Annotated in this window: 37 protein-coding genes (1 of these 37 running past the window's edge); 22 read left to right on the forward strand and 15 right to left on the reverse strand. The window is 62.4% G+C overall.

Going from position 1 to position 57671, the window contains the following annotated elements; translation table 11 throughout:
* Positions 1–256 precede the first annotated feature (256 nt).
* The 3 genes from A462_RS18800 to ercA form a co-directional block, all read right to left on the reverse strand.
* A complete protein-coding gene (locus A462_RS18800) occupies positions 257–1735 on the reverse strand; it encodes a DASS family sodium-coupled anion symporter (RefSeq protein WP_008434472.1) in 1479 nt (492 codons plus the stop codon).
* Between the two features lie 79 nt (positions 1736–1814).
* Positions 1815–3185: an ATP-binding response regulator gene (locus tag A462_RS18795; RefSeq protein WP_008434473.1), complete on the reverse strand. Its 1371-nt coding sequence runs from the start codon at positions 3183–3185 to the stop codon at positions 1815–1817.
* Positions 3169–4332 (reverse strand): alcohol dehydrogenase-like regulatory protein ErcA, encoded by a 1164-nt coding sequence (gene ercA, locus A462_RS18790; RefSeq protein ID WP_003207798.1) that lies wholly within the window; start codon positions 4330–4332, stop codon positions 3169–3171. The genes A462_RS18795 and ercA overlap by 17 nt, the downstream gene beginning before the upstream one ends.
* Before the next feature lie 237 nt (positions 4333–4569).
* On the opposite strand from ercA, the gene A462_RS18785 reads away from it, so the two are divergent.
* Positions 4570–5235, forward strand: a complete 666-nt coding sequence (locus A462_RS18785) for a response regulator transcription factor (RefSeq protein ID WP_003207796.1) — start codon at positions 4570–4572, stop codon at positions 5233–5235.
* Between the two features lie 30 nt (positions 5236–5265).
* Here the strand turns inward: A462_RS18785 and A462_RS18780 are convergent, their stop codons facing one another.
* The gene (locus A462_RS18780) at positions 5266–6081 is read right to left on the reverse strand and encodes a sulfite exporter TauE/SafE family protein (RefSeq protein ID WP_003207794.1); all 816 of its coding nucleotides are present in this window, start codon (positions 6079–6081) and stop codon (positions 5266–5268) included.
* Positions 6082–6090: 9 nt separating this feature from the next.
* Positions 6091–7335: an FAD/NAD(P)-binding oxidoreductase gene (locus A462_RS18775; RefSeq protein ID WP_008434475.1), complete on the reverse strand. Its 1245-nt coding sequence runs from the start codon at positions 7333–7335 to the stop codon at positions 6091–6093.
* A 179-nt stretch (positions 7336–7514) separates the two neighbouring features.
* On the opposite strand from A462_RS18775, the gene A462_RS18770 reads away from it, so the two are divergent.
* Positions 7515–8378, forward strand: coding sequence for an MBL fold metallo-hydrolase (locus tag A462_RS18770; RefSeq protein ID WP_003207791.1), 864 nt, complete (start codon positions 7515–7517; stop codon positions 8376–8378).
* 122 nt (positions 8379–8500) lie between these two features.
* On the opposite strand, the gene bkdR is transcribed toward A462_RS18770, so the two are convergent.
* Positions 8501–8986, reverse strand: a complete 486-nt coding sequence (gene bkdR / locus A462_RS18765; RefSeq protein ID WP_003212855.1) for a Bkd operon transcriptional regulator BkdR — start codon at positions 8984–8986, stop codon at positions 8501–8503.
* A 195-nt stretch (positions 8987–9181) separates the two neighbouring features.
* On the opposite strand from bkdR, the gene A462_RS18760 reads away from it, so the two are divergent.
* From A462_RS18760 to A462_RS18740, 5 genes are all read left to right on the forward strand, one after another.
* A complete protein-coding gene (locus A462_RS18760) occupies positions 9182–10417 on the forward strand; it encodes a 3-methyl-2-oxobutanoate dehydrogenase (2-methylpropanoyl-transferring) subunit alpha (protein WP_003212857.1) in 1236 nt (411 codons plus the stop codon).
* 1 nt (position 10418) lies between these two features.
* Positions 10419–11477 carry an alpha-ketoacid dehydrogenase subunit beta gene (locus tag A462_RS18755; protein ID WP_003212859.1) on the forward strand — a complete coding sequence of 353 codons (1059 nt, stop codon included), beginning with the start codon at positions 10419–10421 and terminating at the stop codon, positions 11475–11477.
* On the forward strand, positions 11478–12752 hold the full coding sequence (locus A462_RS18750) for a dihydrolipoamide acetyltransferase family protein (RefSeq protein WP_003212860.1): 1275 nt from the start codon (positions 11478–11480) through the stop codon (positions 12750–12752).
* 3 nt (positions 12753–12755) lie between these two features.
* Positions 12756–14135 carry a dihydrolipoyl dehydrogenase gene (lpdA, locus tag A462_RS18745; RefSeq protein ID WP_008434480.1) on the forward strand — a complete coding sequence of 460 codons (1380 nt, stop codon included), beginning with the start codon at positions 12756–12758 and terminating at the stop codon, positions 14133–14135.
* 195 nt (positions 14136–14330) lie between these two features.
* Positions 14331–15350, forward strand: coding sequence for a branched-chain amino acid aminotransferase (locus A462_RS18740; RefSeq protein WP_003212864.1), 1020 nt, complete (start codon positions 14331–14333; stop codon positions 15348–15350).
* A 140-nt stretch (positions 15351–15490) separates the two neighbouring features.
* On the opposite strand, the gene A462_RS33345 is transcribed toward A462_RS18740, so the two are convergent.
* Positions 15491–16387, reverse strand: coding sequence for a GNAT family acetyltransferase (locus tag A462_RS33345; RefSeq protein WP_008434482.1), 897 nt, complete (start codon positions 16385–16387; stop codon positions 15491–15493).
* A gap of 284 nt (positions 16388–16671) precedes the next feature.
* Here A462_RS33345 and ctlX point away from each other — a divergent pair, with 284 nt between their 5' ends.
* From ctlX to A462_RS18705, 7 genes are all read left to right on the forward strand, one after another.
* Positions 16672–17598: a citrulline utilization hydrolase CtlX gene (gene ctlX / locus A462_RS18735; protein ID WP_003212867.1), complete on the forward strand. Its 927-nt coding sequence runs from the start codon at positions 16672–16674 to the stop codon at positions 17596–17598.
* An 11-nt stretch (positions 17599–17609) separates the two neighbouring features.
* Positions 17610–18656, forward strand: coding sequence for an ornithine cyclodeaminase (locus A462_RS18730; protein WP_003212869.1), 1047 nt, complete (start codon positions 17610–17612; stop codon positions 18654–18656).
* A gap of 374 nt (positions 18657–19030) precedes the next feature.
* Positions 19031–19810: an ABC transporter substrate-binding protein gene (locus tag A462_RS18725; RefSeq protein WP_003212870.1), complete on the forward strand. Its 780-nt coding sequence runs from the start codon at positions 19031–19033 to the stop codon at positions 19808–19810.
* A 160-nt stretch (positions 19811–19970) separates the two neighbouring features.
* A complete protein-coding gene (locus A462_RS18720; RefSeq protein ID WP_008434488.1) occupies positions 19971–20672 on the forward strand; it encodes an ABC transporter permease in 702 nt (233 codons plus the stop codon).
* Positions 20669–21382, forward strand: coding sequence for an ABC transporter permease (locus A462_RS18715; protein ID WP_008434490.1), 714 nt, complete (start codon positions 20669–20671; stop codon positions 21380–21382). Before A462_RS18720 ends, A462_RS18715 begins: the two co-directional genes overlap by 4 nt.
* A gap of 3 nt (positions 21383–21385) precedes the next feature.
* Positions 21386–22231, forward strand: coding sequence for an ABC transporter ATP-binding protein (locus A462_RS18710; protein ID WP_003208573.1), 846 nt, complete (start codon positions 21386–21388; stop codon positions 22229–22231).
* Between the two features lie 12 nt (positions 22232–22243).
* Positions 22244–22741: an Lrp/AsnC family transcriptional regulator gene (locus A462_RS18705; RefSeq protein WP_003208571.1), complete on the forward strand. Its 498-nt coding sequence runs from the start codon at positions 22244–22246 to the stop codon at positions 22739–22741.
* 119 nt (positions 22742–22860) lie between these two features.
* On the opposite strand, the gene A462_RS18700 is transcribed toward A462_RS18705, so the two are convergent.
* The 4 genes from A462_RS18700 to A462_RS18685 all read right to left on the reverse strand — a co-directional run bounded on the left by A462_RS18700 (position 22861) and on the right by A462_RS18685 (position 26927).
* The gene (locus tag A462_RS18700; protein ID WP_008434494.1) at positions 22861–23694 is read right to left on the reverse strand and encodes a TIGR03915 family putative DNA repair protein; all 834 of its coding nucleotides are present in this window, start codon (positions 23692–23694) and stop codon (positions 22861–22863) included.
* Entirely contained in the window at positions 23691–24911 is a 1221-nt protein-coding gene (locus A462_RS18695; RefSeq protein ID WP_008434495.1) for a putative DNA modification/repair radical SAM protein, read from the reverse strand. The genes A462_RS18700 and A462_RS18695 overlap by 4 nt, the downstream gene beginning before the upstream one ends.
* A gap of 68 nt (positions 24912–24979) precedes the next feature.
* Positions 24980–26317, reverse strand: a complete 1338-nt coding sequence (locus A462_RS18690; RefSeq protein ID WP_003208565.1) for a lysine N(6)-hydroxylase/L-ornithine N(5)-oxygenase family protein — start codon at positions 26315–26317, stop codon at positions 24980–24982.
* A gap of 127 nt (positions 26318–26444) precedes the next feature.
* Positions 26445–26927 (reverse strand): sigma-70 family RNA polymerase sigma factor, encoded by a 483-nt coding sequence (locus A462_RS18685; RefSeq protein WP_032899291.1) that lies wholly within the window; start codon positions 26925–26927, stop codon positions 26445–26447.
* A 256-nt stretch (positions 26928–27183) separates the two neighbouring features.
* Between A462_RS18685 and A462_RS18680 the strand changes: the two genes are divergently transcribed.
* Genes A462_RS18680 through A462_RS18670 form a run of 3 tightly spaced genes read left to right on the forward strand, consistent with a single transcriptional unit; the run spans position 27184 to position 31744 of the window.
* Entirely contained in the window at positions 27184–28356 is a 1173-nt protein-coding gene (locus tag A462_RS18680; protein WP_008434499.1) for an efflux RND transporter periplasmic adaptor subunit, read from the forward strand.
* Positions 28357–30327 (forward strand): MacB family efflux pump subunit, encoded by a 1971-nt coding sequence (locus A462_RS18675; protein ID WP_008434500.1) that lies wholly within the window; start codon positions 28357–28359, stop codon positions 30325–30327.
* 7 nt (positions 30328–30334) lie between these two features.
* Entirely contained in the window at positions 30335–31744 is a 1410-nt protein-coding gene (locus A462_RS18670; RefSeq protein WP_008434501.1) for an efflux transporter outer membrane subunit, read from the forward strand.
* A 44-nt stretch (positions 31745–31788) separates the two neighbouring features.
* On the opposite strand, the gene pvdP is transcribed toward A462_RS18670, so the two are convergent.
* Complete coding sequence (pvdP, locus tag A462_RS18665) at positions 31789–33417, reverse strand: pyoverdine maturation tyrosinase PvdP (protein WP_008434502.1); 1629 nt, start codon at positions 33415–33417, stop codon at positions 31789–31791.
* A gap of 152 nt (positions 33418–33569) precedes the next feature.
* On the opposite strand from pvdP, the gene pvdM reads away from it, so the two are divergent.
* From pvdM to A462_RS18640, 5 genes are all read left to right on the forward strand, one after another.
* Entirely contained in the window at positions 33570–34919 is a 1350-nt protein-coding gene (gene pvdM / locus A462_RS18660; protein WP_008434503.1) for a pyoverdine-tailoring dipeptidase-like protein PvdM, read from the forward strand.
* Positions 34920–34946: 27 nt separating this feature from the next.
* Positions 34947–36224 carry a pyoverdine-tailoring periplasmic protein PvdN gene (pvdN, locus tag A462_RS18655; protein WP_003208551.1) on the forward strand — a complete coding sequence of 426 codons (1278 nt, stop codon included), beginning with the start codon at positions 34947–34949 and terminating at the stop codon, positions 36222–36224.
* Between the two features lie 31 nt (positions 36225–36255).
* Entirely contained in the window at positions 36256–37131 is an 876-nt protein-coding gene (gene pvdO / locus A462_RS18650; protein ID WP_008434504.1) for a dihydropyoverdine dehydrogenase, read from the forward strand.
* Between the two features lie 157 nt (positions 37132–37288).
* On the forward strand, positions 37289–38938 hold the full coding sequence (locus A462_RS18645) for a cyclic peptide export ABC transporter (RefSeq protein ID WP_003208548.1): 1650 nt from the start codon (positions 37289–37291) through the stop codon (positions 38936–38938).
* Positions 38939–39035: 97 nt separating this feature from the next.
* Positions 39036–41501, forward strand: a complete 2466-nt coding sequence (locus A462_RS18640) for a TonB-dependent siderophore receptor (RefSeq protein ID WP_008434507.1) — start codon at positions 39036–39038, stop codon at positions 41499–41501.
* Between the two features lie 50 nt (positions 41502–41551).
* On the opposite strand, the gene A462_RS18635 is transcribed toward A462_RS18640, so the two are convergent.
* The 3 genes from A462_RS18635 to A462_RS18625 all read right to left on the reverse strand — a co-directional run.
* The gene (locus tag A462_RS18635; RefSeq protein ID WP_008434510.1) at positions 41552–42514 is read right to left on the reverse strand and encodes an alpha/beta hydrolase; all 963 of its coding nucleotides are present in this window, start codon (positions 42512–42514) and stop codon (positions 41552–41554) included.
* A gap of 84 nt (positions 42515–42598) precedes the next feature.
* Positions 42599–54928, reverse strand: coding sequence for a non-ribosomal peptide synthase/polyketide synthase (locus A462_RS18630; RefSeq protein WP_008434512.1), 12330 nt, complete (start codon positions 54926–54928; stop codon positions 42599–42601).
* Positions 54928–57671, reverse strand: the 3' end of a protein-coding gene (locus A462_RS18625) for a non-ribosomal peptide synthetase (RefSeq protein WP_008434514.1). 5143 nt of this gene lie beyond the right edge of the window; 2744 of the gene's 7887 nt are visible here — the last part of the coding sequence; its start codon lies off the right edge, out of view; its stop codon occupies positions 54928–54930. The genes A462_RS18630 and A462_RS18625 overlap by 1 nt, the downstream gene beginning before the upstream one ends.

Raw genomic sequence — 57671 nt, forward strand, 5'->3', positions numbered from 1 at the left:
CATTCTGGATGAACGCGGCGSTCTCAGGTTCTTCGCGAGCAAGCCCGCTCCCACAGAAAAGCAGCTCTGCTTTCGCCCTGGATCTTGCCTCTGTTTTTAACACTCAAGCCGGCCGGTAGGCCGCTGTGCTTTTGCTTTTGACCTTGATCTGACTGCCCCAATGAGCCCGAGGCCGAACGCAGGCAGTGCGAAGCGGGCCGCTGTAAGAGCGGAACCATAAGCGGCCGTTACCGAAATAACGGATATGCCCCCCACCTCAAATCCACCCCAACCAACTCCAATACGTAGCCGCAAACACCAACATCAACCCATACCCAATCAACGTCACCAAAATCCCGACCTTGGCAAACTGCCGCGCCGTAAACGTGCCGGTCCCCAAACACACCATATTCTGCGGCGCATTGATGGGCAGGATAAACCCGTAGCTCATCACAAACCCCAGCAACATCGTCATCCCCAGCCGACTGAACTCCCCGGGCAACGTCTGCAACACCGCAATCAAAATCGGCAACAACGCCGAGGTCAACGCCGTGGCACTGGCAAACCCCAAATGAATCACGATCAAAAACACCCCCAGAATCGCAAACACCCCCAGCGGCCCCACCTGGTCCAACCCGGTATGCGCCACCACCTGCGACCCCAGCCACTGCCCCGCCTGGGTGGTCAGCAACGCCGTACCCAGGCTGATGCCAACCCCAAACACAATCACCGTGCCCCACGGAATCCGCGACTGCACATCCTTCCAGGTCATCACCCCGATCCCCGGCATCAGCAAGAACACCAGCCCGGCATACGTCGTTGAGGTCGTATCAAAGCTGTGCAACCGCCCCTCAGTCGCCCACGCCAGCAACAGCAACACCGACACCGTCAGCAAGCGCTTCTGCGGCCCCGTCATCGGCCCGATGTCCACCAGCGATTGCGCCACCGCCTCCTTGCCTCCGGGAATGCTGTCACTCTCCGGCGGCAGCAGCTTCAACACCAAAAACAACAACACCGCCGACATGATCAGCGCCCACGGCGCCCCGGCGATCAACCAGTCGATCCACGACACCCGCTGCCCCAGCATCTTGTCCATGAAGCCAACCGTCAGCAGGTTCTGCGCCGCCGCCGTCTGGATACCGACGTTCCAGATGCTCGTACCCTGGGCCACGACGATCATGATCCCGGCCGCAATATTCGAACGCTTGTCCACGCCAAACGCGGCAATCACCCCCATCATGATCGGCACCACACACGCACTGCGGGCCGTGGCGCTGGGCACCACCAGGCTCAAGAGGATGGTCACGGCGACTGCCCCGACGAGAATGCCCCGGGTGCTGGTACCCACGCGGGTCAGGGTGACCAACGCGATGCGCCGGTCCAGCCCGGTATGGGTCATGGCTGCGGCGATAAACAGCGCGCCGGCCACCAGCGCCAGCGCCGGGTTGGAAAACCCCGTCAACGCCATGCTGATGGCCGGGCTGGAACCGATCAGGTGCGTCGGGTCTTGCAGCGACGGCGCAGTGCCGAGCAAAAACGCCATCAACGAGGTGATCATGATCGCGCTGGCCTCGTAGGAGACCGCTTCGGTGATCCATACCACCACCGCAAACGCGAGGATCGCCAGCATCCGGTGCCCGGCCACCGGCAAGTCGGCCGGCAGCGGCAACAGCAGCACGCCGACCATCACCAGTACGCCGACCACCAGGCCCAGGGGCAACTTGAATGAAGCAGCTGTTGTTGCGGGGGCACTCATGGGGTTCTCCGTCGGCCGTGAAATCTGGCCCACAGCATGAGGCAAAGCGTCACGCCCGGTGTTGACGGGTATCAAGTGGCTAGGCCAATAACTGGGTCAACACCGCCCGCAACTTGCCGGGCTTGACCGGCTTATTCAGCAATGGCACGTCCAGGCGCTGCAATGCACGGCGGCATTGGTCGGTGCGGTCGGCGGTGATAATCACTGCCGGAATCCTGCAGCCAAAATGCTCGCGCAACTGGTGCACGACCTCACAGCCCACCACGCCATGGTCCAGGTGATAGTCCGCGAGAATCAGCTCCGGTGCCCTGCCCTGCAACGCAACCAGTGCGCCGGCCTGGTCGGTCGCAGTGACCACCTCGCAGCCCCACTGCCCAAGCAGCGCGCTCATGCTGTCGAGGATGCCGACTTCGTTATCCAGCACCAGCAGCCGCCTCCCCGGCAGCGGGTTGCCGGTGCTCGGTTGCGCGGCCACCACACTGATGGGCAGCGGCATGTCCTCGCTGATGGGGACTTCGATGCTGAACATCGAACCGCGCCCCGGCCACGAACGCACCGCCACCGGATAACCGAGGACCTCGGCGATACGCTCGACAATCGCCAACCCCAGTCCCACGCCCTTGCGGTCGGCGGCGCGGCCCACGTCCAGTTGATTGAACTCCAGGAAGATGGCGTCCAGACGGTCCGCCGCAATTCCGCGCCCGGTGTCCCACACCTCCAGGCGCAACCGCTCACCCCGGCGGCGGGCGCCCAACAGGATGGAGCCCGCGCTCGTGTAGCGGCAGGCGTTGCTGAGGAAATTGCGCAGGATCCGCGTCACCAGCCGCAGGTCGGTGTTGATTGCGTAATGGCCTGTACGCGCCCGCAGGTTCAGCCCGGACGCCGCGGCCACCGACTGGAATTCCGAGACCAGCGGTGCGAACAGTTCGTCGAGACGGTACAGGGCGATGTCCGGCTTGACCGCCGCTTGATCGAGTCGGGAAATGTCCAGCAAGTCGGTGAGCAAATCCTCGGCGCCTTCCAGGGCCTGATGGGTGCGCTCCACCAACACGTGTTCGACGCTGGGCAAGTTGCGCTCGCGCAGGGTGGAAATCAGCAAGCGTGCGGCGTTGAGGGGTTGCAGCAGGTCATGACTGGCGGCGGCAAGGTATTTGTCCTTGCTGCGGTTGGCGGCCTGGGCGGCATCCCGAGCATCGCGCAAGTCCTGCTCGATCTTCTCGCGCTGGGCGATTTGCTGTTGCAGGTTGCGGTTGGCTTCCAGCAACTCGTCGGTACGCGCCGCGACCCGATGTTCCAATTCGTCGTTGAGGCGGATGTAGCGATTGCGCTCGGCTTCCAGCTCGTCGAGGCGCGCGGTCAGTTCGGGGTAATGACTCTTGCGCGCCGAGTGGTTGCCCAGCCCCAGGAGCCCCGCGAGTGCCCGTTGCTGATCGTCAGAGAGCTTCGCCATAGACGACCTCGACGTCACGCTGGCTGGATTCACGCGGGTTGGTAAGGATGCACGGGTCGTGCATGGCGTGCTGCGACAGAAAGGGAATGTCCGCCACTCGAATCCCATGCAGGCCGAGGGTTTCATGGAAGCCGATCGCATGCTTCAACGCGATCAAATGGTCCACCAGCCGGCCGCAGATTTGCCGGTGGTTGAGGCCCCGGCAATCAATGCCGAAGGTCTCGGCAATCACCTTGAAACGCTCCGGTGCCGCGCTGTAGTTGAACGCCACCACATGTTCCACCAGCACCGCGTTGCACAGGCCATGGGGCAGGTCGAGAAAGCCGCCAAGGCTGTGGGACATGGCATGCACCGCGCCGAGGATCGCGTTGGAAAACGCCAGCCCGGCCTGCATGCTGCCCAGCATGATTTTCTCCCGCAGGGCGATGTCGCCGGGGTTGGCGATCATCTGCACCAGGTTGCCATTGATCAGGCGCATGGCTTCCAGCGCGTGGGGATCGGTCAGCGGGCCGTGGCCGGTGGACACGAAGGCCTCGATGGCATGCACCAGCGCATCGATGCCGGTACAGGCCGAGAGAAACGGGTCCATGCTCGCCGTGGTTTCCGGGTCGATCAGTGAAACATCGGGCACCACCGCCTTGCTGACGATGGAGAACTTCATGCGCTCCTGCTGGTTGGAAATGATCACGAACTGCGAGACATCCGCCGAGGAGCCCGCGGTAGTCGGGATCAGGATCAGCGGCGGGCTCGGCACGCGGATGGTGTCGACGCCTTCGAAGTCGAGGATGCTGCAGCCATGGGCGACCACGATGCCGATGGCCTTGCCGCAGTCCATCGGGCTGCCGCCACCGACGGCGACGATCACGTCGCAATGGTTTTCACGGTAGACCTCGGCGCCGAGCATCACCTCTTCAACCCGGGGATTGGGCGAAACGGCGGTGTACAGGCAGTAGTCGATGCCGATGGCTTGCAGGCTGGCCTCGACATCGGCCACCCAGCCGACAGCAACCACGCCGGGATCACTCACCACCAACACCTTGCGCGCGCCAAAGGTCTTGGCGTAGTTGCCTACGTTGTGCCGGCAGCCGGCGCCAAAGATGATTTCAGGGGAAACGAATTTACGCAGGAGACTCAGGTTCGGGCTCATTGGTAAGCCTGTTTTTATTATTCTGGAAGATGCGCTCCACACTAACCCATCCGACACTGAATGCAATCAGACCAATGGGTGGCGCTGAAACCGCGACGTACGGCACGATCTACTACTTTGGTACTGATTCCCCTCTCTATCGTCGCATTCCCAAGGCATCGAGACTGGCATGTAATGGGCGCATGACCCTATGGATCGGACCTGCTTGAATAAGCAAAAATAATAAGGCGAACGTCCATGTACAAAATTCTGATAGCCGACGATCACCCACTGTTTCGCGAGGCGATCCACAACGTCATCAGCGACGGGTTCCCGGGCAGCGAAGTGATGGAAACCGGCGACCTGGACAGCGCCCTGACCATGAGCCAGGAGCACGACGATCTGGATCTGATCCTGCTGGACCTGAACATGCCGGGCATGCACGGCCTCAATGGCCTGATCAACCTGCGCAACGAGTCGCCGACGATTCCGGTGGTGATCGTGTCCGCCGAGCAGGACAAGCAGGTCGTGCTGCAAGCCATCACCTATGGCGCGGTGGGGTTTATCACCAAGTCCTCGCCCAGGCTGCAGATGACCGAGGCAATCCAACAGATTCTCAACGGCAATGTGTATTTGCCGCCGGAGATTATTCGCAGCCAGAAAATCGGCGGGCAACGGCGCATGAATGATTGCCTGGGGCTTGCGCCGGAGCTGCTGCAGGCCCTGACCCGCAAGCAATTGCTGGTGCTGGAGCGGATGACCAAGGGTGACTCGAACAAGCAAATCGCCTATAGCCTGGAGATTGCCGAGACCACGGTGAAGGCCCATGTCTCGGCAATCCTGCGCAAGTTGAACGTGCACAATCGGGTGCAGGCGATTCTCAGCGCCGGGGACATCGACTTTGGTGCCTACCTGCGGCGCTGATACCCGTAGGGGCGGGATGCTGAGCGCATTTCAAGGCACCTGAATGAGGGCCCGAAACAGCATGCCCGCCGCCACCAGCACACACAGGGTGGCAAAACCCACCTGCAAGGTGCGCGCCTTGATCACCGAGCACAGGCGCCGCCCCGCCAACATGCCGACAATGCTCGACCCGATAAACACCCAGCCCATCGGCTCGATACTGACCCCGGCATGAAACGCGCCGATCACGCCGATCAACGAGATCAGGCTGATCACCATCAGCGAGGTGGCGACGATGCCGCGCATCTGCACATCGGTCAGTTGCTTGAACGCCGGTACGATCAGGAAGCCGCCGCCCACGCCGAGCAACCCCGAGACCGCACCAGTCACTGCGCCGAGTGCTGCCAGGGTGGCGGTGCATTTGGCGGTCCAGGAAAAGCGCCCGGTCTGCTGGTCGAGCATGCAGTTCTTCTGGCCCCAGGACGCGGTGCCGTGGTCGCTCGGCCCGGCCTCAAGCTTCTCCCGTTGCAGCATGCGCCAGGCCACCAGCACCATCAGCGCACTGAACAGGCCCATCAGGACTTTCTCCGACATCTGGTGGGCGAAGAACACCCCCAGCGGCGAAAACAGCGCGCCAAGCAGCGCAATCAGCAGCGCCGCACGGTAGCGCACCAGGCCATGGCGCAAACCGTCGACAGCCCCCACGGCAGCGGCCGCGCCCACCGCGAACAACGACACGGGCGCGGCCTGGGTCATGGTCAACCCCAGCCCCAATACCAGGGCCGGGACACCAAGAATGCCGCCTCCGGCACCGGTCAGGCCCATGACCAACCCCATCAACACGCCCAGAAAACTTGCCAGCAGCATAGGGTTGCCTCAATCCACCTTGGCCAGACGGGTCAGCCACTCGCGGCCCTTGAGCATGCCGTTCCAGTAGAACCACGGCAGGAAACTCGCCTTGAGGAACCACGCCGAACGCCGCGCCACAGTCGGGTCGAGGGGAAAGGTCGGCAGCAACTTGCCGCCATAGCCGAACTCGGCCAGCACCACCTTGCCCTTCTCCACGGTCAGCGGGCAGGAGCCATAGCCGTCGTACTTGAGGGGCAACGGTGCCTGTCTGCGCAGGGCCAGCAGGTTTTCCGCCACCACCACGATTTGCTTGCGCACCGCCGCGGCGGTCTTGGCGTTGGTGGTGGAACACACATCGCCCAGGCCGAAGATGTGCGGGTAGCGCAGGTGTTGCAGGCTCTGGGGATTCACTTCGCACCAGCCGGCGGCATCGGCCAGGGGGCTGTGGCGAATGAAGTCCGGCGAGACCTGTGGCGGAACGACGTGCAGCAGGTCGAAGGTTTTCTCTTCGACGCGCACATTGCCTTCGGCGTCCTTGATTTCGAACCAGGCCTTGCGCGTGGGGCCGTCGACCTTGACCAGGTTGGAGTTGAATGCCAGTTGCGCCGAGTACTTTTCAACGTACTTCATCAGCGGCGGCACGAAGGTCGGCACGCCGAACAAGGCGGCACCAGCCAGGTTGAATTCGACCTTGATGTTTTTCAGGTCACCCTGGCGGAGCCAGTGATCGCACGACAGGTACATGGCTTTTTGCGGAGCGCCGGCACATTTGATCGGCATGGCCGGTTGGGTAAAGATCGCCTTGCCATTTTTGAGTTGCTGCACCAGCTGCCAGGTGTAGGCGGCGTGCTCATAGCTGTAGTTGGACGTTACGCCATGCCGGCCGAGGGTCTCTTGCAGGCCTTCGATCTTCTCCCAGGCCAGGCGCAGGCCCGGGCACACGATGAGGTTCTTCCAGCTGACGCGCTGGCCGCTGTCGAGCACCAGGGTTTGCTCGTCGGGCAGTAATTCGCTGACCGCGGCCTGGATCCAGGTGACGCCGTTGGGCAGCACGTCGGCCATGGGGCGCACGGTCCTGGTAACGTCATAAGCCCCACCGCCCACCAGGGTCCAGGCCGGCTGGTAGTAGTGGTGGTCGCTGGGCTCGATCAGGATGATGTTCAGGTGCGGGTCGCGCTTGAGCAGGCTGGCCAGCAGGCCGATGCCTGCCGAGCCGCCACCGATGACAACGATATCGCCACTGATGGTAGGTCCCCAGTGTTGGTCGTTCATGGTCTATGGCCTTTTTCAGTTAATGCACGCAAGGGTCGTTGCCGTATGGCACCACGCCCTAGCTGTTTGCCACCACGATGCCATCCTTTGCCTCGGGTCCTTTAATTCACTTAAGCTCACAAGGTTATGTGGAAACCTAACTGAATGTAAGTCGCCATTAGCTATCTGGGAAACCCGTCATGTCAGCGTTGATTCAATCCTTTCTGGACGAGGCGTCGTCGACCTACACCTACGTCGTCTATGAAACGGACGGTGGCCCATGCGCCATCGTTGATTCGGTGCTCAACTACGACCCGGCCTCCGGACGCACCGGCACCGGCCAGGCGGACAAGGTGATCGCGTTTGTGCGCGAGCATGGCTTGCAGGTGCAGTGGTTGCTGGAAACCCACGCCCATGCGGATCATCTGTCGGCTGCGCCTTATTTGCGTCGCCAGCTGGGGGGCAAGATCGCGATTGGCCAGTCCATCAGCAAGGTGCAGGGAGTGTTCAAGAACCTGTTCAACCTGGAGCCGGAGTTTCGGGTGGATGGGTCGCAGTTCGACCATCTGTTTGCGCCGGATGAGGTGTTTCACATCGGCAACCTGAAGGCCCAGGCGCTGCATGTGCCGGGGCATACGCCGGCGGATATGGCTTACCTGATTGATGACCAGTTGATTCTGGTGGGCGACACGCTGTTCATGCCGGACGTGGGCACGGCGCGCTGCGATTTCCCTGGTGGGGATGCGCGCCAGCTGTATGGGTCGATGCGCAAGTTGTTGGCCTTCGCGCCTGAAACCCGCCTTTATGTGTGCCATGACTATCCGCCCGAAGGACGCGCAGCCAAGTGCCTGACCACGGTGGCTGAACAGCGGGCGGGGAATATTCATGTGCATGACGGGGTGGATGAGGCGGCGTTTGTCGAGATGCGCACCACGCGGGATGCCGGGTTGGGCATGCCCACGCTGTTGTTGCCGGCGATTCAGGTGAATGTGCGGGCCGGGGTGATGCCGCCGGCGGAAGGAAATGGGGTGGTTTATTTGAAGATTCCCCTCAACCAGCTTTGAAATGCACTACAAAATGTGGGAGCGGGCTTGCTCGCGAATGCGGTGTATCAGTCTATATTTTCGGTGACTGACACTCCCCATTCGCGAGCAAGCCCGCTCCCACATTTGTTTTGTGTCGTTCGTTAGCCGAGGTTGATGCCGTTAGCCGGTAGCGGCAGCGCGGTTTTGTAGCGCACTTGCTTGAGGGCAAAGCTGGAGCGGATGTTGGCGACACCCGGGACTTTGGTCAGGAAGTCCATCATGAAACGCTCCAGGGACTGGATGGTGGGCACCAGCACCCGAATCAGATAATCGGGGTCGCCGGCCATCAGGTAGCACTCCATCACTTCGGGGCGATCCGAAATCGCCCCTTCGAATTGCTGCAATGCCAATTCGTTCTGCTTTTCCAGGCTGACGTGGATGAACACATTGACGTGCAGCCCCAGCAGGTCGGCGTCCAGCAGCGTCACCTGGTCGCGAATCAGCCCCAGTTCTTCCATGGCCTTGACCCGGTTGAAACACGGCGTGGGCGACAGGTTGACCGAACGGGCCAGGTCGGCGTTGGTGATGCGAGCGTTCTCCTGAAGGGCGTTCAGAATGCCGATATCGATACGGTCCAGTTTGCGCATGAGACAAAACCACCTGTTTATTATGTTTATGCAGTTTTTTTATCCCCAAATGATCTCCAACGCAATGAAACAGAGATAAATATTCTCCTGAGCCGAGCCTATGATTGTTGTAGGACAAGATTTCTTCTACCCGAAGAAGGACTGTCAGCTACCGCGCCCACTACAAGAAATTCACAAGATAGAGCGTAGAAAGCCATGACTCAGCAGTACGAACCACTGCGCCTGCACGTTCCCGAACCCTCGGGCCGCCCAGGCTGCAAGACCGACTTTACCTACCTGCGCCTGACTGACGCTGGCCTGGTGCGCAAACCCCCAATCGACGTAGAACCCGCCGACACCGCCGACCTGGCCAAGGGCCTGATTCGCGTGCTCGACGATCAGGGCCAGGCCCTCGGCCCATGGGCTGAAGGCGTGCCAGTCGAGATTCTGCGCAAGGGCATGCGCGCCATGCTCAAGACGCGGATCTTCGACAACCGCATGGTGGTCGCCCAGCGTCAGAAGAAGATGTCGTTCTACATGCAAAGCCTCGGCGAAGAAGCCATCGGCAGCGCCCAGGCCCTGGCCTTGAACATCGACGACATGTGCTTCCCCACCTATCGCCAGCAAAGCATCCTGATGGCCCGGGAAGTGCCGCTGGTAGACCTGATCTGCCAGCTGCTGTCCAACGAGCGCGACCCGCTCAAGGGCCGCCAGTTGCCGATCATGTACTCGGTAAAAGATGCCGGCTTCTTTACGATTTCCGGCAACCTCGCCACCCAATTCGTACAAGGCGTGGGCTGGGGCATGGCCTCGGCCATCAAGGGCGATACCAAGATTGCCTCGGCCTGGATCGGCGACGGCGCCACCGCTGAGTCCGACTTCCACACCGCCCTCACCTTCGCCCACGTGTACCGGGCACCCGTGATTCTTAACGTAGTGAACAACCAGTGGGCGATCTCCACCTTCCAGGCCATTGCCGGCGGTGAAGCCACAACCTTTGCCGGACGCGGCGTGGGTTGCGGCATCGCCTCCCTGCGGGTGGACGGCAACGACTTTGTCGCGGTGTACGCCGCCTCCGCCTGGGCCGCCGAACGTGCCCGCCGCAACCTGGGCCCGACCCTGATCGAATGGGTGACCTACCGTGCCGGCCCGCACTCCACCTCCGATGACCCGTCCAAATACCGTCCCGCCGACGACTGGAGCCACTTCCCGCTGGGCGACCCGATCGCCCGCCTCAAGCAGCACCTGATCAAGATTGGTCAGTGGTCCGAAGAGGAACACGCGGCGGTCAGTGCCGAACTTGAAGCCGAAGTGCTCAAGGCCCAGAAAGAAGCCGAACAGTACGGCACCCTGGCCGGTGGCCAGATTCCAAGCGCCGCGACCATGTTCGAAGACGTTTATAAAGAGATGCCGGAGCACTTGAAGCGCCAGCGTCAAGAGTTGGGGATCTGACATGAACGATCACAACAACAATATCGAGCTGGAAACCGCCATGACCACCACGACCATGACCATGATCCAGGCCTTGCGCTCGGCCATGGATGTGATGCTTGAGCGAGACGACAATGTGGTGGTGTTCGGCCAGGACGTCGGTTACTTCGGCGGCGTGTTCCGCTGCACCGAAGGCCTGCAGAACAAGTACGGCACCTCGCGGGTGTTCGACGCACCGATCTCCGAAAGCGGGATCGTCGGCGTGGCGGTCGGCATGGGCGCCTATGGCCTGCGGCCGGTGGCCGAGATTCAGTTCGCCGACTACGTGTACCCTGCCACCGACCAGATCATTTCCGAAGCCGCCCGCCTGCGTTATCGCTCGGCCGGCCAGTTCACTGCACCGCTGACCATGCGCATGCCCTGCGGCGGCGGCATTTACGGCGGCCAGACCCACAGCCAGAGTATTGAAGCGGTGTTCACCCAGGTCTGCGGCCTGCGCACGGTGATGCCGTCCAATCCGTACGACGCCAAGGGCCTGCTGATCGCCTCCATCGAAAACGATGACCCGGTGATCTTCCTCGAACCCAAGCGCCTGTATAACGGCCCGTTCGACGGCCACCACGACCGCCCGGTAACCCCGTGGTCGAAACACCCGCAAGCGCAGGTGCCGGACGGGTACTACACCGTGCCGCTGGATGTGGCCGCCATCGCCCGCCCGGGCAAGGACGTGACGATCCTCACCTACGGCACCACGGTGTATGTGTCGCAAGTCGCCGCCGAAGAAACCGGCATCGACGCCGAAGTCATCGACCTGCGCAGCCTGTGGCCGCTGGACCTGGAAACCATCGTCAATTCCGTGAAGAAAACCCGTCGCTGCGTGATCGTTCACGAAGCCACCCGTACCTGCGGGTTCGGCGCCGAGCTGGTGGCGCTGGTGCAGGAGCATTGCTTCCACTACCTGGAAGCGCCGATCGAGCGCGTCACCGGTTGGGATACCCCGTATCCCCACGCGCAAGAGTGGGCGTATTTCCCTGGCCCGACCCGTGTGGGCGCGGCTTTGCATCGGGTTATGGAGGTCTGAATGGGCACGCACGTTATCAAGATGCCGGACATTGGCGAAGGCATCGCAGAAGTTGAATTGTCGGTATGGCACGTCAAGGTCGGCGACCTGGTGGTAGAAGACCAGGTGCTGGCGGACGTGATGACCGACAAGGCCATGGTGGACATTCCGTCGCCGGTGCACGGCAAGGTGATTTCCCTCGGCGGCGAGCCGGGGGAAGTCATGGCGGTGGGCAGTGTTTTGATCAGTATCGAGGTGGAAGGCGCGGGCAATACCCGGGAATCGGCAGTGGTTGAAGACCTCGCGCCGGTACCCGCACCGGCGCCGAAAGTTGAAGCCAAGGCCGCGCCCGTGGTTGAGCCCAAGCCGGCAGCCAAACCTGCGGTGGCGGCTGCGCAAGCGCCCGTGGCCCGCGAGGCCGATGACCGCCCGCTGGCCTCCCCGGCCGTGCGCAAACATGCGCTGGATGCTGGCATCCAGCTACGACTGGTCCAGGGCTCAGGCCCGGCTGGCCGGATTCTGCATGAAGATCTGGACGCTTACTTGCTCCAGGGTCCGGCGAAAAATTCCGGGGCCTCCAACCCGTACGCCGAACGCAACGACGAGCAGCAAATCCCGGTGATCGGCATGCGCCGCAAGATCGCCCAGCGCATGCAGGACGCCACCCGGCGCGCCGCGCATTTCAGCTATGTGGAAGAGATCGACGTCACGGCCCTCGATGAGTTGCGCGTGCACCTCAACGAGAAACACGGCGCTACCCGCGGCAAGCTGACGCTGCTGCCGTTCCTGGTGCGGGCCATGGTCGTCGCATTGCGCGACTATCCGCAGATCAACGCGCGTTATGACGACGAAGCCCAGGTCATCACCCGCCTCGGCGCGGTGCATGTGGGTGTCGCCACCCAGAGCGATGTCGGCCTGATGGTGCCGGTGGTGCGTCACGCCGAAGCCCGCGACCTGTGGGGCACGGCGCAAGAAATCAATCGCTTGGCGAATGCGGCGCGCAATGGCAAGGCCAGTCGCGATGAGCTGTCGGGCTCGAGCATCACCCTGACCAGCCTCGGTGCGTTGGGCGGGATTGTCAGCACCCCGGTGCTGAACCTGCCGGAAGTGGCCATCGTCGGGGTCAACCGCATTGTCGAGCGGCCGATGGTGATCAAGGGCCAGATCGTGATCCGCAAGATGATGAACCTCTCCAGCTCCTTCGATCACCGGGTGGTCGATGGCATGGACGCGGCGCAATTCATCCAGGCCATCCGTGGCCTGCTCGAACAACCCGCCAGCCTGTTCCTGGAGTAACCCATGTCTCAAACATTGCACACCACGCTGCTGATCATCGGCGGCGGGCCTGGCGGTTACGTGGCAGCGATTCGCGCCGGCCAGCTGGGCATCCCGACCATCCTGGTGGAAGGCCAATCGCTGGGCGGCACCTGCCTGAACATCGGCTGCATTCCGTCCAAGGCGCTGATCCATGTCGCCGAACAGTTCCAGCAAACCGTGCACCACAGCCAGGGTTCGCCGTTGGGTATCGAAGTCGATGTGCCGACCCTGGACATCGGCAAAAGCGTTGAATGGAAAGACGGCATCGTCGACCGCCTGACCACCGGCGTTGCCGCGCTGCTGAAAAAACACAAGGTCCAGGTCATCCAGGGCTGGGCCAAGGTCGTGGACGGCAAGACCGTCGATGTCGGCGACCAGCGCATCCAGTGTGAACACCTGTTGCTGGCCACCGGCTCGAAAAGTGTCAACCTGCCGATGCTGCCGATTGGCGGGCCGATCATCTCCTCCACCGAAGCCCTGGCGCCGAAACGCATCCCGAAACGCTTGATCGTGGTGGGCGGCGGCTACATTGGCCTGGAATTGGGGATTGCCTATCGCAAGCTCGGTGCCGAGGTCAGCGTTGTTGAGGCCCAGGACCGGATTTTGCCGGCCTACGACGCCGAACTGACCCAACCGGTGGCCGAATCCCTGAAGCAACTGGGGGTGAAGGTGTTCCTCAAACACAGCGTCACCGGTTTCGAGAACAATACCCTGCAAGTGCGCGACCCCAGCGGCGAGACGCTGTCGCTGGAAACCGACCAGGTGTTGGTTGCCGTTGGTCGCAAACCCAACACCCAGGGCTGGAACCTCGAAGCCTTGAACCTGGACATGAACGGCTCGGCGATCAAGATCGACAGCCGTTGCCAGACCAGCATGCGCAATGTGTGGGCCATCGGCGACCTCAGCGGTGAACCGATGCTCGCCCACCGGGCCATGGCCCAGGGCGAAATGGTCGCCGAACTGATCAGCGGTAAATCCCGCGAATTCAACCCGGCCGCGATCCCGGCGGTGTGCTTCACCGACCCGGAACTGGTAGTGGTCGGCAAGACCCCGGACGAAGCCAGGGCGGCCGGGCTGGACTGCATCGTGTCGAGCTTCCCGTTCGCCGCCAATGGCCGGGCCATGACCCTGGAGTCGAAAACCGGCTTCGTGCGGGTAGTGGCGCGCCGCGACAATCACCTGATCGTCGGCTGGCAGGCGGTAGGCGTTGGCGTCTCGGAACTGTCCACGGCCTTCGGCCTGAGCCTGGAAATGGGTTCACGCCTGGAAGACGTGGCGGGCACCATCCACGCCCACCCGACCCTCGGCGAAGCGGTACAGGAAGCAGCCCTGCGGGCCCTGGGGCATGCATTGCATCTATAAAATGGCGAAGTTCAAATGTGGGAGCGGGCTTGCTCGCGAAAGCGGTGGATCAGCACCGAATGCATCGAATGACACGCCGCATTCGCGAGCAAGCCCGCTCCCACACAAGCCAAGAATGAAGTATTGTTGCGCCCATCCAGAAATAAACCATAAGCCTGCCTTCGACCAGGCGGTTGACAAAAGATAGAGGGTGTCATGGGTAACGAAAGCATCAATTGGGACAAGCTGGGTTTTGACTACATCAAGACCGACAAGCGTTTCCTCCAGACCTGGAAAGACGGCGAGTGGCAAAAAGGCACCCTGACCGACGACAACGTGCTGCACATCAGCGAGGGCTCCACCGCCCTGCACTACGGCCAGCAATGCTTTGAAGGCCTCAAGGCCTACCGCTGCAAGGACGGTTCGATCAACCTGTTCCGCCCCGACCAGAATGCCGCGCGCATGCAGCGCAGCTGTGGCCGCCTGCTGATGCCACAAGTGCCGACCGACGCCTTCATCGAAGCCTGCAAGGAAGTGGTCCGCGCCAACGAGCGGTTCATCCCGCCATACGGCACCGGCGGCGCGCTGTACCTGCGCCCGTTCGTGATCGGCACCGGTGACAACATCGGCGTGCGCACCGCGCCGGAATTCATCTTCTCGATCTTCTGCATCCCGGTCGGCGCCTACTTCAAGGGCGGCCTGACCCCGCACAACTTCCTGATCTCCGGCTACGACCGTGCGGCTCCCAACGGCACCGGCGCAGCCAAGGTCGGTGGCAACTACGCCGCCAGCCTGATGCCCGGTTCCCTGGCGAAAAAAGCCAACTTCGCCGACTGCATCTACCTCGACCCGGCCACCCACTCGAAGATCGAAGAAGTCGGCTCGGCCAACTTCTTCGGGATCACCCACGACAACAAGTTCGTCACCCCGAACTCGCCGTCGGTGTTGCCAGGCATCACCCGCCTGTCGCTGATCGAGCTGGCAAAATCGCGCCTGGGCCTGGAAGTGGTTGAAGGCGACGTGCTGATCGACAAGCTGTCGGACTTCAAGGAAGCCGGCGCCTGCGGCACCGCCGCCGTGATCACCCCGATCGGCGGCATCGAGTACAAAGACAAGCTGCACGTGTTCTACAGCGAAAAAGAAGTCGGCCCGGTCACCCAGAAGCTCTACAAAGAGCTGACTGGCGTACAGTCCGGCGACGTCGAAGCGCCTGAGGGCTGGATCGTCAAGGTCTAAGCAACACTGCAAAACCAAACTGTGGGAGCGGGCTTGCTCGCGAATACGGAGTGTCAGTCGACAGATTTATTGACTGATACACCGCATTCGCGAGCAAGCCCGCTCCCACATTTTGATTTCAGTGTTTGGAAAACCGACGTTCAGGCCTTATCCATCGGGATGTTTTCCAGAATCTTCTTGCCCATGCTGATCCGCGGCTCCGCGCCATAACCCAGCGCCTCATAAAACCCCATCACCGCGTCATTGCCACTGGTGATCTGCAGGTTGATCTTCATGCAACCCAGCGCCGTCAACGCCTGCTCCGCATGCCGCACCAACGAAGCGCCCAGGCCCTGGCGGCGATAGTCGTTGTGCACCGCCACTGAATACAACCAGCCACGATGCCCGTCGTAGCCGGCGAGGATGGTACCGATCACCGCCTTCTTGTCGGTGGCCACGAAGAACAACCCATCGTTGACCGCCAGCTTCTTGTCGATCGCCAGGCTCGGCAGGTTATGCGCCGCGTCATAACCAAACGCCGCCTGCCACAACGCCACCACCTGCGCCCGATGGGCCCGATCGCGATAGACGCCGATGGGATGGCGGGATGACAACGCCTTCTCCATCACCAGCGTGCGCTCATTGCCATGGTAGACATCACGCACCGTGTGGAAACCGAGCTTGGTGTAGAACGGCTCTGCCGTCAGCGAAGACGGCACATGCAACAAGGTCACCCCGGCTTCCCGGGCACGCAGCTCGATTTCAATCATCAGCAAGCGCCCGATGCCCTGCCCTTGCAGCGCCGGATTGACGAAGACCGAGCGCACCACATTGGCGTCAAGTGCCGCCGTGGCAACGATCACCTCATCCTGAATGGCCACCAGCACCGTTCGACGCGCGAGCAACGCCACGACAGCCTCGGGAGTAAAGTTGCTCGCCACCCGCGCAATCACATCCGCCGGATAATCCCGGGCGTTGCTGTCATGCAGGGCCGCCAGGATGACCTGGCTGATGCCCTCGGCATCGGTAGTTTGGGCGAGACGAACTTCAGTGGGCATGGTTTCTCCATCCAGACAAAAAACCTCAGGCAACACAATACCAATGTGGGAGCGGGCTTGCTCGCGAAGGCGGTGTATCAGCCACCGAATTTATTAACTGACCCACCGCTTTCGCGAGCAAGCCCGCTCCCACATTTTGATCTCCACTCACCTCCACAGCCGATTCGGCTGCCCCACCCCACTTTTCAGCTTTCCCGGCTGAGCCACCCCCTCAGTTCAGCCGGGATTCTTCCTTCACACCGCACAAAATAGCCTCACTGCCCACCCCATGGACCCGTGCCCCCATGCAAACCACCAACACTGTCCTGATGATCCGCCCGGCGCACTTCGCCTTCAACCCGGACACCGCGATCAACAACCGCTTCCAGCGTGCGCCCCTCGACCCGTTGGCGGCACAGCAGAAAGCGCTGGAAGAGTTCGACGGCTACGTCGACACCCTGCGCCACCACGGCGTGGAAGTGCTGGTGGTACAAGACACCCCCGCTCCCCATACCCCGGATTCGATCTTCCCCAACAACTGGTGGAGCAGCCACGCCGACGGCAGCCTGGTGCTGTACCCGATGGAAGGCCGGAACCGACGACTGGAACGCGACAAAGGCGTGCTGCAAGTGCTGGAGCAACGCTTCGCGATCCACAACACCATCGACTTCAGCCACCTCGAACAACAGAACATGTTCCTCGAAGGCACCGGCAGCATGGTCCTCGACCGCCAGCACCGCATCAGCTACGCCTGCCATTCCGGGCGTACCCATCAGGATGCCCTGCGCCAGTTCGCCGAACGCCTTGACTACCAGGTCTGCGTATTCCACGCCGTCGACCGCCACCACGCGCCGATCTACCACAGCAACGTAATGATGAGTGTCGGCCGCGACCTCTCCGTGGTGTGCCTGCAAGCTCTGCCCGATGACCACGAGCGCCAGGCCCTTGAACGCTCCCTGCGCGATACCGGCAAAGACATCGTCGCCCTGGACTTCGATCAGTTGGAAGCCTTCGCCGGCAACATGCTGGAAGTCCACGACCGCGACGGCCAGCCGCTGCTGGTGATGTCGGCCAGCGCCTGGGGCTCGCTCAAGCCCGCCCAGCGTCAGCATGTGGAGCGTCACACCCGGCCGGTGGTGGTGAACATCGACAACATCGAACGCATCGGCGGCGGCAGTGCCCGCTGCATGTTGGCGGAAGTGCATCTGCCCACCCGCCCCTCATTTCAATAAGGAGTCTTCCCATGACCCGCTATATCGACGTCAACGACTTGAGCTACCTGGTTTCGCAAAAAGGCCTGCAAACCTGCATTACCGAGATGGCCGAGTACATCCGCGCCGACTACCTGCGCTGGCAGGACTTTGAAAAATGCGCGCGCCTGGCCAACCACTCGCCCGAGGGCGTGATCGAGCTGATGCCGGTGTCCGACGCGTCGCTGTACGCCTTCAAATACGTGAACGGCCACCCGAAAAACACCCAGAGCGGCATGCTCACCGTCATGGCCTTCGGCGCCCTGGGTGATGTGGACACCGGCAAACCGGTACTGCTGGCGGAAATGACCCTGACCACCGCGATCCGCACGGCCGCCACCTCGGCCCTGGTGGCGCGCTACCTGGCCCGGGACAACAGCCGCAGCATGGCGCTGATCGGCAACGGCTCCCAGAGTGAGTTCCAGGCCCTGGCCTTCCACGCGATGCTGGGCATCACTGAAATCCGCCTGTTCGACATCGACGCCAAGGCCACCGCCAAACTGGCCGCCAACCTCAAAGCCTTCCCGGCGATCAAGGTGATCCTGGCAGGCAGCGTTGCCGAAGCCGTGAAAGGCGCCGACATCGTCACCACCGTCACCGCCGACAAGGCCTACGCCACCATCCTCACGGACGAGATGATCGAACCGGGCATGCACCTGAATGCCGTCGGTGGCGACTGCCCCGGCAAGACCGAACTGGACCGACGAATCGTCGAACGGGCCCGCGTGATTGTCGAGTACGAGCCACAAAGCCGCATCGAAGGCGAAATCCAGCACATGCCGGAAGATTCGCCGGTCACCGAGCTGTGGCAAGTGATCAACGGCCAGGCGCCAGGCCGCGAAAACGCGCGCCAGGTCACCCTGTTCGACTCGGTAGGTTTTGCCATCGAAGACTACTCCGCCCTGCGTTACGTACTGGACGTGGCCAAGGCGCTGGACGTGGGCAGCGAACTGGAACTGGTGCCGGACCTTGCCGACCCCAAGGACCTGTTTGCCCGCCTGGCCCAAGCACCGGTGGCACAGCAGAAAAAGCGCGCCTGAGACCGCTCTGGCCTGCCGCTTTGCGTGAAAGGCAGGCCGGAAAAACCCGGTCAACAAGCCGATTCAGCGGGTGCCGCAGCCGTTTCCGCTGTGACCCGCGTTTTAACAGCACATTCCGCCCGCCGCGGCAGGGGTAAACGACACAAAAAACGCACCATCTTGAAGCATTCTCTCTGACAACAAACAGCCCAATGTAGTGAGGCAGCCCAATGTGGCGAGGGAGCTTGCTCCCGCTGGAGTGCGTAGCGCTCCCGGGATTTTGGGGCCGCTGCGCAGCCCAGCGGGAGCAAGCTCCCTCGCCACAAAAGCCAGCTCGCCTTAGCTTTCAACTTTTCTACTGCCCTGACATCAATTACAAAATATAGGGAATACACATGACTCCGCTCCGATCACTTTTCGCTGCGCTGCTCCTGCCATTGGCCGCAACCGCTGCCCAGGCTCAGGAATGGAAAGAAATCCGCTTTGGGGTTTTCCCCGAATACCCACCGTTTGAATCCGTCGCCGCCGACGGCAGCCTGCAAGGTTTCGACATCGACCTGGGCAACGCCATCTGCGCCAAGCTGGAAGTCAAATGCGTGTGGGTCCACAACGAATTCGACGGCATGATCCCGGCCCTGCGCGCCCGCAAGTTCGACGCCATCATGTCCTCCATGGCCGTGACCCCGGCCCGCCAGAAAGTCATCGACTTCAGCGACCGGCTGTTCCTCAGCCCGACCTCGGTGATCACCCGCAAAAGCGCCGACTTCGGCGACACCCCCGAATCCCTGAAAGGCAAACAGGTCGGCGTGCTGCAAGGCTCGCTGCAGGAAGCCTACGCCCGTGCGCACCTGGCCAAGCTCGGCGCGCAGATCAAGGCGTACCAGTCCCAGGAACAGAACTACGCCGACCTGCAAAACGGTCGCCTCGACGCCACCCTCACCGACAAGCTTGAAGCCCAGCTCAACTTCCTGTCCAAACCTGAAGGCGCCGACTTCAAGACCGGCCCGGCCTTCAAGGACCCGACCCTGCCGCTCGACATCGCCATGGGCCTGCGCAAGAACGACAAGGACCTGGTGGAGCTGATCAACAAAGGCATCGCCGCCGTCCAGGCCGATGGCACCTACACACAGATCCAGAAGAAATACTTCGGCGATCAGGATATCTACAACGAGTGACGCCTCATGTGGGAGCGAGCTTGTGTGGGAGCGGGCTTGCTCGCGAAAGCGGTGGGTCAGTCACACATGTATTGACTGAAACTCTGTCTTCGCGAGCAAGCCCGCTCCCACACAAGCTCGCTCCCACCGTAAAACTCTGCGCCCCATCGAGATACTTCCCATGAATGAACTCCTCAACTTGCAAGGCTTCGGCCCGCTGCTGGCCCAGGGTGCCTGGATGACGGTCAAGCTGGCGTTCCTGGCGCTGCTGCTGAGCCTGTCCCTGGGACTGCTCGCCGCCGCCGCCAAGCTCTCCAGCGTCAAGCTGCTGCGGGTTCCGGCCACGCTCTACACCACGCTGATTCGCAGCGTGCCGGACCTGGTGCTGATCCTGCTGATTTTCTACAGCCTGCAACTGTGGCTGAACGACCTGAGTGAAATGCTCGGCTGGGCCTACTTCGAAATCGACCCGTTCACCGCCGGTGTCATCACCCTCGGTTTTATCTACGGTGCGTATTTCACCGAAAACTTTCGCGGGGCGATTCTCAGCGTGCCCGCCGGCCAACTCGAAGCCGCCACCGCCTACGGCCTGAGCCGCTGGCAGCGCTTTCGCCTGGTGCTGTTCCCGCAACTGATGCGCTTTGCCCTGCCGGGCCTGGGCAACAACTGGCTGGTGCTGCTCAAGTCCACCGCGCTGGTGTCGATCATCGGCCTGTCAGACCTGGTCAAGGCCGCACAAAACGCCGGCAAGACCACCAATGACCCGCTGTATTTCCTGATCCTCGCGGGCCTGGTGTACCTGGTGATCACCACCCTCTCCAACCGCATCTTCAAACGCCTGGAACGGCGCTACAACGTGGGCATCAAGGGGATGGTGCGATGATCGAACTGATCCAGCAATACGGCCTGGCCTACCTGTTCACCGACGGTAACGGCTTTTCCGGGGTGGCGATGACCCTGTGGCTCTTCATTATCTCGGTGGTGCTGGGCTTCTTTCTGTCGATCCCGCTGGCGATCGCGCGGGTCTCGGAACACTTCTGGATTCGCTGGCCAGTGGAGGTCTACACCTACCTGTTTCGCGGCACGCCGCTGTATATCCAGTTGCTGATTTGCTACACCGGCCTCTACGGCCTGGACGTGGTGCAGGACAACGCCCTGCTCAACCAGTTTTTTCGCAATGCACTGAACTGCACGCTGCTGGCGTTTGTATTGAACACGTGCGCCTACACCGTGGAAATCTTTGCCGGGGCGATTCGCAACATCCCCCACGGCGAGATCGAAGCCGCCAAGGCCTACGGCCTGCATGGCTGGCGCCTGAACCTGTTTGTGGTAGTGCCCGCCGCACTGCGTCGCGCACTGCCGGCCTACAGCAATGAAATGATCCTGATGCTGCACGCCACGTCCCTGGCGTTCACCGCCACCATTGCCGACATCCTCAAGGTGGCCCGCGACGCCAACGCCGAGACGTTCCTGACGTTCCAGGCCTTCGGCATCGCTGCCCTGTTGTACATGCTGCTGTCCTTTGCACTGGTGGGCCTGTTTCGACTGGCCGAACGTCGCTGGATGCGTTTTCTTGTTCCTACCCGAGGCTAACCCATGAATCAGTCCGCGCAGGCCCTGGCCGCTTATCCCACCGATGTACGCCCCGCTACCCAGCCGGTCGCCGTGGCCGAAAACGCCAACGTCAAACTCCAGGTCGAAGGCCTGCACAAACGCTATGGCGAGCATGAGGTGCTCAAGGGCGTTTCACTGAACGCGCGCAACGGCGACGTGATCAGCCTGATCGGCGCCAGCGGCTCCGGCAAGAGCACGATGCTGCGCTGCATCAACTTCCTCGAACAGCCGGACGCCGGGGTTATCACTCTCGATGGCATCAGCATCGAAATGCAGCAAGGCCGCGCCGGCACGCGCGCGCCGCACCAGGCGCAATTGCAGAACCTGCGCACCCGCCTGGCCATGGTGTTCCAGCACTTCAACCTGTGGAGCCACATGACCGTGCTGGAAAACATCACCATGGCGCCGCGCCGGGTGCTGGGGGTGAGCGCCGCCGAGGCGGAAAAACGCGCACGCCTGTACCTCGACAAGGTCGGCCTGCCGGGCCGGGTGGCGGACCAATACCCGGCATTCCTCTCCGGCGGCCAGCAACAGCGCGTGGCCATCGCCCGGGCCCTGGCGATGGAACCGGAGATCATTCTGTTCGACGAACCCACTTCGGCCCTCGACCCTGAACTTGTAGGAGAAGTGCTCAAAGTCATACAGACGTTGGCGGAGGAAGGTCGTACCATGCTCATGGTCACCCACGAAATGGGCTTTGCCCGCCAGGTGTCCAGCCAAGTGCTGTTCCTGCACCAGGGCCGTGTCGAGGAACAAGGCGGAGCCGAAATCCTCGACCAGCCGAACAGCGAACGCTTGCAGCAATTTCTTTCCAACCGATTGAAGTGAACACCACACACCATGGATACCAAGGCCACCGGACCGAACGCCTCACCTGTGCTGGACCGCATCGATGAAGCCATCATCGACGTGTTACGGCACCAGGGACGCATCACCTACGAAAAACTCTCGTCGCTGGTGCACCTGACGCCCAGGCCGTGCCTGGAACGGGTACGCAAGCTGGAACGACGCGGGGTCATCCGGGGTTATGGGGCGATCATCGACGTGCAGATGGTTTCGCCGGGGCTGTCACTGCTGGTGCTGGTGGCCCTCTCCAACCAGAGCGGGCGCTCGGCGCAGAAGGCGTTCGAGGCATGTGTCAAAGCCTGCCCGCAAGTGTTCGAGTGCCAGTTAATCAGCGGGCCGTTCGACTACAGCCTGCGCATGCGCTGCCGGGACATGGAGCACTACCGCGTGCTGACGGAAACCTGGCTGAACAATGATGAATTGCACATCGATAAATTGGTGGCGCATCCCGAGCTGGCGGTCGTAAAAAACACCGCCACCGAACTGGCCTGAATCCGCCCCTACAGGCAATAGAGATCAAATGTGGGAGCGGGCTTGCTCGCGAATGCGGTGTGTCAGCAGCACATCCAGCGACTGACACACCGCATTCGCGAGCAAGCCCGCTCCCACATTTAACCGTGCCCGCTTGAAATTCGCTTGCCTGGACGCGCCCCAATCATCTTCGCCTGCCCATCCCGCTGCTTGCCCGTGCGCGCCTCGCTGATCAGCCCCGGAATCAACTTGCCCTCCGGCAGATTCTTCCAGAACCGGCTCGGCAAATGCCCTTCCATCACCTTCGGATTCAACCGCGCCGGGTTAAAGATATGGCTGTAGTACGTCAACCACATCGCACTGTGGGGATCCTCGACATTCTGCGCCAACGCCTGCCATTCCACCGGGCATTGCCGCTGGTGAATCAACTGCTCCCCGTCGTAATAAACCCCATCCAGGGGCGTGGCGATCATCCAGCGATGACGCCCCATGCGCCCGACAAAATGCTGGCTGGCCACCTTCAAGATATCGTGGGCCGGCTCATGCCACGCCACGTACTCCGGCAACTGCGGCCCCGCCTCTGCCGGCAATGCGATAAACCGCACAAACGCATGCAGGTGATGGGCCTCGCGCTGCACCTGCTTGATCCGCCGCTGCAATTCGCTGCCCAGCTTGTCCCCCGACATCATCGCCGTGCGGTCCCCATGGCTGACGCGCCACAGCAGCTCATACAACAGGCTCCAGCGCTGTTCACCGTGATAACACGCGGCAGACTCCAGCAGCTCCAGCAGCGCCTTGGGAATCCGCGCCTGGAACGGCCCGCACTCCGCCGGGTACTGCTCGTCGGTGGCAAACAGGTCCGCCACCTCGGCCACGCCCCAACTCACGTGGCTGGGGTCGATCTGATGGCTGAGCAACCAGCGCGCCTGCTCGCGCCAGGTGCTGAACAGGTTGTCGCATTCCAGGCTGATCATCCCCACAGCCCCATTTGCTGCGGCTGCGGGCGGTCGCGCAGTTGTTCGCGCAGCAGCACGCTGGTGCTTTCCGCTTGCTGCGGGTGGTAGTCGCTGGTGATGAAAAACGGCTTGGCCTTGGTCAGCACACACCGCATGCGCGCCAGGTCTTCGAAGCGGATCTTGCGCTGGCGACGCAGGTCCACCAGCCGTTGGGTGGTGCGCAGGCCAATTCCGGGAATGCGCGCAATAAGCGTCGGCTCGGCCCGGTTCAAGTCCAGCGGGAACACCTCGCGGTGCTCCAGCGCCCAGGCCAGCTTGGGGTCGATATCCAGGGCCAGGTCGCCCGGCCCTTCAAACAGTTCATTGGCGCTGAACCCATAGCTGCGCAACAGGAAATCCGCCTGGTACAAGCGGTGCTCGCGCATCAGCGGCGGCGCGGCCAGGGGCACGCTTTTCGGGCTGTTGGGGATCGGGCTGAACGCCGAGTAATACACCCGGCGCAGTTTGAAATTGCCGTACAACGCCTCGGCGCTGTGGAGGATGGTGCTGTCGTCGGTGTCATCGGCGCCGACGATCATCTGCGTGCTCTGCCCGGCCGGCGCGAAACGCGGCGCGCGGGGTTCGTTGAGCACGGTCTGCTCACCGGTATAGATGGTTTGCATGGCCTGCTTGATCGAGACGATCTGCTTCTCGGGCGCCAGGGTTTGCAGGCTCTTGTCCGTTGGCAACTCGATATTCACGCTGAGGCGATCGGCATACCGCCCCGCCTCGGCAATCAGTGCCGGGTCGGCTTCGGGAATGGTCTTGAGGTGGATGTAGCCGCGAAAGTCATGCTCTTCGCGCAGGAGTTTGGCGACCTGCACCAGCTGCTCCATGGTGTAGTCGGCCGAACGGATGATGCCGGAACTGAGAAACAGCCCGCTGACGCAGTTGCGCCGGTAAAAGTCGAGGGTCAGGGTCACCACCTCCTCCGGGCTGAAGCGTGCACGGGGCACGTCGCTGGAGCGGCGGTTGACGCAGTATTGGCAGTCGTAGAGACAGAAGTTGGTCAGCAGCACCTTGAGCAACGACACGCAGCGACCGTCGGGCGTGTAGCTGTGGCAGATGCCCATGCCATCGGTGGAACCCAGCCCCGCCTTGCCTTCCGAGCTGCGCTTGGGCGCACCGCTGCTGGCGCAGGACGCGTCGTACTTGGCGGCGTCGGCGAGGATGCTGAGTTTTTCGATCAACTGCATGGGGCTTCTACCGATACTGGTTTTTTGTACAGTATCAGCAGCCGCCCCCGCGGTTCAAGTGCAGCCTGTCAGCTGGCGGTGGCCAGCAACACGTCCTGCACCGAACGGCTCTTGCCGCGGCTGCGGTCGTGTTCGTACAGCGACGCAGCAATCTCGTCGGCACGGATCGGCAGGATCGACAGCAAGGTATCGCTCAGGCCATGGCTGGCCTGGCTGAAGCCCTGCATGTAGATGCCGGCCTTGCAGCGCTCGTCGGTGACGATGCGGTAGTCGCGGCTGACTTCAAAGTCGCCCATATAGTCGGCCAACGGTGCGAGCAACTGACGATGCATCTGGCGCTCGTAACCGGTGGCCAGTACGACGGCATCGTAATGGTTGAGGCTGGTTTCGCCGGTGGCGTTGTTGCGCAGCGCCAACTCCACACCCAGCGGCCCGGCCGTGGCTTTTTCCACGGTGGTCAGGGTACGGAACGCGTGACGGGCAATGCCGGAAACTTTCTGGCGGTAGAAGATCCCGTAGATGCGCTCGATCAGGTCCAGGTCCACCACCGAATAGTTGGTGTTGTGGTATTCGTTGACCAGGCGCTCGCGCTCGCTGCCGTTCTGCTGGAACACCAGGTCGGTGAACTCCGGCGAGAACACTTCGTTGACGAACGGGCTGTCATCCGCAGGCTTGAGGGCCGAGCCGCGCAGGATCATGTCGACCTGCACTGACGGGAAGCTGTCGTTGAGGTCGATAAACGCCTCGGCTGCGCTCTGGCCACCACCGATGATCGCGATGCGCATCGGCTTGCCGTCGACACACGGTTGCTGGGCCATGCGTTCCAGGTACTGGGAGTGATGGAACACCCGACCGTCATCCTTGAGCGCCTTGAACGACGCCGGAATACGCGGCGTACCACCGGCGCTGACCACCACCGAGCGGGTGGTGCGCACGTGCTGTTCACCCTGGGCGTCCCGGGAAATCACCCGCAGCGCCTCTACCTGCTGCTGATGCAGGATCGGCTCGATGGCCAGCACTTCCTCGCCGTAGCGGCTTTGCGCCTGGAACTGCCCGGAGACCCAGCGCAGGTAGTCGTTGTACTCCATGCGGCACGGATAGAAGGTACCCAGGTTGATGAAATCCACCAGGCGCCCGTGGGCCTTCAGGTAATTGACGAAGGAATAAGGGCTGGTGGGATTGCGCAGGGTCACCAGGTCCTTGAGGAAGGAAATCTGCAATTCACTCTGGGTGACCAGGGTGTTGCCGTGCCAGCGGTAGTCGGCCTGTTTGTCGAGGAACAGCACGTCCAGTTTGCCCTGGGCTTTCTCGCGTTCCTGCAGGGCGATGGCCAGCGCCAGGTTCGAAGGGCCGAACCCGATACCGATCAGGTCGTGAACGGCGGGCGATGCAATTGCCTGTGTCATTCCAGTGTCCTCTGGATAAGCCCCGTGGCAGTGGGGCGGGAAAGCCTCAGAGACCTGAAGGCACAGCAACAGGTCGTGTGTTGATAGGAGACGAGGACAATGAAATAAAATTTAGCTAACGCTGGAATCAGTGCGCATCCCACTCACGCATGCGCGCCCGGCAATGCTTCATGGCATTGACGATGTGTTTTTCCACCAGCGCGCGGGAAATACCCAGGCGCTCGGCGATTTGCAGGTGGGACAGGCCGTCGAGCTTGCGCAACAGGAAACTGTCACGGCAGAGCGCCGGCAGCTCGGCCAGCGCGCGCTCAAGCATTTCCAGGCGCTGGCCGTGGTCCAGGCAGTGATGGGGCGAAGACAGCGAAAAACGCTCCTCGCTGTCGAGTACTTCCAGGGGTTCATCCTGGCGCAGGGCGTTGCGCCGATGACCGTCGATCACCAGGTTCAGCGCCGTGCGATAGAGAAACGCCCGGGGCTGCTCGATCGGGACCTCGCTGGCACGCCCCAGCACCCGCACATAAGCGTCATGCACCACATCTTCGGCCACCTGACGGTTGCCCAGCTTGGCGTTGAGGAAACACACCAGCTCGCGATAGTAGTTTTCCAACATGACTCCCGACCGCCTGTAGGCGGCATTAGGTCCTTTGAGTACGAAGATAACGGCCGATTCGATGATGGCAGTTTGAGGTGCGTGTAATTTATAGTAATTCTCATCTAGTTTTAAACAAGACTTGCAACGCGGGCCAATTATTTTGCCTGACACACCTGTAACGGCATATGTAACGGCCTAAATCCCCGGACAATTTCCTCGTCTACCTGTCAGCTTCCCGCTCCTGCGGGCCGATCTTTCCTGGCTGGAACTCTGCATGAAACGTCCTCGACCTGCCCGACGCGCCCTGCTTGTGGTCGCGTGCCTGATCCCCGTCATCGCTTTAGCTGCCTGGCAGGTCCTGCCGCCGGGCCGGGACAAGCTGGCGACCGTCACCGTGACCCGGGGCGATATCGAAAGCAGCGTCACCGCCCTGGGCACCCTGCAACCCCGGCGCTACGTCGACGTGGGCGCCCAGGCGTCCGGACAGATCCAGAAGATTCATGTCGAGGCCGGTGCCCAGGTCAAGGAAGGCCAATTGCTGGTAGAGATCGACCCCTCCACGCAAAAAGCCAAGCTCGACGCCAGCCGCTATGCCATCGAGAACCTGCAGGCCCAGTTGCAGGAGCAACGGGCCCAGCACGAACTGGCCCGCCAGAAGTACCAGCGCCAGCAACGCCTGGAAGCCGGTAACGCCACCCGGGAAGAAGACGTGCAAACTGCCAGGGCCGAACTGAGCGCCACCCAGGCGCGGGTCGACATGTTCCTGGCGCAGATTCGCCAGGCCAAGGCCAGCCTGCGCAGTGACGAGGCAGAGTTGGGCTACACGCGCATTTATGCGCCAATGAGCGGCACCGTGGTCGCGGTGGACGCCCGGGAAGGCCAGACACTCAACGCCCAGCAGCAAACCCCGCTGATCCTGCGGATCGCCAAGCTTTCGCCGATGACCGTATGGGCCGAAGTCTCGGAAGCCGACATCGGCCATGTCAAACCCGGCATGACGGCCTACTTCACCACCCTGAGCGGCGGCAGCCGGCGCTGGACCAGCACCGTACGGCAGATTTTGCCGATCCCGCCCAAGCCGCTCAACGAAACCAGCCAGGGCGGTGGCAGCCCGAGCAGCGCCAGCAAAAGCGGCACCGGGCGAGTGGTGCTTTACACGGTGCTGCTGGACGTCGACAACACCGATAACGCCTTGATGGCGGAAATGACCGCCCAGGTATTCTTCGTCGCCGGCCAGGCCAGGGACACCCTGACCGCGCCGGTCGCCGCCCTGCAAGGCAGCCTCGGCGGCGACAAACAGATCGCCCGCGTGGTGGCGAAAAACGGCAGCATCGAGCAACGCGAAATCCGCCTGGGCCTCAGCGACCGCCTGCGAGTCCAGGTGCTGGAAGGCCTGAACGAAGGCGATCACCTGCTGATCGGCCCGGCCGATGGCAGCGGAGGTTGAATGTCGACCCCACTGATCGAACTCAAGGGCATCCGCAAGTCCTACGGCGGCGGCGATACGCCGCAGGTTGAAGTGCTGCGCGGCATCGACCTGGCGATCCATGCCGGGGAATTCGTGGCGATTGTCGGCGCCTCCGGCTCCGGCAAATCCACGCTGATGAATATCCTCGGCTGCCTCGACCGCCCCACCGAGGGCGACTACCTGTTCGCCGGGGAAAACGTCGCCCGGCTCGACAGCGACGAACTCGCCTGGCTGCGCCGCGAGGCCTTCGGTTTCGTGTTCCAGGGCTATCACCTGATCCCATCCGGCTCGGCCCAGGAAAACGTCGAGATGCCGGCGATCTATGCCGGCATCAGCGCCGCCGAACGCCATGCCCGCGCCAAGGCCCTGCTCACGCGCCTGGGCCTGGCCGAGCGCACCGGCAACCGCCCGCACCAGCTTTCCGGCGGCCAGCAACAGCGGGTGTCGATTGCCCGGGCGTTGATGAACGGCGGGCATATCATCCTCGCCGACGAACCCACCGGCGCCCTCGACAGCCACAGCGGCGCGGAGGTCATGACCCTGCTGGACGAACTGGCCAGCCAGGGCCACGTGGTCATCCTGATCACCCACGACCGCGAAGTCGCGGCGCGGGCCAATCGCATCATCGAGATCCGCGACGGGCTGATCATCAGCGACTCTGCCGACACCAGCGAGACGCCCCCCGTGGCCATCTCCGGCGCGTTGCAAGCCGTGGACCTGCGCCAGCGCCTGGCCGATGGCGCCGAGCACAACGGCGCCTGGAAAGCCGAGCTGCTGGATGCCGTGCAAGCCGCGTGGCGGGTGATGTGGATCAACCGTTTTCGCACGGCGCTGACGCTGCTGGGGATCATCATCGGCGTGGCGTCGGTGGTGGTGATGCTGGCGGTGGGCGAAGGCAGCAAGCGCCAGGTGATGGCGCAGATGGGCGCTTTCGGCTCCAATATCCTCTACGTCAGCGGGTCGGCGCCCAACCCGCGCACACCACCCGGCGTGATCACCCTCAACGACGTGGCCGCCCTGGCGGCCCTGCCTCAGGTCAAGCGCATCATGCCGGTGAACGGCGCAGAGGCCGGCGTTCGCTTTGGCAACGTCGACCATATGGCGTATGTCGGGGGCAATGACACCAATTTCCCGGCCATTTTCAACTGGCCAGTGGTCGAGGGGAGTTACTTCACCGAGGCCGACGAGCGCGCCGGAGCCACGGTGGCAGTGATCGGCAAACGGGTACGCGACAAGCTGTTCAAGGATGTGACCGACCCGATCGGGCAATACATCCTGATCGAAAACGTTCCATTCCAGGTGGTCGGTGTGCTCGCCGAAAAAGGCGCCAGCTCCGGCGACAAAGACAGCGACGACCGTATCGCCATCCCCTACTCTGCCGCCAGCGTGCGTCTGTTCGGCAGCTATAACCCCGAATACGTAGTGATTGCCGCCGCCGACGCGCGCAACGTGCACGACGCCGAACAGGCTATCAATCAGTTGTTGCTGCGCCTGCACAACGGCAAGCACGACTTTGAACTGACCAACAATGCCGCGATGATCCAGGCCGAGGCACGCACCCAGAACACCTTGTCACTGATGCTCGGCTCGATTGCCGCGATTTCGCTGCTGGTGGGAGGTATCGGGGTGATGAATATCATGCTGATGACCGTACGTGAACGCACCCGGGAAATCGGCATTCGCATGGCCACCGGGGCGCGGCAGCGGGACATCCTGCGCCAGTTCCTCACTGAAGCGGTGATGCTCTCTGTGGTCGGCGGCGTCACCGGCATCGGCCTCGCCCTGCTGGTGGGCGGCGTGCTGATCCTCAGCAACGTGGCCGTCGCGTTCTCGATTCCGGCCGCCGTGGGGGCCTTCTTCTGCGCCCTGGTCACCGGCGTTATCTTCGGTTTCATGCCGGCCCGCAAAGCCGCTCGACTTGACCCGGTCAAGGCCCTTACCAGTGAATGATCGCCCTATGAAAGTGTCCCTGACCCTCCTCGCCGCCAGCCTGCTGCTGGCCGCCTGCAGCAGCCCCGCACCGCGTCCGGGCGCAGGCATGCAACCACCGCCCGCCTGGCACAGCGCAAGCGACGCAACGGCGCTGCGGGCCAACCAACAATGGTGGACAAGTTTCGACAGCCCCCAGCTCAACCAACTGATCGAACAGGCCCGCAGCGGCAGTTACGACCTGGCCAGCGCCATGGCCCGGGTGCGCCAGGCCCAGGCCAGCGCAGTGATAGCCGGCGCACCGTTGCTGCCTGAACTCACCGGCGCGTTCAATGCAAACCGCCAGAAGCTGCTGCGGGGCAAGGGCTACAGCCAGCTGGATGCCACCAGCAGCAACAAGGCCGTGGATTACTTCGATGCGCGCCTGAGCGCCACTTACGAAATTGATTTCTGGGGTGGCAAGCGCGCCGCCCGGGACAGCGCCGTGGAAGAGGTGCGCGCCAGCGAGTTCGACCAGGCCACCGTGGAACTGACCCTGCTCAGCGGTGTTGCGACCAGCTATACCCAGTGGCTGTCATTGCGTGAGCAACTGCGCATCGCCCAACTCAACCTGGACAACGCCCAAAACGTGTTGAAGCTGGTGCAGACTCGCCACGATGCAGGCTCCGCCACCGCCTTGGAACTGGCCCAGCAAAAAAGCCTCGTGGCCGCACAACAACGCCAACTGCCGCTGGCACAGCAACAGGCCGACGAGGCCTTGATCAGCCTCGCGGCACTGCTGGGCACACCGGTGCAGGACCTGCACCTGGCCCCGCAACCCTTCGCCCAATTGAACTGGCCGGGCATCGCCGCCGGTGTTCCCAGCCAACTGCTCAGCCGCCGTCCCGACATCGCCAGTGCCGAGGCCCGGCTGGCAGCAGCCCAGGCAGACGTCACCGTCGCCCGGGCAGCCATGTTGCCCACCCTCACCCTCAGTGCCGACCTTGGCTCGGGTGCCAACAAGCTCGCCGACGTAGTGCGCAGCCCGTTCTACAACCTCACTTCCGGCCTGGTCGCACCGATCTTCAACAATGGCCGCCTGAGCGCCGAGCGGGACAAGGCCCGGGCGCGCCAGGATGAGCTGCTGCAGACGTACCGGGGAGCGATCATCAATGGCTTTGCCGATGTGGAAAAAGCCCTGAGCAGCATTCGCGGGCTGGATGCGCAGCGTCAGTGGCAGAGCGAGGAACTGAGGGAGGCGCAGACTGCCTTTGAGATTGCCCAGAGCCGATACGAGGCCGGAGCGGAGGATCTGCTGACGGTGCTGGAGACGCAGCGTACGTTATACGCGGCGCAGGATTTGAATGTGCAATTGCGCCGATCACGGCTGAGCGCAAGCATTGCGCTGTATAAGGCGCTGGGGGGCGGCTGGCAGGTGCCAGCAAGCACGATCAACTGAATGAAAGCCGGGCTTGCCCGGCTCCCACCGTTGAGCGGCGCCCTTTAGAGCACCCGCTCCTTGACCTTCAAATGCCGCGCATACCAGGGACGCTTCGGCACCTTGCGAAACAGCTCGGCCAGCTTGTCCTCATCCGCCCCGAAGGTAATCCGCAGCGCCAGCTTCATGGTTTCCGGGTCCATCTCCATCGACTTGCCCATCTGCAACCCCGGCGTGGTGCTGCAACCATGGGTGTCCGGCCCCAGCCACGGGTCATCCACCTCCACCCAGCGCCCCGGCGCAAACCAGGGCACGTCGTTGACTTCCAGCCGGCTCACTTCACCCGGATGAAAACGCTCGTGGGCACGAAACCAATCCTCGATGCGGTCATCGATCCAACCATGAAAACGCCAGAACACCGGATTCACGTGAGAAGAAAACGGATCTCCAAGGAAGTCATTCTCTGCCACGTACCAACGCGCGGCAAAGTCAGCCGGGTCCCGTGCAAAAGGCACCGGCGCGCCGTTGGACGGGTCCCGCGGCACCGAGGCCCAGCGCATATGCAGCCAGTCGTGCAGGCCCAGCTCCACCTCCGAGCCGAACTGCCCCAAGGTGAGTTTCGCCAGGTAGCGCGGGTCGCGGTACTGCGACTCCCAGACCTCAAAGTTACTGTGGTAAGTCTCGGCCGCCTTGATATCGCTGACCCACTGGGTATACGCACTGTCATTCGCCGCCATCCAGGCAGGCGGCAACGCGAAACCGTCATGATTGTCGAAATAACGCACAAACCCCTGGCGATCACGCTCCAGCCCCGGCTGTGGCTGAGGGAAGTACGTCCACGATGGCAAGTCCTGCATCGAACGTGCGGCGCCCAGCATATGCCGATGCATGAAAAAGAAGTCGATGCCCGAACCGTTGCGATCCTTGCGCGGCCCCCGTGCATCGCGCTCCCGGTCACGCGGACCAGGCTGCCAGCCGATCCCCCGCAAGGCATTACGCTTGTCTTCGGAGAGTTTGTGCCACTGGTCACGGGAAGCGTGCCAGAGCTGGTGAAACAGGCGATGTTCGGGAGCAATCAACCAGGCCAATAGAACCGGGTTGAGACCGATGCGCTCACGCGCCTCGGGAAACAGCCGCTTGGTGGCGACAAAATGATTGTCCCGTTCGAGCAGGGCCAATGGGCGGTCCAGGCTGAGGATCTGCCCACTCAGGGTGCCGCTGCCGGCGTTACCGAATTCGGCCCAGACTTCATCAAGGGTCATTGTGAACTCGTAGGCTGGAGCCCCGTCCACGGCATCGCGGTCGATCAGGCGCCAGTACAGATGCGCCCCGTCTCCGGGAGTCAGGTCACCCAACACACGATAGCGCGGCTCGCCGTCGGCACGCAGTTGTTCGCCAGTGTCGAGGTAGCCCCGCAGGCCACGCCCACGCGGGGCAACGTCGAGGAGCAATTCCAGGCCCTCCAGGGGCAGGCCTTTCAGGCCGGCATCGCGGCCTGCCAACTGCACATGCCAAACGCCACGCAGGCTGTCCGCCAAATGCTGGCCGGCGGTGTCTGCCAGATCCACCGTGGCTTCGCCCGGGGTAATCGGAAACTCTTCACGCGTCAGCTCGCGATGGGCATAAAAGGCCGCAGGCACTGCAGCGCCAGTCAGCGCCAGGCCGGCGATGAACCCTCGTCGAGAAATCGTCATTGCTTTACCTGTGTCAGCCATCAAGCAGGCTTTATCCAAGCTAGAACGTTCGCTGACAGGGGAAATTTAGCACCGCGCCTCCCAGGCTTAAATTTTCCCGCCCATCGCTCGTTCATCCCAGATAGCAAAGGCCTCAACTGACTGAGATGGCAATGACAAAACCACGTTCGAAAAAGGCGTTGTACTTCGGCCTGCCGCTGGTCCTGGCCATTGGCGCCGGGGCCGGGTTCCTGGCTTGGGACCATTGGTTCAGGGGCAATGCCGGGTACCCGTTGGCGGTAATCAAGCAGGCCAATGAGATGCAGGACCGCCTGCTGTCGTTCGACAGTCACATCACCGTGCCGCTCAACTTTGGTACCGCCGGCAACGAAGCCGACAAGGACGGCAGCGGCCAGTTCGACCTGGCCAAGGCCAGCCGGGGGCGCCTGTCGGGTGCAGCCCTGACGATTTTCGGCTGGCCGGAAATGTGGAACGGCCCCAATGCGCCCCACAAGCCCACCGCGGGTTTTGTCGAAGAAGCCCGCCACCAGCAGGAGACTCGCTACAAGATCATCTCCGGCATGGTTCGCGACTTCCCCAACCAAGTGGGCATTGCCTACACCCCGGATGATTTCCGGCGCCTGCATGGCGAAGGCAAGTTTGCGATCTTTATCAGCATGCTCAACGCCTACCCGCTGGGTGATGACCTTAATCAGTTGAACCTGTGGACCGCGCGCGGCATGCGCATGTTCGGCTTCAGCTACATCGGCAACAACGCCTGGTCGGACTCGTCACGCCCACTGCCGTTTTTCAATGACTCACCCGATGCCCTCGACGGCCTCTCGGATATCGGCAAGCAAGCCGTGCATCGCCTCAACGACCTGGGGGTAATCATTGATGTCTCGCAGATGTCCACCAAGGCCCTGGAGCAAGTTGCGCAACTGAGCCGCACACCGATGGTGGCCTCCCACTCGGCGCCACGGGCGTCGGTGGACATACCGCGCAACCTCAGCGACAAGGAACTGCAACTGATCAAGAACAGCGGCGGTGTCGTTCAGGTGGTGGGCTTCCCAGCTTACCTGCGCCCCCTCAGCCAGCCCACCCAGGACAAACTCAACGCGTTGCGCGCGCGCTTCGACCTGCCGCCACTGCCCAACCTGGCCGTAGCCCTGATGCCCGGCGACCCGATCATCTCGGCCTGGCCAGAACAAAAGTTTGGCCAATACGCCAGTGCGCTGTACGCCATCCTCGAAGAAGAACCCAAGGCCACCCTCAAGGACTTGGGCGATGCCATCGATTACACCGTGCGCAAGGTTGGCATCGACCACGTCGGCATCGCCTCGGACTTCAACGACGGCGGCGGCCTCAAGGGCTGGGAGAACGTCGGCGAAGTGCGCAACGTGACTGCGGAACTGATCCAGCGCGGCTACTCCGAAGCCGATATCGCCAAGCTCTGGGGAGGCAACTTCCTGCGGGTCTGGGACCAGGTACAAAAAGCTGCCAAGCCATTGGCCAACCGCTGAACCACCCTCAATGAATGAAGTGAATTCATGACCGACCGCCGTACGTTTCTCAAGCAGGCCGGGCTTCTCGCCGCGAGCCTGCCGCTGGGCACTGCCATCATCCCCCAGGCACTGGCAGGCAATGCGGCACCACCTGGCGACCCTTGGGCAGGCTTTCGCCAACTGTTTACCCAGGACCCGGACTACCTGCACTTTTCGAATTTCCTGGTGGCCTCGCACCCCAAGCCGGTGCGTGAGGCCATCGAGCGCTACCGCGCGCAGATCGACCGCAACCCCGGCCTGGCCATGGATTGGGACCTGCAAGAGACATGGAAGCGTGAAGGCCAGGTGCGCGAATGGGCCGGCCGCTACCTGAATGCCAGGCCCGGCCAGATAGCCCTGACCGGCAGCACCTCCGAAGGCCTGGCGATGATTTACGGCGGGATCCAGGTACGCCCCGACCAGGAAATCCTCACCACTGTTCACGAACATTACGCCACCGCCTACAGCCTCGATTTCCGGGTACGCAAGGAAGGCACCCAGGTACGCAAGATCAAATTGTTCGAGAGCGCCCATTCGGTGTCCGTCGATGAAGTGCTCGGTTCTATCGAGCGCAATATCCGCCCCAATACCCGTGTGCTCGGCATGACCTGGGTGCAATCCGGCAGCGGCGTCAAGCTGCCGATCGGCGCGATCGGCAAGCTGGTGGATGAACACAACCGCAACCGTGACGACAAGGACCGCATCCTCTACGTGGTCGATGGTGTGCATGGGTTTGGCGTCGAGAACCTCGATTTCCCGGACATGCATTGCGACTTTTTCATTGCCGGCACCCACAAGTGGATGTTCGGCCCGCGGGGCACCGGGATCATTTGCGCCCGCTCGGAACAGAACACCGACGTGACACCGATGGTGCCGACCTTCTCCGAAGACACCAACTTCGCCACCACCATGACACCCGGCGGCTACCACGCCTTTGAACATCGCTGGGCTGCGGATGAAGCCTTCAAACTGCACTTGCAGTTGGGCAAGCCGCAGGTACAGGCACGCATTCATCAGCTCAACGACGAACTGAAGACCCAACTGCTGGCGCACTCGAAGATAGAGCTGGTGACACCCCGCAGCAGCGAGTTGTCGGCAGGCTTCACCTTCTTCCGGGTCAACGGCCAGGACAGCCGCGACGTGGCCGCCCACATGATGAAAAACCGGGTAGTGATCGACTCGGTATATCGGGACGCCGGCCCGGTGATTCGCACTTCCCCGGGCCTGCTCAACACATCGGCCGAGATCCAGCGCTTCATGACGTTGCTGAGCCAACGGTTGTGACGCCTCTTTTTCATTTCAGCGAGATGCTCCCATGAACCATCACCCGCACCTGAAACCGCTGGCCGCAGTGATTCTGACAACACTGTGCAGTGCCCTGCTACCGGGGTTGGCCCAGGCGGCCACGCCGACACCCGGTAAAGTGTTCAAGGACTGCAAGGACTGCCCGGAAATGGTCGTGTTGCCCGCCGGTACGTTCACCATGGGCACCCCGGAAGACGAAGTGGGCCGCGAGCCTGATGAAGGCCCGATGCACCCGGTCACCTTTGCCAAGCCCTTCGCCATGAGCCGCTTCCAGGTCACAGCCGGCGAGTGGGACAGCTATGTACGCCAGTCCGGGGTCAAGATTGCCAATGGCGATGAACGACCCGGCCGCGAGTGCGTCGCCAGCAAGCCACGCTACCCCCAGGGGCCGCGCCAACCTGCCGTGTGCATGGACTTCGAGGATGTGCAGAACTACGTCGCCTGGCTATCGAAGAAAACCGGCCATCACTACCAGATGGTCAGTGAAGCCCAACGTGAATACGCCGCCCGCGCCGGCTCCACCGGCCCGTTCCCCTTCCCGTTCGACGAGGGCAAGGGCTACAGCATTGCCCAGCATGCCAACACCTACGGCCCGGCGGATGGCTACAGCTACTCGTCCCCGGTGGGCAGCTACCCGCCCAACGCGTTCGGCATGTACGACATGCACGGCAACGTCTACGAGTGGACAGCCGATTGCTACAACGATGATTACGTCGGCGCCCCAAGCGACGGCAGCGCCTGGCTGACCGGTAAATGCCAGTTCAGACGCATCCGCGGCAACGACTGGGGTGAAGCCCCCGTGTTCTCCCGCTCCGGCAACCGCAATGCGTTGGTACCGGACAACCGCGGCGACTGGATCGGCTTTCGCGTCGTGCGGGATCTGTAAGGCAGCCAGCCCTCTAAATTAACCCTCCCCCCAGTCGTTTTACAGGTGTGTGTGACCCGTCATGCAACGCATTGCGGCGCACCACCGCCCTCTATGCCACCCAGGCCGAGCCCGCGACCGAAGCCGGGCCCGGCCGATCTTCAAGCAGGGAACCTCCATGAGCAAACCAACACGTGGGGTGATCAATGAATTGTTCACCCTGCTCAAACCCTTTCGGCTGATCGTTGTCGGCTCCATTCTGCTCGGCATGGTCGGCGGCCTCAGCGTCACGGTATTGCTGGCGACCATCAATACCGTGCTGCACGCCGACAACGGCCTGACCAACACCGTGGTCGGCGCCTTTGCCGGCCTCTGCCTGCTGGCACTGGTCAGTTCGATCTTTTCCGATATCGGCACCAATTATGTGGGGCAAAAGATCATCGCCCGGCTGCGCAAGGAGCTTGGGGAAAAAGTCCTGTCGGCGCCCATCGAACAGATTGAGCGCTACCGCAGCCACCGCCTGATCCCGGTGCTCACCCACGACGTCGACACCATCAGCGATTTCGCGTTCGCCTTCGCCCCGCTGGCCATTTCGCTGACCGTCACCCTTGGCTGCATGGGCTACCTGGCGATGCTGTCATGGCCGATGTTCTTGATCATGGTGGTCGCGATCATCATCGGCACGGTCGTCCAGTACATCGCCCGGGGCCGGGGAATCAAAGGCTTCATGGAGGCCCGCGACGCCGAAGACGAACTGCAGAAACACTACAATTCCATCGCCGAGGGCGCCAAGGAGTTGCGCATCCATCGTCCGCGCAGGCACCGCATGTTTGTGTCGGGGATAGAAAGCACCGCCGACAAAATCTGCGACACACAAATTCGTTCGGTGAATATTTTCGTCGTCGCCAAGACCCTCGGCTCCATGCTGTTTTTCGTGGTCATCGGGCTGGCACTCGCCCTGCAATCACTGTGGCCGAGTGCCGACAAATCAGTGATGAGCGGCTTTGTGCTGGTGCTGCTGTACATGAAAGGGCCGCTGGAGCATCTGATCGGCACCCTGCCAATCGTCAGCCGCGCGCAGATCGCATTCCGCCGTATCGCCGCGCTGTCGGAGCAGTTTTCCTCGCCCGAACCCCACCTGCTGCTCAGCGACCAAGGCAACCAGAGTACGCCGGTGCACAGCCTGGAATTGACGGACGTGTCCTACAGTTTCCCCGCCACCGAAGGCAGCGCACCGTTTCGCCTGGGCCCGGTCAACCTGAAGATCGAGCAAGGCGACATCATCTTCATTGTCGGCGAAAACGGTTGCGGCAAGACCACCCTGATCAAGCTGCTGCTAGGCCTGTACGCCCCGCAGCAGGGGGAAATCCGCCTCAACGGGCAGCCCGTGACGGCAGTGACACGTGACGACTATCGCCAGTTGTTCACCACGATCTTCGCTGACTACTACCTGTTCGACGACGTGGTGCAGGGCGATACCCATATTCCCGAAGATGCCAACCAATACCTGCAGCGCCTGGAAATCGGCCACAAGGTCAGCGTGCGTGACGGTTCGTTCACCACCACCGACCTGTCCACCGGCCAGCGCAAGCGCCTGGCGCTGGTCAATGCATGGCTGGAGGAACGCCCGGTGCTGGTGTTTGACGAATGGGCCGCAGACCAGGACCCGACGTTCCGGCGGATTTTCTACACCGAGCTGCTGCCGGATCTCAAGCGCCTGGGCAAAACCATCATCGTGATTTCCCACGACGATCGTTACTTCGACATTGCCGACCAACTGGTCCGCATGGAAGCCGGGAAAGTAGCCACCGAACTGCAACCGGCATGAATAAGTTAGATTCTCATTCTGGTTTTTTCGGCCTCGTGCGTCTAATTAAGAATCGCTAACAACTACGCAACCATTAAAACCAGTAAGAGTGAGCACAATGTCAGCAATTGCGGGGATTCCACGTTTTACCAAAGCCTTGTTCATGCGCCGTATGCTGCAGCCGGGCTTCAGCGCCACCGCGTTCAGCATGGCGCTGGCGTTGCCGTTCAGTGCGCAGGTTCAGGCCCAGGAGATCAACTTCAATATCCCGGCACAATCACTGGCAAGCGCCCTGCAGGCGCTGGGCACCCAGTCGAACATGCAAGTGCTGTACAGCGCCGATGATGTAAAGGGCCAGCACAGCCAGCCGGTGAGCGGCCGGTTGTCGCCTGAACAGGCGTTGTCGCAGATGCTGGTGGGGACCGGCGCTGTGTTCACCGTTCAAGCCAACACCGTCACCGTACGTGCCCGGGCAACGGGTGATTCACTGGAGCTGGGTGCCACCACCATCAGTGGCCAGGCTGTCGAATCGGCCTACGGCCCCGTGGACGGCTACGTTGCCACCCGCAGCGCCACCGGCACCAAGACCGATACGCCCCTCCTGGAAATCCCGCAAACCGTCAACGTGGTCACCGCTAAACAGATCGAAACCCAGGGCGCACTCAACCTGACCCAGGCCTTGCGCTACACGCCAGGCCTGAACACCGGCGGCTTCACCGACCGCAATGCGATCGCCGACGAAATCACCAGCCGTGGCTTCGCCCCTACCCAGCTGTACCTGGACGGCGCTTACTTGCCCTATGCCGGCAGCCTCGGCGGCGCCCCGCAAATCGATCCGTATACCCTGGAGCGCATCGAAGTGCTCAAGGGCCCATCGTCGGTGCTCTTTGGCCAGAACCAGCCAGGCGGCCTGATCAACATGGTCTCCAAGCGACCGACCACCGAACAACGCAGCGAGGTCAAGATCGGTGCCGGCAGCTACAACCGGGTCAACGGCGCATTCGACACCAGCGGCCCGCTCGACGATCAGAAAGAGTTCAGCTATCGCATCGTCGGCGTCGCGAAGAAAGGCAACCAGCAGGTCGATCATACCCACAGCGAACGCATGCTGCTGGCACCCAGCCTGACCTGGGCCCCGAACGACGACACATCCCTGACCGTACTGGCGCAGATCCAGCGGGACCGAGGCCTGGAAGACTATCAGGCGTTGCCAATGATCGGCTCTCTCGAGCGCGGCCCCAACGGCAAACGCATCGACCGCAACTTCTTCTCCGGCGACTCGAAATACAACGACTACAAACGTGACCAGTTCATCCTGGGCTACGACTTGACCCACAGCTTCAGCGAAAACCTGAAAGGTCGCTCCACCGCCCGCTACACCGACGTACGCGACGACTACAAAGGCTTCTACCTGCGCAGCTTCGTCACCGATGCAGTCACCGGTGCGGTCGACCAGACCCGGGCCAACCGTGTCAAACTCGACTGGCGCCAGCACAACACCGCCTACACCATCGATAACAACCTGGAATACAAATTCAACACCGGCGCGCTGGAGCACACCACCCTGGTCGGCCTGGACTATCGCAACTTCAACCGCAAATACACCGGCTACAACGCCTACAACGTACTGCCGATCAACCTCTACGGCGAAAACAACAACTACGACACCAGCAGCGTGACCCCGGAAAAAACCACCAAGTGGGACAACACCGTGCGCCAGACCGGCGTCTACCTGCAGGACCAGATCAAACTGGACAAGTGGATCCTGACCATTGGTGGCCGTCAGGACTGGGCCGAAGTTGAAAACAAGGACCTGATTGCAAACTCCATCACCGAACAGCGTGACAACAAGTTCACCGGCCGTGTCGGCCTGACCTATGTCACCGACTTCGGGCTGGCGCCGTACGTCAGCTACTCCGAATCCTTCCTGCCGACCGTTGGCACTACCGCGCCCGAACGTGGCGGCAAGGCCTTCGCGCCGACCGAAGGCGAACAGTACGAAGTGGGTGTGAAGTACCAGCCGTTCGAGAAGACGCTGATCACGGCTTCCGTGTACCAGATCAAGCAGAAAAACGTGTTGAGCCAGGATAACGAGTACACCCAGTACTCGGTCCAGCAAGGCCAGGTTCGCTCCCGCGGTGTTGAACTGGAAGTCAAATCGTCGATTGCCAACGTCGACGTACTGGCTGCTGCGTCCTACCTCGACGCGTTCTACATCAAGAACAACTACGGCAACACCGGTAACCGCACCGAGCAACAGGCACCGGTTTCGGCATCGCTGTGGGTTGACTACCACTTCACCCAGGCGGTGCTCAATGGCCTGACCTTCGGTGCCGGCGCCCGCTACACCGGCCCCAAACCCGGTGATGCCGCCAACTCGTTCGAGGTCCCGGGCTTTGTGGTCTATGACACCACCGTCAGCTACGACCTGAGCAAGGTATCGCCAAGCCTGCGTGGCGTGGAGACCAGCCTGAACGTGCAGAACGTGTTCAACCGCGAGTACGTGTCCCACTGCAACTACTCGTTCGGCTGCTACTACGGCCAGGAACGCGTCGCCTCGGTTGACGTGACGTACAACTTCTAGCCGACACCCACAAAAAAACCGGGCCTGGCCCGGTTTTTTTGTGCCTGTTCTCAAGCTGCCAGCGCGGCTCGCAATGCCTGGGTCAATTGAGCGTACACCTCGTCGATATCCGGCACCACGCTCTGCAGGCGCAGGAAATCGTGAATCAACCCGGCGTACTCGATCACTTCCACCGCCACCCCCTGTTCCTGCAACCGTCGGGCATAGGCACGCCCTTCATCCAGCAGCGGGTCATGACCGGCCAACGCAATCAGCGCCGGTGGCATGCCCGGGTACCCCGGCGCCAGTAACGGCGAGAAGCGCCAGTCAAGACGATCCGCCGCCTCCCGGGCGTAATGCCGGTAGAACCATTCCAGTGTCTCGGTCTCCAGCAGATAGCCCTCGCCGAACAGCTCGGTCGACGGGCTATGGGTAGAAGCGTCCGTCACCGGATAGCACAGCAGTTGCCAGCAGGGTTTAATTGCCAGCGTCGCGGGCTCGAGCACCGACTGCAACGCCAGCACCGTCGCCAGCGTGGCCCCCACACTGTCGCCACCGAAAGCCACGCGGGTGAGGTCCAGGCCCTCGGCTGCAGCGTTATCGGCCAGCCAGGCCAGGGCATCGGCGCCATCGTTCAGCGGCGTCGGGAACCTGTGCTCCGGCGCCAGTCGATAACCCACTGAAACCACCGCACACGGAGTTCTGGCGCAGAACTCGCGGCACACCCCGTCATGGGATTCCAGGCTGCCGACCACGTAGCCACCGCCATGGAAGTACACCAGCACCGGCAGGCTCTGCGCCGAAACGTCAGCTGGACGGTACACACGCAACGCCAGCGTCGCGCCATCGCGTGCCGTGAATTCGATGTGGCTGCAGCGCACCTGCGCAGGCGCCTGCCAGCGCAGTTGCGCGGTGGTGCGCTCGAACGCCTCACGAGCCTGGGCGGGCGTTGACAGGTGAAACGGCCCAGGACCGTCCGCCTGGCTTTCTTGCGCCAGGTCGAGGAAGGCATTGAGTTCCGGATGCAAGGACATCGCAGGTTTCCTTATGAAAAAGCCACAGACGAAAGAGGAGCCACAAGGGCCCCTCTTTGTATAACGATGGATCGGCCTCAATCCTTAAGCCGCTTGTGCCACGCAATGCTCGATCAGCGCCTCCAGTTCGGCCTGGTACTCTCGCATCAACTGTTCGACGGTTTCGGCACGGTAGCGGCGCGTGCTGAAAATACAGCGCATCGCCAGGCGTCCGTCATACACCTGCCCCACCACTTCCAGCCAATTGCCCAGGGCCGCCTGCGGGCTGTAGCAACTGCCATAGCTCTCCTGAGCCGGCACCAGCATCGCCTTGTCATCGAAGCTCTGGTCGAACTGCCCCAGGTAGTTGAAGGTGACACGCGCCTGGGGTGCCAGGCGCAAGGTATCGGCCATCGACACACCGCTCATGTGACGCAGGATGCCGTAGCCCAGGCCCTTGTTCGGTACGGCCGCCAATTGCCGCTGCACCGCACGCACCGAGCTCCCGATATCAGCCCCGGCACCGGGTGCCAGGCGCACCGGGAACATGCTGGTGAACCAGCCCAGGCTGCGGCTCAGGTCGATGTCCTTGACCAGGTCTTCGCGGCCATGGCCTTCGAGCTGGATCAATACCGAAGGCTGCCCGCTCCAGCGGCACAACACCCGGCTCAGCGCGGCGAGCAACACATCGTTGATCTGCGTCTGGTAGACCGCAGGCACTTGCTTGAGCAACTGCTGGGTATGCTCCTGCGACAGGCCCATCAGCGCGACCGACTGGTACTGCACCTGGTTCTTGCCACGCGGGTTATCGCACGGCAGCTCACTGCCCGGCTGGTCGATCTGCTCAAGCCACCAGGCTTGCTCCTGCGCCGAATAATTCGCCGCGTACGCTTGCAGCCCCTCGGCCCAGGCCCGGTAGCTGCTGGTACGAATCGGCAGGGCCGGCGCCTGGCCATTGCGGTAAGCCTCATAAGCGACCTGCAAATCCTGCAGCAGCAAACGCCAGGAAACGGTGTCGATCACCAAATGATGGATCACCATCAATACCCGCACCTGGCCATTGCCCAACGTCACATGAGCGGTACGCCACACCGGCCCGTCTTGCAGGTCCAGGCTGCGCTGTACCTGTTCGGCGTACAGCTCAAGCTCCGCCTCATCGGCCACGGTGTGTTGCCATAACAAGGGCTCAGTGGCCCATTGCGCCTGCATGTCCTCCAGCGGCTGGTAATGCTGGTAATAGCGTGCGCCCACCTCACGAAAGCGCAGGCGCAGGGCGTCGTGCTGCTTCAACATGCAGCGCAATGCCAGCTCCAGCGCCGGCAGATTCAGCGCCTGGCGTGCACGCAGCATCAATGCCTGGTTGTAATGGTGCGGCTCGCTCATACGCTGGTCGAACAGCCACTGCTGGATCGGAATCAGGTTGAACTGGCCCTCGGCGGCCACCTGCGAAACATCCTCGATCAGCGTGGCGACGGTGCTTGAACGCTGCTCGAAAATCGCCTCGATGGTCTGCCCGCGCATCAGGTCCCGCAGCTTGAGGTCCATCTTCAGTTCAGGGTGGTTGCGTACCCGCGAGACGACTTGCAGGCTGAGGATCGAGTCACCGCCCAACTCGAAGAAGTTGTCGGTGATGCCCACGCGCTCCACTTGCAACACATCAGCCCAGACCTGTGCCAGCAGTTGCTCGTCACGAGTACGGCCGGGAACATACTCGCCGCCCTTGAATTCAGGCTCCGGCAAGGCCTGGCGATCCAGCTTGCCGTTGGGCGTGACAGGCAGCGCCGCCATGCAGATGACCTGGGTGGGCACCATGTAATCCGGCAATTGCGCGCGCAAGTCCGCCTTGAGGCGATCACCGATGGCCATGCCATCGGGCGTCACCACATAACCGATCAGTTGCTTGCCCGACGCACTGTCACGGGCGATCACCAACGCGTCACTGACATCGTCCAGTTGCCGCAGGCTCGCCTCGATTTCCCCCAGTTCAATGCGAAAGCCCCGGACCTTGATCTGGTGGTCAATACGCCCGACGTAATCAAGCACACCATCAACACGCTGGCGTACCAGGTCGCCGCTGCGGTAGAGACGATCGCCCGGCGACCCGAACGGGTCCGGCACAAAGCGCTCGGCACTCAGGTCCGGACGACGGTAATAGCCGCGGGCAATGCCCTGACCGCCGATGTAGAGCTCACCGGCAATCCCCGGCGGCAGCGGGTTGAGGTCTTCGTCCAGCACGTACAGCGCGCGCTCGCCGACAGCACGCCCGATCGGCGCATAGGCAGCCTCGCACCGGGTGTCGACCGGGACCTTCCAGAGCATCGGCGTGACCACGGTTTCGGTGGGGCCATAGCCGTTGGTAAAGAACTGTGGACGCAGTGCCGCTTTCACTTGTTCGAAGGTCTGGTCCGGCACCGCATCGCCACCGAAGCAATACACCCGTACCGCGGGTGGTTCCTGTTGGCTATGGGCCGCGTACTCGGCCAACTGCTTGAGGTAGGCCGGCGGGAAACAGGCAATCGTGATGCCGTGTTGATGCAAGGCGTCGAAGGTCTGCTCCGGTGTCCACAGGCTGGCATCGCGGATCACCAGCGTGCCCCCGCTCAATAGCGTACTGAGCCAGCGCTCATGAGCGCCGTCGAAGGCAAACGACATGAAATGCAGCTCGCGGGTGCGCTCATCCATGTCATACAGCCCGGCGATGGCCTGGCAATGCATGCTCATCGGCCCATGCGCCACTGCCACGCCTTTCGGCCGACCGGTGGAGCCCGAGGTATAAATCAAGTAGGCCAGATTGGCGCCCAGCAAACTGCTGGCGGGCGGCGTGTCGCTGTAGCCGGCGCGGTCAAACGTGTCGATGGCCAGCTGCGCCAGGCCTTCCACCGCCGGAAGGCGCGCCTGCACCTGGCTATGGGTCAGCAACAGCGCCATCGCCGAGTCTTGCATCATGAACGCCAGGCGTTCGGGCGGATAGTCGATGTCCAACGGCACATAAGCCGCGCCGCTTTTCATCACCGCCAGTAACGCCACGATCATCTCGACGGAGCGCTCCAGGGCCACCCCGACCACCACTTCCGGCCCAGCCCCCAGCTCGATCAAGCGATGGGCCAGGCCATTGGCTCGACGTTCCAGCTCACCGTAGCTCAGCGAATCGCCCCCACACACCAGTGCCGTCGCCTCGCCACGCGAATCGGCATGGCGTGCGATCAGTTCCGGCAAGAGCTGCGCGTGATAGCTGGCATTCGGCGCCGCACTCCACTGCTCAAAGGCTCGCCACTGCTCGGCCCCAAGGCGCTGAAGGTTGCCCAGGCGCGCCGTCGGCGTAACGATCATGGCCTCGAGGGTGTCTTCCATGCAGCGGCGAATCTGCTCTACCGCCTCGACACTGAAGGCATTGCGCAGGAACAGATATTCGATCGACAACTGTTCGCCGAGATTGACCGCCAGGTCCATCGCAAAGTTGGTCACGTCATGGTTACGCGACTCGCCGAAACTCAGGCCGGTGTCCTGTTGCTCACCCAGGCGCTCATCGATCGGGTAGTTTTCAAACACGATGATGCTGTCGAACAGCCCTTGCCCACCCAGCCCCGACCAGCGCTGGATATCCGCCAGCGGCGCGTGTGCGTACTCACGGATGTCCATGTTGCAGGCCTGCAACGCTTGCAGCCACTGATCCAGCGGCTGCGCGGGTTCCAGGGTCTGGATCACCGGTAGCGTATTGATGAACAGCCCCAGGATGTTGTCGGCATTGGCCAACCCCGCAGGACGGCCAGCCACGGTGGCACCGAACACCACAGTGTTCTGCCCGGTAAAGCGTTGCAGCAACAACAGCCACGCGCCCTGGATCAGCGTGTTGGGGGTGATTTGCAAGGCGCGGCAAGCCTGTTGCAGGCGTGCGGTTTGCACCGCATCCCAACGTGAGTAAAGCGCTTGGTGCCCGGGCAAATCCTCGACATGCCGCGGGAACATCGCCTGGTTCAGCGAAGTGGCCTGCTCCAGCGTTGCAAGACGGCTTCTCCAGAAGCCCTCCAGCGCCCGTTGATCCTGGCGTTGCAGCCATTCGATGAACTCGCGGTAACGACCGTTGCGTGTCGGCACGTGGCCCTGGGCATAAAACTGCATTACCTCGCCAAACAGTCGCGAACTGCTCCAGCCGTCCATCAGGATGTGATGGCAGGTCCAGATCATCTGGTAGCGGTCGTCCTCAAGCCGCAGCAACAGCACACGCTGCAACGGCGCACGGGCCAGATCGAACCCTTGCAGGTAATCAGCCGTTGCGCGCTCGCCGATCGCCTGTTCGCTGATGTCCCGGCCGCGCCAGTCTTCGATCAGCAGCGGCAATTCGGCCTGGCGGTGGACAATTTGCACCGGGGCGCTCAAGCCATCCTGCCAGTGAAAGCTGGTCCGCAGAATGTCCTCACGCTCAATCACCGATTGCCAGGCTGCGGCGAAGCGTTCGGTATCCAGCCCGTGTACCGGCAGGCTGATCTGGTTGATATACAAACCGCTGCTGTCGTCGGCCAGGGTGTGGAACAGCATGCCTTCTTGCATCGGTGACAACGCATAGACGTCTTGCACCTGCGCCACGGGCACCGGCAAGCCGTCAAGGTGCGCCTGGGTCAAACGGGCCAGCGGGAAGTCAGACGGCGTCAGGCCCTGATGCTCTTCGCCGCAGCAATGCTCGATCAGTGCCTGCAACGCGACGCCGTAGGCATCGGCCAATTGCTGGACGGTGGCCTCATCAAAAACGTCGCGGCTGAAGGTCCAGTCCAGGGACAACTGGCCGTTGTACACCCGGCCATCGATGGTCAGCCAGTTGCCCAGCGCCACGTCATCAGCGTGCCCAGCCCCGCTGCCCTCCTCGCTCGGCGCGAATAACGCCTGCTCATCAAAGCTCTGGTCGAACTGGCCGAGGTAGTTGAAGGTAATCCGGGCCTGCGCGAGTTTCGCCAGACGCGAGCGGACATCCTCTGCACCGAGGTAACGCAGCACGCCATAACCCAGGCCCTTGTTCGGCACCGCGCGCAGCTGTTCCTTGATGCCCTTGATGGTGTCTGCCGCGTGCACCGATGGGGTCAATACCACCGGGAACAGGCTGGTGAACCAGCCCAACGTGCGGCTCAGGTCGACGTCGCCGAACAGTTCCTCACGGCCATGGCCTTCCAGTTGCACCAGGCACGCAGGTTGCGCAGTCCACTGGCAAATCACCTGCGCCAGGGCACTGAGCAAAAGGTCGTTGACCTGGGTGCGATAGGCCGACGGTGCCTGCTTGAGCAGGCGCCGAGTCTGTTCTGTATCCAGACGCGTGTTGACCGAATGGCCATGCACCGAAGCCTGGCTGCCCTCAGGCCGCGCCCGTGGCAGTTCCGGCAACGCATGGGCCTGTTGCCCGGTCCAGTAACTCAACTCCCGAGCCAGCCCTTCGCTGTGGGCGTAGCCCTGCAACTGCTCGGCCCACGCCTTGAACGCGGTGGACTTGGGTGGCAACACCACAGGCTGGTTTACCGCCAGCTGCCGGTAGGCCGTTTGCAAGTCTTCCAGCAGCACGCGCCACGACACACCGTCCATCACCAGATGGTGAATCGCCAGATGCAGGCGCGAACTGCCGTCCTGCACTGCGATCAGGCTGCAACGCAGCAGCGGGCCGTGTTGCAGGTCGAGGCTGCGTTGCGCCTGGTTGGCAATGGCGATGATCTCATCGGCGTTCTCTGCCTGGCGCTGCCAGAGGCCTACCGGTTGTGCGCCGACGGCCTCATGGCTGGCCTGCCAGGTACCATCGCCCGATTGCACGAAGCGCAAGCGCAAGGCGTCATGATGGGCCACCACGTGCTCAAGGGCCTGCTGCAGACATGCGCCGTCCAATGGCTCGCGCGGGGTCAGCATCAGCGACTGGTTCCAGTGGTCACGGTGCGCCATGTCATTGGCGAAGAACCAGTGCTGCATCGGAACCAGATGGCTGTCACCGCTGACCGGCCCCTGATCGATCGTTGCGGCTTGATCGGCGCTCGCAGCCCGGGCCAGCGCCTGGATGTTCTGGTGCAGGAACAGGTCCTTGGGGGCCAGGCCGATTCCCTGCTGACGTGCACGGCTGACCACTTGAATCGAATTGATCGAGTCACCGCCCAAGGCGAAGAAGTTATCGGCAGTGCCCACCCGGGCCACGCCGAGCACGGCTTGCCAGATCTCGACCAGGGCACTTTCGACTGCATTGGCGGGAGCCACGAAGTCCTGCTGTACCTCAGCCATGTCTGGCACCGGGAGAGCCTTGCGGTCGAGTTTGCCGTTGGGGCTCAGGGGCATTTTTTCCAGCGGCGTCAGGTGCGTCGGCACCATGTGTTCCGGCAGGGTCTGGCGCAGATGCGCAGTCAGCGCCTCGCGCAGTGCCGGCCAGTCGCTGGCGGCGCCAGGCTGGGTAACGACGTAGCCACTCAGGGCTTTGCCGTTGCGGCTGTCCTGCGCCACCACCACGGCTTCGCGCACGGCCCCGTGCTCCAGCAGACGGGCCTCGATTTCACCCAGCTCGATACGAAAGCCGCGGATTTTCACCTGATGGTCGATACGGCCAATGTAATCAATCACCCCGTCAACGCGGTAACGGGCCAAGTCGCCCGTGCGGTACAGCCGTTCACCCGCGACAAACGGGCTTGCCACGAATCGTTCGGCCGTCAGCTCAGGGCGACGGTGGTACCCACGCGCCAGTCCCTGGCCGCTGAGGTACAGTTCGCCGTTGACGCCGCAGGGCACCGGGTTGAGCTCGGCGTCGAGAATGTAGGTCATCAAGTTCGCAATCGGCTCGCCGATGGGCACGGCGTCACGGCCCTCGTCACGACAGGTCCAGTGGGTGACATCAATTGCGGCTTCGGTAGGGCCGTAGAGATTGAACAGCCCCGCGCCCGGCAGCTTGGCGAAGACCTGCTGCTGCGCATCGATCGGCAACGCTTCGCCACTGCAAACGATACGGGTGAGGCTGGTGCAGCGGCTGACATTGGCATCCAGCACGAACGCTTGCAGCATCGACGGGACGAAATGCAGGGTAGTAATGCCTTCGCGCTCGATCAATTGGACCAGCTTCTGTGGATCGCGATGATCCCCAGGCGACGCCACGACCAAGCGGACGCCGGTCATAAGCGGCCAGAAAAACTCCCAGACGGACACATCGAAGCTGAACGGCGTTTTTTGCAGCACGCGGTCGTCGGCGTGCAACCCGTAGGCCTGTTGCATCCAGCACAACCGGTTGGTCAGGGCACCGTGGCTGTTGCCAGCCCCTTTGGGTTTGCCGGTGGATCCGGAGGTGTAAATCACATAGGCGAGGTTTTGCGCGACGGCCCGCGACTCGGGGTTGCCTTGCGCCTCACCGGCCAGCCAGGCATCGTCACCATCGAGTATCAGCGTGCGCACCCGTTCCGGCAGCGGCAAGGTTGCGACCAGTGCTTGCTGGGTCAGCAACCATTCGATGCCGCTGTCGTCGATCATGTAGGACAGGCGTTCCGGCGGGTATTCCGGGTCCAGCGGTACATAGGCGCCGCCGGCCTTCAGGATCGCCAACAGGCCCACCACCATTTCCAGGCTGCGGTGCAGTGCAATGCCCACCAGCACATCGGGGCCTACGCCACGCGCGATCAAGGCGTGAGCCAATCGGTTGGCCCGCGCGTTGAGCTGGGCATAGGTCAGCGACTGCCCCTCGAACACCAACGCCACGGCATGTGGGGCCCGCTCCACCTGGGCTTCGATCAAGTGGTGCACCGGCTGGTGGTTCGGGTAGTGGGCGAACGTGCGGTTCCAGTCCTCAACCATCATCCGGCGCTGCACCGCATCGAGCATCGGTAATTCGGCGATGCGCTGGGTGGGGTTGGCCACAATCGCGCGCAGCAGGTTCAGCCAGTGTTCGCCCAGGCGTGCGACGGTGGCTGGCTCAAACAAGTCAGAGGCATAGGACAGTGCGGCACTGATGCCTTCGCTGTACTCGAACGTATCCAGGGAGAGGTCGAACTGCACGCTGCCCGAATCCCAGGTCAATTGCTCCAGGCTCAACCCCGGCAGTTCAATCGCCTCGCGACGAGCATCACTGGCATGGTTGAACATGGCCTGGAACAATGGCGTATGGCTCAGGTTGCGTGCAGGTGCAAGCAGCTCCACCAGTTGCTCGAACGGCAGGTCCTGATGGGCCTGTGCTCCCAGTACCCGCTGCTTGACCTGATGAAGCAATTGGTCAAAGCGCAGGTGCCCCTCAATGTCGGCCCGGAGTACCTGGGTGTTGACGAAGAAACCCAGCATCCCTTCGGTTTCCAGGCGATTGCGGTTGGCAATCGGTACCCCGACGCGAATATCCTGCTGCCCGCTGTAGCGGTGCAACAAGGTCTGGAAGCCGGCCAGCAGCAGCATGAACAGTGTGGTGTTTTGCTGCTGCGCCAGGCGCTTGAGACTCTCGGCCAGGGACGGCTCGAGGGTGATCGGCAGCCGGGCCCCACGATAGCTTTGCTGAACCGGACGTGGATGGTCGGTTGGCAGTTCAAGGACCGGTTGCTCGCCGCCCAACTGTTCTGTCCAGTAGCTGAGCTGACGTTGCTGCTCACCCGCCGCCAGCCACTGACGCTGCCACTGTGCGTAATCGGCATACTGGATCGGCAGTGCCGCCAACGCCGCCGGTTGGCCTTGACTGAAGCCGCGGTATAACTGCATCAGCTCATCGATCATGACCCGCATCGACCAGGCATCCGACACGATGTGGTGCTGGGTCAGGATCAGCACGTGATCTTCAGCGCCCAGTTGCAACAGCTTGACCCGCAGCAACGGCCCACGCTGCAGATCAAAGAGTTGGCGGGTTTCAGTTTCAATCAAGCCGCGCAGGCCAGGGTCATCCAGCCCGGCAGCCGCCGACTCAAGCGCAATCGCCACCGGTGCCGGCGCGTCGACCCGTTGTACGGGACGCTCGTTCTCCAGCACAAACCGGGTACGCAAGCTCTCATGACGCGCCACCAGGGCGTCAAAACACTGTTGCAAGGCCGCCAGGTCAAGGTGTCCGCGCAAACGCAGGGCCGCGGGAATATGGTAGGCGCTGCTGGTGGGCTCCAATTGCCACAAAAACCATTGCCGTTGCTGGGCATATGACAGGGCAAGCGGCTGGTCGCGTGCAACGCGCGGGATGGCCTGTTCAGGAGTCAACGATGCCGGGGCCATCGCCTCGACAAATGCTTGCAAGGTGTTATGGGCGAACAGCAGGCGCAAAGGCACCTGGACTTGCAGTTGCTGGCGAATCCGCGAAACCATTTGGGTCGCCAGCAGCGAATGGCCGCCCAGCTCGAAAAAGTTGTCACTCAGGCCAACCCGCGGCACGTTGAGCACCTCGGCCCAGATCGCCGCCACCGCTTGCTGCACCGGTGTCTGCGCAGCCACGTAGGTTTTCTGCCATTGGCTGGCATCGGGCTTGGGCAGTTGCCTGCGGTCCAGCTTGCCATTGGGGGTCAGCGGGAACCTTGGCAACAGCACCATATGCGCCGGCACCATGTAGTCGGGCAAGTTGGCCTTGAGCCGGGCGTTCAGGCTGTCGCGCAGGCGACCCTGGCCGTCGGCATCCAGGCCCTGCCATTCGGCGGCGGGGACCACATACGCCACCAACGCCTGGCCGCCCGGGGCATCCTGGGCCAGTACCGCGGCTTCACGTACAGCGTCCTGCTCCAGCAGGCGCGCTTCGATTTCCCCGAGCTCGATGCGGAAACCGCGAATTTTCACCTGATGGTCGATCCGCCCCAGGTATTCGAGGATACCGTCCGGGCGCTGACGTGCGAGGTCGCCGGTGCGGTAAAGCCGCTCGCCGGTGCTGGAAAACGGATGGGGAACAAAACGTTCGGCGGTCAATCCCGGGCGCTGGAAGTAACCCCGCGCCAGGCCGTCCCCGCCGATCAGCAATTCGCCGGCAACACCATAGGGCACCGGCATCAGGTCTGCACCGACGATGTACAGCGATGTGTTGTCGATTGGCCCGCCCAGCCAAGGTTGCGCAGCCTGCGGACGCAGCCGGTGCAACGCCGACCAGACCGTGGTTTCCGTCGGGCCATAGAGATTCCAGACTTCACCGCCAAGGCCAAGCATGCGCACCGCCAGTTCCTGGGGCAACGCCTCGCCGCCGCACAGGCACGTGCACCCCTGGAGCACGTGGGCCTGTTCATTGTCGAGCAACATGCGCCAGGTCGAGGGAGTTGCCTGCACCACGTTGACCTGTTCGGCGTCGATCAGGGCCAGCACTGCGTACGGGTCCTGCGCCACCTCCTGGCCGGTCAGCACGATGCACGCGCCGACCATCAGGGGTACGTAGATTTCCAGGCCGAAAATATCAAACGAGAACGTGGTCAGTGACAACGCCCGATCCTGGGCGGTCATGCCCGGCACCCTGGCCATGCTTGCGACAAAGTTGGTCAGGGCGCCATGTCGCACCATCACCCCTTTCGGCTGGCCGGTGGAGCCAGACGTGTAGATGACATAAGCCAGGTGCTCCGGATCCAGCCGGGTTGGCAGATCGTCACCGGCATGGCCGTCAAGCCAATTGCCCGGTTGATCCAGCACCAGCGTAGTGACCGTGTCAGGCACCGGGATCTGGCTGAGCAGTGAATGTTGGGTCAGCAACAGGTCGATGCCACTGTCCTCAATCATGTAGGCGAGGCGATCCTGCGGGAACGCGGGATCGAGGGGCAGATAGGCGCCGCCGGCCTTGAGGATTGCCAACAACCCGATCAGCATGTGCGGGCTGCGTTCGACGGCAATGCCCACCAGCACACCCGCGCCCACCCCGTGACGTTGCAGCTCCACCGCCAACTGATTGGCCCGGGTATTGAGTTGCCCGTAGCTCAAGCGCTGGCCATTGATGACCAGCGCCTGCGCCTCCGGCGAGCGGGCCACCTGTGCCTCGAACAATCGATGAACATAACCCGCCTGCGGGGTGGCTACCGACGTGCGGACGCAATCGTCGAGCTGCGCTTGGCGCTGTTCAGCGTCAAGCAACGGCAGCTCACCGATGCTTTGTGCCGGGTTCGCGATGATTGCCTGCAGCAGGTTTTGCCAGTGCCCGGCCATCCGCGCAACCGTGTCTGCACCGAACAGATCCGTGGCATAGATCAGCGCCGCAGACAGCCCATCGGGGCGCTCCATGGTTTCCAGGGTCAAGTCGAACTGTGCACTATGGGTATCCCAGCGCAGCCCCTCGACCTTCAATTCACCGGCCGGCCCCTCGCCCGCCGGGCCTTGGGTCTGGTGGTTGAACATCACTTGAAACAGCGGGCTGTGGCTCAGGTTGCGTTGCGGCTGCAAGGCTTCCACCAGTTGCTCGAACGGCAGGTCCTGATGCGCCTGGGCATCCAGCGCAGTCTGCTTGACCTGTTGCAGCAAGGCACTGAAGGAGCCCTGGCTGTCGACCTCACTCTTGAGCACTTGGGTGTTGACGAAAAAGCCGATCAACCCCTCGGTCTCCACCCGGTTACGGTTCGCGGTCGGCACGCCAACCCGAATGTCGTTCTGCCCGCTGTAGCGATGCAGCAAGGCCTGGTAGGAGGCCAGCAGGATCATGAACAGACTGACCCCTTCGCGCTGGGCCATCTGCTTGAGGCCACAGGCCAGCGCGGTGTCGATATCCAACTCCAGCCGGGCACCGCGATAGCTCATCACGGCCGGGCGCGCAACGTCAGTCGGGAGCTCAAGCACCGGCTGCTCGCCGCCCAGTTGCGCGGTCCAGTATTGCAACTGCCGCTCCCGCTCGCCGGCCTCCATCCAGTGCCGCTGCCAGATGGCGTAGTCGCTGTATTGAATCGGCAACGCTGGCAGTTCCAGGCTCAACCCTCGACTGAACGCGGCGTAACCCTTGACCAACTCCTCGACCATTACCTGCATCGACCAGCCATCGGAAACGATGTGGTGCAAGGTGACAATCAGCACATGGTCATCCGCGCCCAGTTGCAACAGGCACGTACGCAACAAGGGCCCCTGCTGCAAGTCGAACAGCCGGCGCGTCTCGTCTTCGATCAAATGCCGCAGTTGCGCCGCATCCGGCACCTGGGCCAGAGGCTGCACCTGCAGACTTACCGGTGCAGCCTCCTGCACTTGCTGCACCACTTGCTCGCCGTGCACCACGAAGGTGGTACGCAGGCTCTCATGGCGCGCGACCAGCGCACTGAAACTCTGTTGCAGCGCCGCAATGTCCAATGGACCGCGCAAGCGCAGGGCCGTAGGCATGTGATAAGCCGCGCTTTCCGGGTCCAGCTGCCACAAGAACCATTGACGCTCCTGGGCAAAGGACAATGACAACGTGTCGAACTCGGCACTGACAGGCGGAATCGGCAGGTTCGCCGGGGAAACGTCCTCTTCGAGCATTTTCTGCAGGTAAAGACGGCGTTTTTCCAGCGGCAGCGTTATGAAGCGCCTGGCAATACGTTGTGCGACAGCGGTGTCCATCAAACCTCCTCGAATTCATCAAGCAGCGCTTCAAGCTTGCTCAATTTTGACGTGCTCATTGACGTGCCGGTCTGCTCCAGTTGCGCGACAAACGCACCGAGGACCGGAAATTGGAATATCAATTGGGGCGTTAACTTCATGCCCAGTTCGAGCTGCAGGCGCGACACCACATTCACCACCAGCAGCGAATGCCCGCCCAGCTCGAAGAAATCATCCGCCAGACCGACCTGCTCAACGTTGAGCACGCCTTGCCAGATGGCCGCGACCTTGCATTCCAGATCGCTTTGCGGCGCCAGGTAAGCCGAATGCAGCGCGCGGTTATCCGGCGCGGGCAGTGCCTTGCGGTCGAGTTTGCCGTTGGGTGTAAGCGGCAGTTGATCGAGGAAGACCAGATGGGTGGGCACCATGAAGTCCGGCATCTGTTGTGCCAGCCGCGCCTTGAGCTGTTCACTCAAGCGCGCCTCGGCCGCCCTATCCAGGCTGCTGTCCTGGCTGACAAGCCAACCCACCAGGCTCGTGCCGGTCGCCGTTTCCCGAGCCAGCACTACCGCATCTCGTACTTCAGGTTGAGCGTGGAGGCGGGCTTCGATTTCACCCAGCTCAATGCGCAGGCCACGGATTTTCACCTGATGGTCAATCCGGCCGATGTATTCGATTACGCCATTTTCGGCGTGGCGCACCAGGTCGCCGGTGCGATACAGGCGTGCAGCGGCCGACTCGCCAAACGGATCGGGAACGAAGCGCTCGGCGGTCAGCCCTGGACGCTGGTGATAACCACGGGCCAGGGATTCACCACCGATGTACAACTCGCCAATCGCCCCCACGGCGCAAGGCTGCAAGGCGCCGTCCAGCACATAGGTGCATACGTTGTTGATCGGACGACCGATGGCGATGATTCGCCCGTCGTCTTCGACAGTGGCCGCCACGGCATGGCTGCTGGTATCAATCGTGGCCTCCGTGGGGCCATAAAGATTGCGCAGCTCGCCATCGAAGAGGCCCAGGACCTGGCGGGAAAGGTGCGCACTCAGCGCTTCGCCGCCGCACAGCAGCAGGCGCAAGGAGGCCAGGTGTTCACGGGTCGCCAGCGGCAACAGCGCCTGCAGCAACGATGGCGCCATTTGCAGCACACTGATCCCCCAACGCTCCACCTCGACCCACAAGGTGGTCAAGTCCAGGTTCAATTGCGGCGCGGCCAATACCAGTTGCGCGCCGCTCATCAGTGGCAACCAGAACTCCCACACCGAGGCGTCGAAACTGATGGCGGTCTTCTGCAGGACACGGTCACTGTGATTCAGCTTCAGGCAACCCTGCATCCATTCCATATGGTTGCTCAGGGCGCCATGGCGAATCGTCACGCCTTTGGGTTTCCCGGTGGAACCGGAGGTATAGATCACATAGGCGAGGTTCTGGCTGTCGACGGTTACCGAAGGCTCATGCTCGCCGTAGCCATCGAACCGCTCGGGCAGTGCGTCCAGCAGCAGGCAGTCCACGGCCACGTCAGCGAAGTACGGCTGTACGCTGGTTTCGGTCAACAGCAAGGCAATGCCGCTGTCCTCGACCATGTACATCAAGCGATCCTGTGGATAAGCGGGGTCCAGCGGTACATAGGCACCACCGGCCTTGAGGATCGCCAGTAGCCCGACGACCATCTGCACGCTGCGCGGCATGCACAGCCCCACCAACACGTCCGGGCCTACACCCCGCTCGATCAACGCATGAGCCAGGCGATTGGCGCGCAGGTTGAGCTGGGCATAGGTCAGCGACGCTTGATCGGCCAACAGGGCCGGCGCATCAGGCGTGCGTCGAGCCTGGGACTCGAACCATTGATGAACGTGGCGTGGGTCGGTGGCCGGCACTGCCGTGGCATTCCAGTCGCGCAACAGCACGGTGCGCGTCGCCGCGCCAACCAGGTCGATATCGCCCAGGCTACGGTCGGCGGCCAGGCTCACCATCTGTGCGAGCACGTGCTCCACCTGCTCAGCCAGGCGCTGGATTGTATGTGTATGGAACGCAGCATGGGCATAAGTGAAGTGCAGGCTCAGGGTCTCATTGAGATTAACGGCCAGGGTCAACGGGAAATTAGTCTGTTCCTGATTACCCACCGTGCCGAAGCTCAGGCCTGACGGTGCCTGCGCTTGCAGGGCCTCGGCCAGCGGGTAGTTTTCGAACACCAGCAGCGTGTCGAACAGGCCTTCACCGCCCTGCCCGGCCCAGCGCTGAATCTCGAACAGCGGCGTGTGTTCATGCTCGCGCAACGCAACGTTGCGGGCCTGAAGCTGTTGCAGCAGGCTGGTGACCGATTGTTCCGGCCGGGGGCTGGCAATCACCGGCAAGGTATTGATGAACAGGCCTATCTGCTGTTCGACGCCTTTGAGTTCGCCGGGGCGTCCGGACACCGTGGCGCCGAAGGCCACCGTGTCATGCCCGGTGTAATGTTGCAGGAGCAGCAACCAGGCCGCCTGGACCACGGTATTGAGGGTGACCTTTTGCTGGCGGGCGAATTCGCCCAGGCGCTGGGTCTGCTGTTGGGACAGTGAGTGATACAGGCTGGCATGGCTGGTTTCGACAGCCGGCTGCGGCGCGGCGAAACGGTTTTCGGCGAGGCGCGTCGGCGCGTCGAGCGCGTGCAGTTGCGCACGCCAGAACGTTTCACTGGCCTTGGCATCACGCCCTTGCAGCCAGGCGATGTAGTCACGATAGCGGCCCGCCGGGCGCGGCAGCACCTGGCCATCGTAACGTTGCA

Source organism: Pseudomonas sp. Ag1 (genome assembly GCF_000278565.1).
GTDB lineage: Bacteria > Pseudomonadota > Gammaproteobacteria > Pseudomonadales > Pseudomonadaceae > Aquipseudomonas.

Bases quoted from the DNA above. Each gene is read 5' to 3' on its own strand.
- pvdP (WP_008434502.1), bottom strand. From the start codon at position 33,417: ATGACGATTTCTCGACGAGGGTTCATCGCCGGCCTGGCGCTGACTGGC.
- ctlX (WP_003212867.1), top strand. From the start codon at position 16,672: ATGCAAACCACCAACACTGTCCTGATGATCCGCCCGGCGCACTTCGCC.
- A462_RS18715 (WP_008434490.1), top strand. From the start codon at position 20,669: ATGATCGAACTGATCCAGCAATACGGCCTGGCCTACCTGTTCACCGAC.
- A462_RS18640 (WP_008434507.1), top strand. From the start codon at position 39,036: ATGTCAGCAATTGCGGGGATTCCACGTTTTACCAAAGCCTTGTTCATG.
- A462_RS18645 (WP_003208548.1), top strand. From the start codon at position 37,289: ATGAGCAAACCAACACGTGGGGTGATCAATGAATTGTTCACCCTGCTC.
- pvdN (WP_003208551.1), top strand. From the start codon at position 34,947: ATGACCGACCGCCGTACGTTTCTCAAGCAGGCCGGGCTTCTCGCCGCG.
- A462_RS18750 (WP_003212860.1), top strand. From the start codon at position 11,478: ATGGGCACGCACGTTATCAAGATGCCGGACATTGGCGAAGGCATCGCA.
- A462_RS18760 (WP_003212857.1), top strand. From the start codon at position 9,182: ATGACTCAGCAGTACGAACCACTGCGCCTGCACGTTCCCGAACCCTCG.
- A462_RS18720 (WP_008434488.1), top strand. From the start codon at position 19,971: ATGAATGAACTCCTCAACTTGCAAGGCTTCGGCCCGCTGCTGGCCCAG.
- A462_RS18725 (WP_003212870.1), top strand. From the start codon at position 19,031: ATGACTCCGCTCCGATCACTTTTCGCTGCGCTGCTCCTGCCATTGGCC.
- A462_RS18670 (WP_008434501.1), top strand. From the start codon at position 30,335: ATGAAAGTGTCCCTGACCCTCCTCGCCGCCAGCCTGCTGCTGGCCGCC.
- A462_RS18690 (WP_003208565.1), bottom strand. From the start codon at position 26,317: ATGACACAGGCAATTGCATCGCCCGCCGTTCACGACCTGATCGGTATC.
- A462_RS18795 (WP_008434473.1), bottom strand. From the start codon at position 3,185: ATGGCGAAGCTCTCTGACGATCAGCAACGGGCACTCGCGGGGCTCCTG.
- A462_RS18800 (WP_008434472.1), bottom strand. From the start codon at position 1,735: ATGAGTGCCCCCGCAACAACAGCTGCTTCATTCAAGTTGCCCCTGGGC.
- A462_RS18710 (WP_003208573.1), top strand. From the start codon at position 21,386: ATGAATCAGTCCGCGCAGGCCCTGGCCGCTTATCCCACCGATGTACGC.
- A462_RS18675 (WP_008434500.1), top strand. From the start codon at position 28,357: ATGTCGACCCCACTGATCGAACTCAAGGGCATCCGCAAGTCCTACGGC.
- lpdA (WP_008434480.1), top strand. From the start codon at position 12,756: ATGTCTCAAACATTGCACACCACGCTGCTGATCATCGGCGGCGGGCCT.
- A462_RS18635 (WP_008434510.1), bottom strand. From the start codon at position 42,514: ATGTCCTTGCATCCGGAACTCAATGCCTTCCTCGACCTGGCGCAAGAA.
- A462_RS18695 (WP_008434495.1), bottom strand. From the start codon at position 24,911: ATGCAGTTGATCGAAAAACTCAGCATCCTCGCCGACGCCGCCAAGTAC.
- A462_RS18685 (WP_032899291.1), bottom strand. From the start codon at position 26,927: ATGTTGGAAAACTACTATCGCGAGCTGGTGTGTTTCCTCAACGCCAAG.
- bkdR (WP_003212855.1), bottom strand. From the start codon at position 8,986: ATGCGCAAACTGGACCGTATCGATATCGGCATTCTGAACGCCCTTCAG.
- A462_RS18775 (WP_008434475.1), bottom strand. From the start codon at position 7,335: ATGAACGACCAACACTGGGGACCTACCATCAGTGGCGATATCGTTGTC.
- A462_RS18730 (WP_003212869.1), top strand. From the start codon at position 17,610: ATGACCCGCTATATCGACGTCAACGACTTGAGCTACCTGGTTTCGCAA.
- ercA (WP_003207798.1), bottom strand. From the start codon at position 4,332: ATGAGCCCGAACCTGAGTCTCCTGCGTAAATTCGTTTCCCCTGAAATC.
- A462_RS18740 (WP_003212864.1), top strand. From the start codon at position 14,331: ATGGGTAACGAAAGCATCAATTGGGACAAGCTGGGTTTTGACTACATC.
- A462_RS18755 (WP_003212859.1), top strand. From the start codon at position 10,419: ATGAACGATCACAACAACAATATCGAGCTGGAAACCGCCATGACCACC.
- A462_RS33345 (WP_008434482.1), bottom strand. From the start codon at position 16,387: ATGCCCACTGAAGTTCGTCTCGCCCAAACTACCGATGCCGAGGGCATC.
- A462_RS18630 (WP_008434512.1), bottom strand. From the start codon at position 54,928: ATGGACACCGCTGTCGCACAACGTATTGCCAGGCGCTTCATAACGCTG.
- pvdO (WP_008434504.1), top strand. From the start codon at position 36,256: ATGAACCATCACCCGCACCTGAAACCGCTGGCCGCAGTGATTCTGACA.
- A462_RS18700 (WP_008434494.1), bottom strand. From the start codon at position 23,694: ATGATCAGCCTGGAATGCGACAACCTGTTCAGCACCTGGCGCGAGCAG.
- pvdM (WP_008434503.1), top strand. From the start codon at position 33,570: ATGACAAAACCACGTTCGAAAAAGGCGTTGTACTTCGGCCTGCCGCTG.
- A462_RS18680 (WP_008434499.1), top strand. From the start codon at position 27,184: ATGAAACGTCCTCGACCTGCCCGACGCGCCCTGCTTGTGGTCGCGTGC.
- A462_RS18780 (WP_003207794.1), bottom strand. From the start codon at position 6,081: ATGCTGCTGGCAAGTTTTCTGGGCGTGTTGATGGGGTTGGTCATGGGC.
- A462_RS18770 (WP_003207791.1), top strand. From the start codon at position 7,515: ATGTCAGCGTTGATTCAATCCTTTCTGGACGAGGCGTCGTCGACCTAC.
- A462_RS18705 (WP_003208571.1), top strand. From the start codon at position 22,244: ATGGATACCAAGGCCACCGGACCGAACGCCTCACCTGTGCTGGACCGC.
- A462_RS18785 (WP_003207796.1), top strand. From the start codon at position 4,570: ATGTACAAAATTCTGATAGCCGACGATCACCCACTGTTTCGCGAGGCG.